This window comes from Pannonibacter sp. CBAS1226 (assembly GCF_055685825.1).
The window spans coordinates 619,163-676,833 of the sequence record NZ_JBVOUO010000002.1; the positions used below are offsets into that span (position 1 = coordinate 619,163).

A 57,671-nucleotide genomic window follows, 5' to 3' on the forward strand; every position below is an offset into this window, starting at 1 on the left:
CGGTGAGATCAACGACAACCGCACCGAGCTTGGCCAGCGCTGCGTCATCGTCATAGCCGCCCACGCGTGCCATCCCGCCTGCAATCAGCCGGGAGACGCCAAGCGCCCTGTCATCGCGCGACAAAAGCAGGATCAGGGGGCTTTTCAGCTTGCCGATGCGCTGCATCTGGTCCTTGAACACATCAAGATCAATGTCGGGTGCGGCCAGAACCACCTGGTTGATGCGGCTCCGCTGGGCCGGTGTCATCTGCCGCAGGGTTTCCATCAGCAGCCATGTGCCCATGGAATGGGCCAGAATGTTGATCTCCGCCGCGCCACTGGCGGCAAGGTCCTCAAGGGTTGCCTGCAACTCGTCGCGCGCCACGGTGGCGCTGTTGAGGTCATAGACATAGTCGCGCACGTCCCCGCGCGAGGCCCAGGTGAACAGCACCGGCACGCCGGGGAAGGCGGAATCATGCACCACCTGCGTGAAGCGGTAGAGCCCTTCGGCAAACAGCGTGTTGTAGCCGTGGATGAACAGCATCACGGAGCGGTCTTTCGGCGGGCGGGCGGCCAGTTCGCTCTTCAGCGCCTGCCGGAAGGCCGTTGCATCCTCAAGATAGCCGGTGGACCGGGGCACCATTTCCTTTGCCGGGTCGCCGGGAAGAACGGCAGGCCATTCGATCGCACCGGAGACATGCGTGGGCGGCACGGAGATGACGGCCTGCGCAAAATCGCGTCCGCCGCTCCGCTCCCCGTCAAACAGGGTGTTGGGCGTGTCCGTGCGGCTGCGCGTGGTGGCGATCAGGATCTTGTGGTCCTTTGCGCCGGGGGCAGGTTTGTCCGTGGGCACCAGCGCCCCGGAAACCGGGCGGCTTGCGCAGGAGCAGAGCAGAAGCCCCACAAAAGACATGCTGAAACTGCGGCGTGACAGAAGCACGGAGTTTGTCATCAGAAGGCTGTGTCCCTTCAAGTCCAGGCCAGAAGCCCGCCAAGAAAAACGGTCAATGTGACCTGCTGAATGGCTCCTAACACGTCTCCTGTGATCCCGCCAATTGCTTTGAGTGCCAGTTTTCCTGTGAACACGGCACTATAAACCGCAAGGCCGAGGCCAAGAATAAGCCCGAATGCTGGTTGCACGCTGAACAGGCAAAGAAAAACCGGCAGCATAAACAACGCGCCTTCAAGGGCAGCTCCCGGTCCCGGCACGCCGAAGCGGGCGCCCAGCCCGTCCGGCCGGGCGGAGGGCTGAGCGGTCCACTGCCAGAGCATCAGCGTGCGGCTCAGCATCTCCGCCGCCACCAGCACCAGCATGGCCGCAGGCGCGCCAGTGCGCTCCAGCAGGGCGGCGGTCAGTGTGATGCGCAGGGTCAGGAACAGGATCAGCGCCATGGCACCGAAGGCGCCGATGCGGCTGTCCTTCATGATCTCCAGCCGCCGCTCCGGCGTGGCCCCGCCGAAGAAACCATCCGCCACATCCGCCAGCCCATCCTCATGCAGCGCGCCGGTTACGGCAGCTGCCGTCATCACGGCGAGCGTGGCGATGGCAAGTGCGGGCAGGGCGGTGAGGGAAAGCAGCCCCAGAACCAGCGCCGGGATGAGACCGGTCACGGCCCCTGCCAGAGGCATGGCCCTTGCGATTCTCCGGAAGTCTGGAACGGCGGCCGGATCATCCAGCTTGTTGATGGCAGGCAGCGGCAGACGCGAAAAGAAGCGGATGCAGGCCGCCGTATCGGCGGCGAGTTGCCGCAGCCACCCGCTGCGCTCTGGCGTGCTTTCAGGCTCCTGCGGCTGGCCTTGCGGTGTCATGCGCCCTCGCTGTCTGCCATGGCGGTTGTCTTTTGCCGGAGGAGCCTTATAGAACGGCAAGCCCCTGGCGCCAATCGCTGCCCGCAAGTCCGGAGAACACCTCTCGTGTCCATGTCCCCGTCCGCTCTTCCTTTCGATGACATTCGCAACCTTGTGGCCGAAATGCCGGGGCCGGATGAGGCGGCGGTGGCAACCGTGCGCGCCCGTGACAGCCAGCTGACCAAGCCTGCCGGTTCGCTCGGCCAGCTGGAAAGCATCGTCGAGTGGCTGGCCGCCTGGTCCGGCAAGCCGGTGCCGAAGATCACCCGTCCGCTGGTCGCCATCTTCGCCACCAATCACGGTGTCGCTGACAAGGGCGTTTCGGCCTATCCGCAAAGCGTCACGCGCCAGATGCTGGAGAATTTCGCCGCAGGCGGCGCGGCGATCAACCAGATCTGCGCGGCCTATGACCTGGGCCTGAAGATCTTTGATCTGGCCATCGACATGCCGACACCGTCCATCACGGATGAGGACGCGCTGGACGAGCCGAACTGCGCTGCCACCATGGCCTATGGCATGGAAGCGATTGCGGGGGGCACGGATCTCCTGTGCCTTGGCGAGATGGGCATTGCCAACACCACCGTGGCCGCAGCCGTCTTCAACGGCCTGTTCGGCGGCACGGCGGCAGACTGGGTTGGACCGGGCACCGGCGTGGATGCGGCCGGGCTGGAGCGCAAGCGCGTGGCCGTGGAAATGGCCGTGTCGCGCCTGGGTGCAGCCGCCAAGGACCCGCTGGAAGTGTTGCGCAAGGTGGGCGGGCGCGAGATTGCCGCCATGGCCGGTGCCATTCTGGCCGCGCGCCTGCAGCGTACGCCGGTGATTGTGGACGGTTTCGTCTCCACGGCTGCGGCTGCGGTGCTCTACAAGATGGACCCGTCCACGCTCGATCACTGCCTCTTCGGCCATGTATCGGCAGAACCGGCGCACCGCCGGGCGCTGGCGGCCATGGGCAAGACGGCGCTGCTGGATCTCGGCATGCGGCTGGGGGAAGGCACGGGCGCGGCCATGGCCGCAGGCATCGTCAAGGCGGCGGCGCAGGTTCATGCGGACATGGCAACCTTTGACAGCGCCGGCGTTTCGCAGAAGGACTGAGCGCCCGTTCCGGTCAGGACGCCCGGCGGCGCATGTTCGGCCGCCGGACCGGCAGGGTATAGATGTCGTCGAACAGCTGCGGCATGGCGGGCAGCACGCGGGCAGAGGGCAGGGTGACACGCACCTCGGTGCCCTCGCGCAGGCGGGATTTCAGCTCGAATGTGCCGCCATGCTGGTTGACCAGCGCCTGGACGATGGACAGGCCAAGGCCGGTGCCGGGCTCGGCGCTCTTGATGGCCATCGAGCCCTGACCGAAGGCCTGAAGCACGATCGGGATTTCCTCTTCCGGAATGCCGGGGCCATTGTCCTTGATGGAGACGAACTGACCGCCGTCACTGGAAGAGCCGATGCGGATCAGCACCTCGCCGTTGGAGGGGGTGAACTTCACCGCATTGGACAGGAGGTTGAGGATCACCTGACGCAGCGCGCGCTCGTCGGCCCAAAGGCGGGCAAGGCCTTCCTCGTGGCTCTCGCGGATGGCGATCCCCTTGGCCCTTGCGCGCACCTGCATCATGCTCTGGCAGTCTTCCACCACATCCTGCAGGGAAACAGCCTCCTCATTCAGCTCATACTTGCCCGCCTCGATGCGCGACAGGTCGAGGATCTCGTTGATGAGGTTCAGCAGGTGCTGGCCGGAGCCGTGGATGTCGGAGGCATAGCCCCGGTAGATCTTGTTGTTCATCGGCCCCATCACCTCATCCTTCATGATTTCGGAGAAACCGAGGATGGCGTTGAGGGGCGTGCGCAGCTCATGGCTCATGGTGGCCAGGAAGCGCGACTTGGCAAGGTTCGCTTCTTCGGCGCGGCGGCGGGATTCATCGGACACCGCATTGGCCTGTTCCAGCTCGGCGATCAGATGGTCCTTCTCGGCGCGGAAGGCCAGCATGGCACGAGAGGAATTCAGCAGCTGGTTGCCCAGCACCAGGAAGAAGCCCTGTGCGCCGACAGCCATGGCCGCCATGGCATAATGCAGCGGCGCGTGGCGCTGCAGCAGCGCCAGCGACATGGCCAGCGTCACCGGCAGCGTGCTGGCCAGCAGCGCATGGGGCAGGGTGGAAGACTGCATGGTCGCCATGGCAATGACGATCAGCATGATCGAAAACTGGAAGATCTCAATGCCTTCCGCCGTACCGCTGGACGCGGGCAGCAGGAAGAAGGCTCCCCAGCACAGGCCGTAAAGGAAATCGCCAACCGCAAAACGCCGCCGCCAGGGGCTCGTCTGGCGCTCTTCCTGCGTCATGCGCTCGAAACGCCGGCAGGTGGACACGGTCAGAATCCAGATGCTCACCGTGAACATGAGCCAGCAGGCCACCAGAACCGGCGAAATCCACATGAGAGACACGGCGGCCACGATGACGAGGAACATGGGTCCGGCGAATGCCGCGCTCACACGCGCCCTGGCAAACAGCAGCAGCAGCTCGGTGTTGAAATCAGGCGGAACGCCTTCCTTCGCCGACAGGCGGTCGCGGACCTGACTGACCGTGCGCGCAACCTCACGGCGGCGCTGGGCACGCTCGCGGTTGATCGCCGTCTTGTGGTCGCCCCTGCCGGGGGAAGTCTGGGCCATTGCGGTTCTGGCCGTCGGCGGCCATCCTCCTCGCGTGGTTTCCTGATGCTTGACACAACTGTGCCTCTTTCTGTGTTTTGGATCAGCAACCCTTAAGAAGCGGCTCAAGGACTTGGTTAAAAAAGGCAAAACAGCGGCAGACAGTGATCCGGAAAGGGCAGGCGGCGTCGTGGCTTCGCCGGGGCTCGCTCCGCTGGCCCGGCGCGTGTCGCTTTGCCGGGTGTGTCTTGAAACGCCCCGCGGCAGGCCACTTCCGCACGAGCCGCGCCCGGTTGCCCGCCTGTCGGAGACGGCAAGGCTCTGCATCGCGGGGCAGGCGCCCGGAACCCGCGTGCATGCGTCCGGCGCACCTTTTACGGACCCGTCCGGGGACCGCCTGCGCCACTGGCTCGGTATCGGTGATGATGTTTTCTACGATGTCTCGCGTGTTGCGATCGTACCGATGGGCCTGTGCTTTCCGGGCCTCGATGCCAAAGGCGGTGATCTGCCGCCACGCCCGGAGTGCCGCGCCACCTGGCACGACAGCCTCTTTGCGGCCATGCCCCAGCTGAAACTGGTGCTCGTCATCGGCCGCTATGCGCAGGCCTATCACCTGCCGCATCTCAAGGGAGCCGGATTGACGGAGATTGTCGGCAACTGGCGCGCCATCCTTGCGGAAAGCGAAGAGCGCGCAGGGCCTGCCTATCTGCCGCTGCCCCATCCTTCCTGGCGCAACAACACCTGGCTGCGCCGCAATCCCTGGTTCGAGGAAGAGCTGGTTCCCGAGCTGCGCCGCCGGGTGGCGCAACTGCTGCAGCCTTGAGGCGGCCGTGCTGAGTTGAGGAAAATTGTTCTTCACACTGTCACAAAATCAGCAGCAAGACCCGTTCAGCCTTCGATTTACCGCTTGCCAACGAAACAAAAATCCATTCTCTCAAGAGAGGCGGCAGGACTGCGTCCGGCCGCCGCTGTACCGCATCTGGAACCTGAACATGATTGACCGCATCGACCGGCGTATTCTCTCCATCCTGCAGGAGGATTGCACCGTTCCCGTCGCCGAGATCGGCCGCCGGGTCGGCCTGTCCACCACGCCCTGCTGGCGCCGCATCCAGAAGCTGGAGGAGGATGGCGTGATCACGGGCCGCGTTGCCCTGCTGGATCCGGAGAAGGTCAATGTCAAGGTGACGGCCTTTGTCGCCATCACCACCAACCAGCACACGGAAGACTGGCTGCGCAAGTTTGCCGATGTGATCAAGGAACTGCCGGAAGTGGTGGAGTTCTACCGCATGGCCGGTCAGGTGGACTATCTGCTGCGCGTTACCGTGCCGGATATCGCCGCCTATGACGCCTTCTACAAGAAGCTGATCTCGAAGATCGACATCACCGATGTGTCGACCACCTTCGCCATGGAACAGATCAAGTGCACGACGGAACTGCCGCTGAGCTACATCCCCGTTGAGAAGACCCGCGCGGAAAGTCAGGGCTGACGGCCCGCGCCGCAGACCTGAATGAATGGACAGAGAGAGGCGGACCTGGCCTGCGGCCCCCTCGCCTCAATACTCCTTTTCGTAGAAGATACCGGCCTTTGACGAGCCGTCTGCCCCCACTTCACCGCGGGCCTTGAGGTTGCGGTTGAGGTCGATATCGACCTTCACCCGGCTGGAATTGGCGGAAGTTCCCTGTTCCACACCCAGATAGATGTTCTCGTTGATGTAGCGCCCGGCGGAGAGCGAGGGCCCATCCGCGCCGCCAAGGTTCACATCCACAGCATCCAGGCCGAGAGACTTGCGCAGCTGTGACAGAGGTCCGGTGTCACTGCCACCGGTGAGCGACGTCACGGCAGCCGCGAGCTGGGCGATCTGGGTCGGCGACAGGTTGGTCACCGAGCGGTCGAACAGCAGCTGCGCCAGAATCTCGTCCTGCGGCAGGGCAGGGCTTGAGGTGAGGTCGATCACCGGATCCGCCGCGCTGCCCGTCACCGTCACGTTGATCGACGTCGAGCTGGCTGACGTTGCCGCCAGGAAATCCAGATTTGGCGTCAGCGAGCCTGTGAAGCCGATGGAGCCGCGCGAGAAGGTCAGCCGCCGCGTCAGGATGTCGAGCAGGCCACGGCGCAGGGTGAAGCCGCCAAGGGCCTGCGGATTGGCCGTGGTGCCGGTCAGCCGCAGCGTGCCACCGAGTTCCGCATCGACGCCGCGGCCGCGCACGAACACGCGGGAGGGCGCGGACAGGGTGATGTCCAGCCCGATCGGGGCGGAGGCGGAACTTTGCTGTCCGCCGCTGCTGCCGCCTTCGGCCTGCAGCTCTGCAATCTGTGCCCGCACCGGCTTGGGCGCATTCACATGCCGCACTGCGAGGGGCGACAGGGCACCCGGCAGGCTTTGCGGAATGTTGATGTTGGCGGTGCTGATGTTGACGGTTCCGCTCAGCTGCCCGCCCGTACCGGTCCCTGCCAGAGGGCCGGAGAGCCTGAGGTCTGCGTTCAGGTCCGCCGTCACCACACGCCCGTCGCTGTAGCGTGCGTTCACAGCCTGAATGGCCAGCTCCGCCGGAAGCCCCTCACCAAGTCCGACCGTGCCATTGGCGGAAACCCGGCCGCCTGCCGAAATTGCGGCGTTGAGGTCCGAGATTGTGATCTGCTCGCGCGTGGCGCCGATGGAGCCGGCGAAATCGCGCAGGGTGAGGCCGGTGGCAAGCTCCGTCAGCTCCAGCCCCTGCGGCTGCATCTGAAGATTGAACGCCGGATTGGTCATCGGCCCGCTGATCCGGCCGCTGACGGCCAGCGTGCCTGCGCCCCGGTATCCCATTTCCGTCAGGCGCACGCGGGCAAGGCCCAGCGGCACCGAACCGTTGACGCCGATATCCAGTGAGCCTGCCCCGGCCAGATTCACCGGGCCGTCCGCTGTCAGCGCCAGCCCGTCCGCGCCGGTGATGCGGGTGGTCTGGGTGATGCGGTTGCCGGAATAGGCGCCGGTGCTGTCCAGCCCAAGCGAGGTGATGCCGTTCTGCGTCAGCAAGGATGCGGTCAGTCCCCGCCCGGAGAGGTTCCACGACGCTTGCGGCGCAGCGGCCGCGCCGGTGACCGTGGCCGTACCGCTTAACGTGCCGCCGAGGCCGTAACCAGGCGCAAAGGCATTGCCGAGCGCCAGCGGCACATCGGCCAGCGCCGCCTTGATGTCGAGCCTGTCGCCCGCCGTGCCGGAAATGTCCAGCCGCCCGCTGCCGAGCGCCAGCTGCAGCGGCTCGATCCGGGCCACGGCGCCCTCATAGGTCAGCCGAGCCGGGCGGGCGAGAGTGGTCTTCAAGCCGCTGTAGCTGCCCTGCAGCCGTTCCAGCGCCAGATCGAAACCGGCCGCGGTGGCCGTCAGGCTGCCGGTGGCCGACACGCCATCGGCGCCCTGCAGACGGGTGTCGAGTGTGAAGCCCGTGCGCGTGCCATCGCTTTCTGCCGATAGGGTGAGGCTCTCGACGGCGGTTGCACCGGCCATGATCTGGCGGGCCTCCAGCTTGCCGCGTGCCTGCGGCACACCGAGGAGATCAAAAACCTCGCCATTGATGGCAAGCGTGCCGACGCGGTTGTCCTGATAGGCCACGTTGCGCCCGCTGGCCGTCAGGCTGACTTGCGGGCCGCTCTGATTGGCGGAAATGCGCGCCGTTGCATCCAGCGTGCCCGAGACCGGCGTCAGCAGCAGCGGCGACAGGTCCTCAAGCGCCGCGCCCTTGAAGACAAGCTCGCCCGTCAGGGTTTCGAGGGCACGGGTGAGGCTTGCAACGCTCAAGGCGCCATTGAGTTCGTTTCGCCCCGCGACGAAAGAAATGTTCCTGACGTCGGCTGCGCCTTGCGAGGAACTGACATCGGCACGGGCGGTCAGCGGCGCGCCGTTCAGGCTGCCGCTGAGGCGCAGAGCACCTGCCGGGGCTGCTGCATCGGCCTTGCCGTCCAGCTCCAGCACCAGATCCGTCAGGGGCGTGCCTGCAAGCGTCAGCTGCGCGGATTTGGCGCTGAGGCTGACGTCCGGACCGGACAGGGGGCCATTCGCCCTCACGGACGCCTCCAGCGCACCTGTCAGCCGCGGGTCGATCTCGTCCACCCGCGTCAGCACTGCCTTCACCTCACCGTCGACAGTGGGGGCGGTTCCGCCTGTGCCGAGTTTCCCGGTTCCATCCAGTTTCAGTGCAGAGGTGCCAAGCGCAAACCGCCGGAAGGCAATCTCCCCGCTGCTGTTGATGCCGGCTTCCAGCTGTCCTTCCAGCGCGCCGGCCAGCAGCCTGTCCACCTGTTCGAGACCGGTCGCGACATTCGTTCCGGCTATCGAGGCGCGGATGGAGCCCGCCTGCTGGGAGGGATTGCCCTCCACCACCATGTTCATGGCCAGCGCCCCGGAGGTTTCAAGGCCGGTCATGCCCGAGAAGCGGGAAAGGTCAGCAAGGGTCAGTTCTGCGGCAAGCCGGGCGTTCGAGTGGGCGATCACGCCTTCCTGCAGGCGCATCTGTACGCCCGGAGCGCTCAGGATGCCGCGGCCAATGGACACCTGCTTCTGGTTGCCGAGAAGCTGGCCGACGATTTCCAGGCTGGAGTCGCCTGCCAGACTGGAGAGACTGGCGTCTGCCGGTTGCAGCCCGCCCAGAGTGAGCCGGGCAGAGAAGGGCAGGCGGAAGTCATTCTTGAGTTCGGCGCCGATACCGGTTGCGGACAGTTGCAGCCGCTCCAGTGCCCCTTGCGGCGCCGACAGGCGGTCTCCCTGCAGATTGAGGTTCCAATCCGCCTTGGCGAGGGAGCCCGAAATGTTTCCTGTCAGCGACAGGGCCTGCATGATGTAGCGCTGGCCGTCAGCTTCCAGAGCCAGAAGCGCATCCCCGCCTGCGGCAATCCGTGCATCCGTTTTTGCCGAAAGGGCCCCTGACACGGGGTCGAGGCTGCCGCTGGCATTGGCCTGCAGGGTGCGGGTGGTCACGGCAAGCGAAGCCGACAGGGGCTTGTAGTCCTGCGACATCATCAGGCTGAGATCAGCCTGCGTGTCGCCTGCCGCCAGCGCCGAGGCAGCCGGTGGCACCAGCGGCTCCAGCTGCCCGGTCAAAGCCAGCTTCAGCTCTCTCCCGGCATCGGTACGGGCCAGCTGTGCGGCCCCGGTGACAGTGCGCCGGCCATCCAGTGCAACGGCCAGATTGGCGGCCCAGTTGTCCAATGGGCCGGAGCCATCGAGGTTGAGGTCAACCGCAGGAAGACCCTCGATCCCGGCAAGCCGCGCGACAAGCCCGCCGCGCGGCTCGCTTGCCCTCAGGGACAGGGTGAGGGCGCCGGACTGGGAAACATAGGCAAGCTGGCCCGAAATCACGCCTCGGATGCCGTCGGTCCGCTCGATGTTGAGGGAAGCATTGACCGAATCAGCTGGTCCCGAGGCCGATGCCTGCCCCCTGACGGAAAAGCGCATCGGGGCGCCTGCAACATCTTCACCAAGGTCGGCCTCGGCGATGTTGAGACGCCCAAGCGTGATCCGGCGCAAAGGCGGCTTGAAGCCGTCCTGCTGGTCATTGCTGGCCGTCTCCGGCAGCGCAGGGCGGCGCTGCAGGGCGACGCGCTGTGCGCTCACGCTGTCGATGTTCAGCGAAAGCCCGAACAGGGCCAACGGGCTCCAGACGATGCTGAGATTTTCAATTTCACCATAAGTGCCAACAGGATCCGTCAGTTCCAGCCTGTCGAGCCCGATGTTGCCATTCCAGCCGATGGTCAGGCCTGACAGCCGTGCACCGCCGTCTGCGGTATCCAGAAAACGGTTGGCCAGCCGCTCGGCCGCAGCCTCGCCAAGGGGCGTCGGCAGCAGTGCCAGCGCAAGGCCGGTCAGAGCCGTCGTCGTCAGGGCGGCAATGCCAAGACCCTTCAGGATGCGTCGTGTTGCGGTCATGGGCCTTTAGAATGCCTGGCTCAGTCCAAGATAGATTCCGAACTTCGGATCATCTTTTTCCGGCGAAAGTGGGACCGCCACATCCAGCCGCAAGGGGCCGATCGGCGTGAAATAGCGGATGCCGCCGCCCACACCGATCTTGAAGGGGCGGGAAAGGTCCGGGGCGATGGCGCTGTAGGTATTGCCTGCATCGACAAAGCCGACGACGCCAAAGCTCTCCGTGATGCGAACGCGCACCTCGCCGGAGAGTTCCACCATGCTGCGCCCGCCGGTGACCTGCTCGTTCCGGCGCGGGCCGGTGTTGCGGTAGGCATAGCCGCGGATGGATCCGCCGCCACCGGCAAAGAACCTGCGGCTTGCCGGCACATCATCGACGCCCGGCGCCACGATGCTGCCTGCCGCCACACGTCCGGCAAGGATGAAGCGTTTGGCATCATCCAGCGCGGCATAGGTGGAGAAGGAGCCCTTCATGAACATCATGCCGTTGCCATTGCGGATGTCATAGGCTGGTTCTGCAAAGGCGACCGCCAGCAGCCCGCGCGACGGATTGAACACATCGTCGCGGGTGTCATAGGTCAGTTCCGCCGGGATGCCGGCGAGAAGATACGTGCGGTTGCCGAAGGCATCCGTCTCGTCAATGAAGCTGACCTGCGCACCCACCCGGCCAGACAGCTGGTCCGAGAAAGTGCGCCGCAGATAGGCATCGCCCGAGACCGACCGGCTGGTGTAGGCATCCGGCGTTTCCTGCTTGGCACCAAGGCTTGTGGAGAAGCTCGTCAGCGGCCCGAAGACGCCGGGCTTCTCGAAGGCGATCCGTGCCGCATATTCCATGTTCTTGGCCGCCTGGTTGCCAAGCCGGCCGACGGATCCTTCAACGCTCAGCAGCTCGCCCTTGCCGAAGAGATTGCGCCGCCGCCAATAGGCTTCGACGCCGCCGCCCTCGGAACTGGACCATGTGGCGCCGGCGCCCAGCACATGGCGCTTGCGCTCCGCCACCTGAATGGTGATGGGCATCCTGCCATCGGCTCCGGCAACCTCGCCCTCGACCATGCTGACCGAAGCAAAGATGCCGAGATCATTCAGCCGCTTCTGCGCCTTGGCCAGGACCTCCGGATCGTAGCGTTCCCCCTCGGGGATATTGGCCATTTCCGCAACAAACGCCGCATCGGTGACGTTTGTCCCCTCCACGGTCACCGTGCCGAAAGTGGCCGCCGGGCCAGCCTCTGCCGTCAGTTCCACGTCCAGCCGTCCGGTGGCATGGTCGGCGGTGATGTCGCGGTTCGCGATCCGGGCCTTGGGATAGCCATTCTGGTGCAGCGCATTGACGATCTGCCGTTCGGCGGCAACGATCTTGGCGGAGTTGGCCGTTTCGCCAGGCACAAGGCCCCAGGTCTGAGGGCTGTCGGGAACACCCGGTGCACCGGTGGAAACCTGAAGGTTGCCGAAGGTGAACAGCGGTCCTGCCGTCACGTTGACCGACACCTGCACGGGGCGCGGACCTGGAATTTCTCCCCGCTCCAGCACGCTCTGCAGAGGCTGCCCGCCAAGCTGGATGTTGACGGTGCCGCCGTAAAAGCCTTGCAGGTAGAGCTGAGCCACCAGCCTGTCGAAATCATTGAGGGCGCGTGCGATCAAACCGTCGCTGCCGGAGGGCGGAGAGCTCATCTCGGATATCAGAACGGAGGCTGATTCCAGCTGGTCCTCCAGGTCATCCGATCCGCCGGAGAGGTTCAGTTCGGCCTCATAGGGCAGGGCATCGGGCGCCACCGTTTCGCTGCTGCCCCACAGGCGCACGCCAAACAGTTCGAAAGCGGCCACAGGAGTGGCCAGCGGTGATGCGGACAGAACAAAGGTCACGGCAAGGCATGCCGCAGGCAGCCGGAGAGCACGCGGCAACATCACCTGCCGGGCGGCCGGCACAGCGGTGGTGCTGCGGAGCCGGAAATCCGGCCCGAGCCTGTCTTCTGACGGAAGACGCATCAACTTGCTACCGTCCCAAACCTCATGCCGGTCTGTTTCCCGGCGTGTCCCATATCCTCGCGCGAAGCGCAGCGTCATGCCCCTGTATGGCACGGCCGGACGCCGTTGGCGAGCCTCTTGCTAACCATACGGGAGCCCGGAGATACCCCAATCCCCGGTGTTAGTCTGACGCAGAAGTGTCAATAGTTTCCAAAGATTGAGACCACCCTGGCAAGCCTTCCGCAGGGCAGGGAAAACACCGGAAACCTCAGAACAGCTCCGGCTCCGGTGCCACGCCAAGCTGGCGGCGCTTGAGCAATTTCAAGGCGTGATGCGTCAGCATCTCAGCGCCTTGGTATAAGGTGTATTTTTTCTGTATGCAGTTACCGGTTTAGACATCATCATGCCGCAATAGGGGAATGGGGCAGAAAGATTGGCTATCAAGTATCCTGTGAAGATCAAGGCTGCTCCGAAGGTCGGCAGCTTGTACTGGTGCAGTCTGCACCCAGAGGAGCACATTCATATTCCGGAGTTCTGGAAGAAGCGGCCTGTCGTTATCATCTCAAGGAAAAATACCTTGCATGGAAAGGTGATGATACTTCCGATCACAACAGATCAGGACAACGAGAATTATGCAAACAGCATTGAACTTTCGCAAGGCGCCAGTAACAAGATCAACGGGAAGCGCTGCTGGGTTGTCTGTGACCATGTCATGACAGTTGCAACGTCACGCCTTGACTTTATTCATGCAAAGCCTCCCCGGCTTGAGACTGCCGAGCTGACCCCCATTCTTGAACTGATGCATTCGCTTCTGGCCGGCTGGCGGTAATACGAGCGCTCAATGAAGATTGTTTCATCGAGAGTTGGTCCAGCGCGTTGATCGCAGGGCTGCTGAAGGGCCACCGATTCTTGACAGAAAGACACCATGCCAGTATCTTCAGATCATATGCGGGGCGTGGGAACGCGTCACCGTCTCCCTGTTTCAGGGACATATAAGCCAAGCCACCCTCACGGGTGGCTTTGGTCTTTCTGATATTCCTTATTGCAAGTTCTTTCCAGATATCCCAATGCCCCGCCTGGTCAAGAACGTGGGCAGAACCGGCATGCCTGATCAGAACAGCTCCGGCTCCGGTGTCACGCCAAGCTGGCGGCGGGCGGCGGTGAGGGTGTTGGCCATCAGCATGGCGATGGTCATCGGGCCGACGCCGCCGGGCACGGGCGTGATGGCGCCTGCCACTTCGGCAGCTTCTGCGAAGGCAACGTCTCCCACGAGCTTTGTTGCGCCTTCGCCCTTCGCCGGATCGGGCACGCGGTTGATGCCCACGTCGATCACGGTTGCGCCGGGCTTGATCCAGCTGCCGCGCACCATTTCCGGGCGGCCGACGGCGGCCACGACGATATCGGCGCCGCGCACCACTTCGGGAAGGTCCTTCGTGCGGCTGTGGGCGATGGTCACGGTGCAGCTTTCGGCCAGCAGCAGTGCGGCCATCGGCTTGCCGACGATATTGGAGCGGCCGATGACAACCGCATTGAGGCCGGCGAGCGGTGTCTGAAGCGTGCGCTTCAGCAGCACGAGACTGCCAGCCGGGGTGCAGGGCACAAGCGCCGTGTCACGGGCACCGGTTGCCAGGAGGCCCACATTGACCGGGTGGAAACCGTCCACATCCTTCTCCGGGCGGATCAGGCGCAGCACCTTGGTCTCATCGATATGGCCGGGCAGGGGCAACTGCACCAGAATGCCGTGAATGGCATCGTCTTCGTTGAGCTGCGTCACCAGTGCCAGCAGGCTGGCCTCGGACGTGTCTGCGGCCAAGGTGTGCTTGACCGAGTGAAAGCCGCAGGCTTCCGCCGCCCGGTCCTTGTTGCGCACATAGACCTGGCTGGCCGGATCCTCCCCCACGAGCACCACCGCCAGCCCTGGCCGCTTGCCGGTTTCTGCCAGAAGCCGTGCGGCACGGGCCGTAATTTCGCTGCGCACGGAGGCGGCAACCGCCTTGCCGTCAATGAGGTTTGCCTTGCTCATGGGTCATGTCTTTCACAAGCGGCGCGGGAGGCGCACCGGCTAGCTGATTTTGCGCGCACCATAGGCAGCAAGGCCCGCGCTGAAAAGAGGTTTCAGGCCGGTTTCCGTGTCTTTCCGCCGCCGCTTTTGAACGGCTTCAGAACGTGCGGGCGAAAGCGGCGAGACAGGAGATGGCGCAGACGATGTGATAGAGCGAACTCGCCGGTGCAGGCTCGTCCACGAAACTGCCGTCCGCGCGCCACTTGTCACGCCACAACCCGCGCAAGGGAACGTCGAGATAGGTCTCCAGTGCCTTGCCAGCCCGCAGGATGGATGCCAGCGCTTCTTCCCGCTTCTCTCCATTCGGTGTTTCGGCCAGCGTCTCGGCCAGTGTCTCGGCCAGTGCAATGCCCGCCTTCAGCCACTCCGTCTGGCCCCAGAGGCGGGCCATTGTGTCGCGTGGGCTCAGGTCTGCATTGAGGGACATGAAGGCGGCGTCCCGAGCCGGATCCACGCCGCAGGTCTCGCCAATCTCCACAAGCCGGACAGCAACTGGCAGCACTTCCGCCGTCCGGCCGCGCCGCCTTGCCCAGGTCAGCAGCAGCCAGGCCCATTCAAACTGATGACCAGGCTCCACCGCCTGCTTCGCCGGGTCTTCGGGCAGCGACCAGTCGAGCGTGAAAAACTCATGCAGGGCACCGGTCGCCGGATCTATGAAGCGGGTGAGGGCAAGAGTTGCGATCTGGTCCGCCAGATCCCGCCAGCGCATGCCGCCGCCCGCGTCTTCCATGGCAAGGCATGCCTCCAGCATGTGCATGTGCGGGTTGGAGCAGAGCGGCGCGCGCGGTGGATTGGCCTCGTGAAAACCGCCTGCCGGGTGGGCGTATTCTCTCAAGAGCTGCAGAAGGGTTCTGTCGGCCCGTGCCAGCAGATCCGCCGTCCGCGCCGGAAAGGCAATGGCTGCAGTGGCGAGCCCAAAAAGTGCAAAGGCCTGATTGTAGAGATCAAACGCCGTGTCGCGCGTCTTTGCGTCGATGCTTACGGCGTTGATCACAAGATCGCGCTCGTCAAGATAGGTATCGCGAAAGTACGCCATCCCCTTCGCCGCCATGTTGAGCGCTTCAGGGTCCTTGAACCCCAGCCTTGTGCCCTCGATCAGGCTGTAGATCTGCCGCGGGGCAACACGTGCGCGCACCATGCCGCTCCCGGGCGCCAGGGCTTCATCGATGGACAGGGTCTCGGCAAAGCGTCCTGTCTGCGCATCAAACCCGGCCTTCAGCCAAAGCGGCAGCGCAGCGCCGCAGAGCCAGGTTCTCAGGCGCAGATCGAGATCTTTGATGGCGGCGAGTGCCGGAGACGTAGAAGCGGATGATATCACAGCACAATCCAGTTCTCTGCGGCGCGGCAGCATACGGCGGTTCTCAGTAGTTCTACTAGCACAGCCTCTGCCGCATGGACAGGCCGCAGCGGAACCTTGATGTCAGACAAGCGGACATAGTTATTGTCTGATTTGCGGAGGCTTGAAAAGGTGCATCCATCCGCAACCGGTCTGGCGTATCTGGAGAACGCGTATCCCTCCCGCGCCTCAGAACAGACCCTCCACCTGACCGTCCGCATTCAGGTGAATGTCGAGTGCCGCCGGATGGCGGGGCAGGCCGGGCATGGTCATGATGTCGCCGCAGATGGCAACGATGAACCCGGCACCTGCCGACAGCCGCACTTCTCGCACCGGCAGGGTGTGCCCTTCCGGTGCCCCCAGCAGGGCGGGGTTGGCGGAGAAGGAATATTGGGTCTTGGCCATGCAGACCGGCAGATGGCCGTATCCGCTCTCCTGCCAGCGCTCCAGCTGGCGGCGGGCGGCGGCGTCAAAGGAAATCGAGCCGGCCCGGTAGATCTTCCGGGCCACGGTTTCGATCTTGTCCGTCAGGGGCATTTCATCCGGATAAAGCGGCACAAAGCGGGCGCTGCCGCCTTCCGCCAGTTCCACCACTTTGTTGGCGAGAGCTTCCGTGCCCTTCGAGCCTTCGGCCCAGTGGGTCGCCAGAATGGCCTCGACGCCGAGATTGCGGCAATAGGCGGTAATGGCAGCGATTTCCGCATCCGTGTCCGAAGTAAAGTGGTTGAGGGCCACGACAACCGGAACGCCGAACTGGCGCAGGTTCTCGATGTGGCGGCCGAGATTGCACAGGCCGGCCTCGACAGCGGCCACATTCTCATGGCCAAGATCGGCCTTGGCGATGCCGCCGTTCATCTTGAGGGCACGGACTGTTGCAACGAGAACCACGGCAGCCGGCTCAAGGCCCGCCTTGCGGCACTTGATGTCGAAGAACTTTTCCGCCCCAAGATCCGCGCCGAAGCCGGCTTCCGTCACCACATAGTCAGCCAGCCGCAGGGCCGTCTGCGTCGCTACCACGGAATTGCAGCCATGGGCGATGTTGGCGAAGGGGCCGCCGTGGACAAAGGCGGGCGTATGCTCCAGCGTCTGCACCAGATTGGGCTGGAAGGCCTGACGCAGCAGCACGGTCATGGCGCCGTCGGCGCCCAGATCGCGCGCCGTCACCGGGCTGCGGTCCGTGCGGGTACCAACCACGATATCGCCAAGACGGCGCTGCAGGTCATCAAGATCCGTCGCAAGACAGAGGATCGCCATCACCTCCGAGGCAACAGTGATGTCGAAACCTGCTTCCCGCGTTGTGCCATTGGCCCGTCCGCCCAGACCGGTGACGATGGCGCGCAGGGCCCGGTCGTTCATGTCCATCACACGGCGGAAGGCGATGCGCTGCGGGTCCAGTCCCAGCGCGTTGCCCCAGTGCAGGTGGTTGTCGATCAGCGCCGCCAGCAGGTTGTGGGCCGAGGTGATGGCGTGGAAATCGCCGGTGAAATGAAGGTTGATGTCCTCCATCGGCACCACCTGCGCCTTGCCGCCGCCGGCCGCTCCCCCCTTGACGCCAAAGCAGGGGCCGAGCGAAGGCTCGCGCAGGCAGATCGCGGTCTTCCGGCCGATACGCGACAGGCCGTCGCCGAGACCGACGGTTGTCGTCGTCTTGCCTTCGCCGGCCGGCGTTGGGTTAATGGCGGTGACGAGGATGAGCCGGCCCTTCGGGCGGCTCTGCACATTGGCGATGAATTCGCCGGAGACCTTGGCCTTGGTCTTGCCAAAGGGCTCAAGTGCCTCTTCCGGAATGGCGAGCTTCGCAGCAATATCTCTCATCGGCAGCAAGTGTGCTGCCCGCGCGATCTCAATGTCGCTCGCCATGTATGCTCCCCTGGAATCAGTCTGGTGCTTTCTCACCTTGGTAGCCTGCCGGGGGCTTGCGGGGGAGAGAATTCTTGTTTTTTAAGGTCAGGAGCTGGCCTGGGTGTCAATGACAGTAAACCGGCTTCTGCCGCTTGGATCCTGGGTCAAAAGCCCGTGCCCGCCAGCCTGATCCATGATCTTGGCAGCGAGCGCTTCCAGCGGCACGGCTGCCCCGAACAGATAGCCCTGTCCTTTGGAGCATCCCGCCTTCTGCAGCAGTGCTTGCTGCTCCAGCGTCTCTACGCCTTCCACGGTCACCGCAATGTTCAAGTCACGCGCCAGGCTGACCACGGCTTCGATGATCGACTTGCTCTGCGGGTCCGAAGACAGGGACCGCACGAAGCTGCGGTCGACTTTCAGCTCGTCCCAGTCGAACTGGCGCAGATAGGAGAGGGACGAATAACCGGTGCCGAAATCGTCCAGGGCTATCGTCACGCCAAGCTGCTTCAGTCTGTTGAGCGTCGAGATGCAGCGTGCCGTGTCACTCATCAGAATGGATTCGGTCACTTCCAGCCGCAGCCGTCCTGGTGCAAGGCCGGTGTCGAGCAGGATCTGGCGCACGGTCTCGAGCAGGTCATCGCGCAGGATCTGGGCCACGGAGAGATTGACCGACACAGGCAGCGTACCCAGAACGCGGGCGGCATCCGAACAGGCCTGCTGCAGAATGGAGCGGCCCATGTCGACAACCTTGCCTGAGCCTTCGGCTATCGGCACGAATTCATCCGGTCCGATGCGCCCCAGCTGAGGGTGGGTCCAGCGGGCCAGCGCCTCCACACCGATGATGCGTCCGGTGCCAAGTTCCACCTGCGGCTGGTAAAAGGGGAGAATATCGCCGGCCATGATCGCCGGATGCAGATCGGCTTCGATTTGCCGCCGCCGGGACAGGTTGGCCCGCATGCCGGCATCGAACAGTTGCACGATCCCCTTGGCCCGGCCCTTGGCAAGGCTGAGGGCAAGATCGGCGTTGTCGGGGAGCTGTGTCCGGTCCTGAAGCCCGGGGCCATCGACAGCAAGACCGATCGTGGCATCCACCAGCACGGTGCCATGTTTCATGTGATAAGGCTCCCGCAGGGCCTTCAGCAGAAACTCGGCCTTCTGGCGGGCATCCTGAAGCCCGTTCTCCGTGCGCAGCAGGACGAGGAACTCATCGCCGCCGAAACGGGCTGCAATGGCATTTTCCCAGAGCGAGACGATGCTGGTGAGCCGCTGGCCGACGCCGTTCAGCAGGGCATCACCTGCGGCATGGCCGAGCGTGTCATTGACGGTCTTGAAGCCGTCAAGGTCAATGGCGAGCACGGCAAGCGGGCGGCTGCTCTTGCGCTGCAGTTCAGCGCGGAAAAAGTCCTGAAAGGCCAAGCGGTTCGGCAGGGAGGTAAGCTGATCGTGGCGGGCAACGAAGGCATGATCGGCTGCCGAACGCTCCGCCTGGGCCCGGGCGGCCACCAGCGTTCTGTTCTGCAGGAAAAGACTGGCCAGAAGCACCCCGCCGACAGCAAGAAGGGCATAGGTCAGCCAGTGCCCTGCCGTCATGGAGGTCTGAATCCGTTCCCGGATCTTGTCTGCCTCGACAAGGCTCAGGCTATAGGCTTCCCCGCCAATACGGTCGACAGCGGCCTTGACCGGAACCATACGGTCGATGATTTCGAGCTGTGCGCTGGGGTCTTCGATCCGGTCGAACAGCGGTTCAAGCGCCTCCAGATCAGCTGCCAGCTGCTCGAACCGCGCGACCCGCTCGGCGGACAGCTCCAGGAAGGTCCGGAACTGTCCGGAGCTCCAGGTTTTCATGCGGCCGATCATGATCTGATAGTAGAGCTGCGCTTCGCTTGCGGCGGACTTGTCCCCCGTCGCTGCATAGCGCGCGACCAGTTCGCGCAGGGTCGAAACCTCCAGACGGCCGTTGAAGCCGGTCCAGGCAATGTCGTAGCGCTTGGCCTGAATGACGGCGCTCTGGTTGGCTGCTGTGATATAGGGCAGGATTAAGGCAGCAGCGGCCAGACAAATGAAGAGTAGAACAGTTATTCGCCGGAACCATATCGTCATGGCAACAGTCACCAGTAAGAGGGGAGGGCTTGTTACCTGATGGTGATCTGGCGGATCTGCCAGACCGCGCGCGAATAGTAGCTTTCCGTCTTGAGGTCAGGCCTGTCACTGAAAGGGAAGATCAGAAAAAGAGGGCCTTTGTCTGCCACGGGCATATGCTTGCCGTTCTGCCGTGTTGCCAGAAGGCCTTTCGCCTGAACAACGTCGTCAAACGGCATCTGGACGAAGTAGCTGTTGAGGGCCATCACCTCGACCGTGCCATCTTTCACGCCTGCATGGGCCATGAGCCTTGCAAAGAGAACACCTTCAAACGTTACCGGACCATCATGCCAGGGCGTAACCGTTGTCATGCTCTCCATCCCCAAGGCCTCAATCTCTTCCATTGTCATGGCGATGGGGCCTGAGGGGAGTTTTCCGTCAATCGTCAGTATAGTGGGGGCGCCGGAAGCTGTTGATGCCGCTGGAAAAAATGAGATGAGAAAAAGAACGCTGGCAAAAATGACAGTAAGGAGACGCATCGGAACTCTCCGCAATATGAATAAAATTAGAGTAGCCTTTTCCCATCCAAGACTGGGTAAAGGAAACCGGTAAAATTTTAGGCAATTATCCTTTTGTGACCTAACGTCAAAGGGTGCATTCCCAATGGGGAAGCGCGTTCCCGGGGCTGCAGTGCTGGTAATAGGTCAATTCGCTAAGGAAATGGTAAAATTTGGCGTACTTGGATAAATTATACACGCATCACGAGAAATGCGCCGCGCCAGCCTGGGGGCTGACGCGGCTATCATGATCTCAGGTCTTTCAGGTGGATTCAGACCGGCACAGCTGCCTGCCGGAGCTGCATGCGCGTGCTGCGCGAAGCCCGGTTGCCGCCTTGATAGGTGTTGCGCTCTTCCGTCGGGGTGACGAGGAAGCGTTCCCGGTAGCATTTGGTGAAATGCGATGTGGAGGCAAAGCCGCAGGCAATGGCCACATCCAGCACGGCACGTGAGGTGCGCCGCAGAAGGTCACGGGCCGTCTCGAGGCGCAGTTTCAGATAGTATTGTCCCGGCGTGCAGTTGAAGTGGCGCCGGAACAGCCGCTCCAACTGGCGGGGTGACAGGTTCACCGTCATCGCCAGTTGCTGGCAGGAGAGGGGATCCTCGATATGCATGTCCATGATGCGGATGGCTTCGAGGATCTTGGCATTGGAGATGCCGGTGCGTGCCTCGATGTCATGGCGCTGCGCGCTCTCGCCCGAGCGCATGTTCTGGTAGAGGGCCACCTCGGCAACCTCATGCGCCAGCGCAGCCCCGTGCCGGATGGCGATGAGCCGCAGCATCATGTCCAGAGAGGCCATGCCGCCGCCGCAGGTGATGCAGTTGCGGTCAATGGCGAAAATGTCGGAGGACACGTCTACGCCAGGAAATTCCTCGCGGAAGGAGCGCAGGTTTTCCCAGTGCAGCGTGCAGCGCCGCCCCTCCAGAAGGCCGTAGCGGGCCAGCAGATAGGCGCCGGTGCAGATGGCGCCGAAGGTGCGCCCGCGTGAATTCAGCTTCCGCAGCCGTGTGCCCAGTTCCTTGTCCAGCGGCAGCCGCTCCACATCGATGCCGCTGCACAGCAGGGTGATATCCGCATCCTCCAGTTCGCGGATGCTATGGTTCACGCTGATCTCACAGCCATTCGAGGCGGTGACCGCCGCTCCATCTAGGGAATAAGTGCGCCAGCGGTAAAACTCCCGCCCCAGAACCCGGTTGGCAAGGCGCAGCGGTTCAACGACGGAGGTGAAGGCAATCATCGAAAACCGGTCGAAGAGGACGAGGGCAATGGTCTGCCCATCGAGATCTGACCTGTGCGGCTGCGGACCGGAATTGGACATGGAACGCGGCACCCTTAACTCTGGAAGATTATGTATTTTCCGGTATGGAGCGCTATCATTGGTTTGCCTGTCAATGAAAATCTAAGAAATCGGAGGCTTGCGGAAACCGTTCCTAAAACGCCCGGGCGAATAGATTTTTTTTTATGCGGAAGGCGTTTTCCTGGGCGGTTGTTGCTTCATATCAAGGCGAAGAAAGTGGTAGGTGATACGCCACAATAGCTCGTGCCTTGCCGGTGAGGAGACGACTCTCTCTCATGTGCTTGTGCGGGCCGTTCCAATGGACTGGCCGTCGACGTGAAGTGTCGCGGCGTAACATGACTGGACCGCCATGAACGTTCTTGCCAAACCCGCCGACCTGGAAGCTGTCGCAGGCCCGAGCGCCTTCGTGCAGGAAGTGACGGAGGTCAAGCATTACACCGACCGCCTGTTCAAGTTCCGCACCACGCGGCCTGCCGCATTCCGTTTCCGCTCCGGCGAATTCGTGATGATCGGCCTGCTGATCGACGGCAAGCCCCTGTACCGGGCCTATTCCATTGCCAGCCCGTCCTGGGATGAGGAACTGGAGTTCTTCTCCATCAAGGTGCCGGATGGCCCGCTGACCCAGCATCTGCAGAAGATCCAGCCGGGCGACGCGCTGCTTCTGAAGAAGAAGCCGACCGGCACGCTGGTCAACGACGCCCTGACGCCGGGCAAGCGCGTCTACATGTTCTCCACCGGCACCGGCATTGCGCCCTTCGCCAGCCTGATCCGTGATCCTGAAACCTACGAGAAGTTCGATCAGGTCATCCTGACCCACACCTGCCGTGAAGTCGCAGAACTGCGCTACGGCGAGGAACTGGTCGAGGCAACCAAGAACGATCCGCTGATCGGTGAACTCGCCAGCGAAAAGCTGGTGCATTACACCTCGGTCACCCGTGAGGACTTCCCGCGCCAGGGCCGCATCACCGATCTGATCGAGAGCGGCAAGCTCTTCACGGATCTCGGTGTTCCGCCGCTGGACCCGGCCATCGACCGCGGCATGATCTGCGGCTCCATGGAAATGCTGCGCGACACCAAGGCCCTGCTCGAAAAGGCCGGCCTCAACGAAGGCGCCAACAACAAGCCCGGCGAATTCGTCGTGGAACGGGCGTTTGTGGGCTGAGGCTCAAGCCCGTGCGGGTGCCTGAGCAATTTCAAGGCGGGATGCGCCAGCATCGAAAGCCTTGGTATAAGTCCGGCCCGCTCAGGGCCGGACAAAAAATGCCGGGACACGGTAATTCGGCAGTTTCTGCAAGCTGAGACCCGCAGCTGCGCCTCCCGCTGCTCTCAGGAAGTCATCCACCGCATTGGTTGCTCCTGCAACAGCGTTATAGTCATCCACGACGACGAGCCCGCCCGGCACGACCCGCTCAAACAGCTGTTCCAGCGCAAAGCGCGTCGGTTCGCCCACATCCATGTCGAGATGCAGCAGGGATATGCGAAGCTGCGGATTGCGGGCCAGATAGTCCGGCAAGGTCTGGAACACGTTGCCTTCTACCAGATCCACATTACCGATCCGCTTTGCCTCAAGAATGGCGGCCAATTCGGCTTTTGACAGTCCCTTTCCTGCTTCCGTCTCGAACTTCTCGATGAATTTGTGGTCCGATGGATCAGACAGCCCCTCCGTCGGAAAATTTCCGAAGGCGTCGAAGCCGATGATGCGGCGTGAAGCCTCGGTTTCGAGCAAGGCGCGGAACTGGGCGAAGCGGATCAGGGACAGGCCCTTGAAGACGCCGAGTTCCAGCACATCTCCTGGAAGGCCTGTGATCCTCTGGTAGAGCTCGTAATGAGCCAGCATCTTGTTGAGGCGGCTTGGATCGGAGAACCAGTAGAAGCCGTTCTCGTAGTCCCAGACCTTGCCGGGCGACAGGCCCTGAATGCTGTCCGTGCCCTGTGTCATCTGCCTTCTCCCCTAGCATGTGCGGGTGACCGGTACGGCCGCGTGCGTCTGACGCCAGAATCGTCAGATGCCCAAAGAGATTACGTCGAGCCTGCCGGTTTTCTCTATGTTTTTCCCTGTATGTCCGGGTGGAGCCCGCCTAAGCTATCTTATGCCGTAGTGGAAGAGGCTGAAGTGATTCCACCGCTTCGGCAGCGGGCGAGACCGGAAAGGTGCGGCAATGGCGGTTTGGGACAGGTTTTCTATCGTGCCCGCGGCCTTTGCCATGCGCGAGCAGCCGCAAGAGATTGACCCGCGCTCTGTGCCGGAAGGTATCAGCCATGCGGACGACTGGATCATCTTTCGCGGCGGCGGTGAGATCCGTGTCTATGACCGGATCTGCGACCATAATGGCGGGCGCCTGATCTTCAACAACGGCCGTGTCTCCTGCCCCATGCACGGCTGGGAACTGGATGCTGCGACCGGGCGCTACAAAAATGTGGAATGCACCAAGGTGCCTCTGGTGGTGGCTGTGGATGATCCTGCGTCAGCAGCACCGGTGCGTTTTGCCCTGAAGTCCATGTCGCGCTCGCTGGCAGGATATTCAAAGCCGCTGCCGGTTGAGATTGAGTTTCTCAACCACGCCTGCCTCATCATCCGTACAGAGGGCTTGAGCTTTGCGACGGATCCCTGGCTGCTGGGGCCTGCTTTCTGCAATGGCTGGTGGCTGGCATTGCCATCGCCTGCCGGTGCATTTGAGAAGATCAACGCCTGTGATTTTCTTTATATCTCTCACAATCACCCAGACCATCTTCACCGGGAAACTCTGGAGCGCGTGCGCAAGGACATGCCCATCCTGACACCGGCCTTCGACAGCGGGTCGACAGCCCGCTATCTGGAGGATCTGGGCTTTGTCAGCATTCTGGCTGCCCCTTTTGATGCCGCCTTGCGCGACGATGTGGCGGAAATCTCCCTTTCGGTGCTGAAAAGCGGAGACTTCCGTGATGACAGCGGCCTACTGGTGGAAATTGGCGGTTTCAGTGCCTTGCTGGCGGTGGATGCCAACTTCATCGACTTTTACCGCTTCCCCGAGGGGCTGACCGTCTTTGCCTCGTCCTTTGCCAGCGGGGCGAGCGGCTTTCCCCTCTGCTTCGACAATTATGATGAGCGCGAACGTCAGCAGATCATCATCCGCAATCGCAACACGGTCAGATATCTGGCGTCTCGGATCCTTGAGAAGGCGGCTCCGGCTGCCTTTCTCCCTTACGCTGGGTTCTTCTCGGAAGCCGCGCCGCGGGACAGCTACATCAAGGAGCATAACCGGAAAAACGCGGTTTCTGACTACAGCGCCATCTGTGAGGATCTGGGGGTCCGGCTGCTGGATGTGACCGTAGATACGCGTTTTCTGTTCGAGGGACGGGATTTCAGGACAAGCCTGCCCCGAAGTGGGACCGTTCTGGATCAGGCACCAATGGAGGCCTATCTGGCTGCGCCGCCGCCGGGCGGATCTGCGCTCGATCCGGCTGAAGTTGCCACTTATTTCCTCGGCTCAGGCTATGCCAAGCCCCTTAACCTTCTCGTTCGCCTGACGGATGATGCGTTTGAGGAAGGGGAGGAGGCCTTTTTTTGCCGTTTCGACGAAAAAGGTCCGGGAAGCGTTACGCCGCTCAACCGCGCTGACTATGAAGCATATCTTCTCAGCCTGGACCGGTTTTTGTCGCTGCGTATCCGCCGTAACGAGTTCATCCGAGTCATCCGGCTTGGACTGCCCTGGGAAGATCTGTCGATCGGTTTCCAGTGCCGGGTGAAGCGCCAGCCCAATATCTACCACTCAGACTTCTGGTATCATTTTTCGAATGTCTACGTGAACGACAAGGTCAAGCGCGCTTCGCTCGCGTGCGACGCCTGTATCAATATTCAACATGAATTCGTGGTGTGAGACGCATGCAACAGGACACGAGACGTAATGAATGGAACGCCGCCTATGACCGTGGCGGCAACTTTCTTTTCTACCCCAATGAGGAAGTGATCCGTTTTTTTGCCCGTCACGTGGCCAAGCGTACCGGTCTGGATACGGTGCAATACATGGAGGGCTTTGGCCCCGCTTCCCGCATTCTGGACTTCGGCTGCGGCCTTGGCCGTCATGTCGGCCTTGCGCTGGACCTCGGGCTGGATGGCCGGGGCATTGATCTGTCTGACAGGGCTATTGCGGCTGGCCGTAGCTGGCTTTCAGCTGCCGGCTGCGGGGATGCAGAAGAGCGTCTGATTTGCGGCGACGGGCGTAGTTTGCCATTCGAGGATGGCTTTTTTGATGCGGCTGTCTCCCATGCGGTTCTTGATTCCATGCCCTTCGAGCATGCCAGAGTGGCGATAGGGGAAATTGCAAGGGTGATGAAGCCCGGCGCCCTGTTCTATCTTGATCTGATCAGCCCGGAAGACAGCGAGCTGCGGAAGCCGGGGTTTACCGGAGAGTTGACCGTCTCCAAAGACCATGAGTTTGGCACGGTCCAGAGCTACTTCGATCCAGACAAGATTTCACGGCTGCTTGAGGGGCAGTTCCAATTGCAGGAGCTGGTGCTGGTCCGGCGCACGGTGTTGACCGTCTCGGCGCACGCTTCCCGGTATCACGCGGTGGCGCAACGCATCACGTCTTGAAAAAAGCAGAAGCTGGTCAGGAGCATCAGCTATCCCGCGCTGTAGAAGTGCTTCTGCAGCGGGGCATCCCAGAAGCCGGCACCATTCAGGATCTCAACAAAACGGGCCGCCGAGTTGCCCTGCCCGAAGCTGCGGTCGGAGGCGAAGCGCTGGCCCCATCTGTTGGTCAGGAAATCCGCGATGGCCTCGCGGTCGAAGGCTGAGGCTTCCGTGATGGTTGGCGCCACGGATCTGTTGAGCTGCCGGGTGCCGAGATTGAGGCTGGGAATGCCTAGGAACGGGGCTTCACGCACACCGGCACTGGAGTTGCCGATGATGGCAGCCGCGTTCTTCATCAGCTCGGAAAAATAGGCAAAGCGCATGTTCGGCAGATGCCGGAAGCGCCCCGGATCCAGCCTCTCGATCTCAGCAAAGATATCCTCTGAGCCGGGATCATTGTTCGGGGAGATGACGATGAAATTGCGGCCGCTCGCGGAGAGGGCAGAGAACAGGCTCTGCGCCTGTGCGCCGATCGTGTCCCGCTCCGATGTCACCGGATGAAACACCGCGATCCCGTAATCCTTGAAGGGAATAGCATAGCGGCGGCGTACCTCGTTCAGAGTGACGCCGGAGGACCCGCCGTGAAAGTCCAGCTCCGGCGAGCCGATGTTGAAGACCGTGCCAGGCTCCTCACCAAGCGTCAGAACGCGCGCTCTTGCGGCCTCCGAGCTGACGAAATGATAGGTGCAGAGCTTAGTGTTGCAATGCCGGTAGACCTCGTCAATCGTCCCGGACACCTCACCGCCTTCGATATGGGCACAGCGGATGTAATTGGTCGCGCAGACCAGCGCTCCGGCAAGGGCTTCGATCCGGTCGCCATGCACGATGGTCAGGTCCGGCCTGTTCTCATGAACCCAGTCCGAAAGACCGAGGATCGTCTTGGACAGGATGATGTCCTGCGGATCGCCCAGCCGCTGGTTGATGAATTCGTGCTTGACCACGCCCGGCAGCCGCTGCACCTCGTTGCGGGTGAGGCCGTATTTTTCCAGCATATGCATGCCGGTGACGAAGAAAGTCACCTCGTGGCCGGTATCTCGTGCGGCGATGGCGAGCGGCTCCAGCTTGCCGAAGTCGGCCCGGGTGCCGGTCAGAAACAGGAGCCTGCGTGTTGTCATTGGCGGGGCTCCAGATCGCTCCAGCGCAGTTGCTGATTGCGCTTGACCGCAAGCTTCAGCTTGCGGCCAACGACATCGTCAAACTGCGAGACGGGGATCTCGCCATTGCCCGGCCGCCGCGCCCAGATATCGGCTTCGGTGATCTCATGACCTTCCGGCAGATCCCGGTCTGCCACAACGGATCCGCGGGCGAAGCGGTAGACATCTTCCTCCGGCGCCGTGCGCTTCTTCTCGTTGTGAAGCGCGATGTGGATCTCCCGGGAGCGCTCGATCAGAAACCGCAGTTCGGACGGGTCCATGGAACAGGAAATATCCGGACCCTTGCGGTAGCGCGTGTCGGTGAAATGCCGCTCCAGAATACAGGCACCCAGCGCCACGGACGCCAGCGCCATCTCCGGGCCGATGCTGTGATCGGAGAAGCCGACAACTGCATTGGGAAATGCCGCCTTCAGATCCGTCACCCCCCTGAGGGAAACGATCTCGGGCGGGGAGGGATAGAGGTTCGTGCATTCCAGCAGGGCATAGCCAATGCCGGCCTTGTCGAGGATCTCGACCGAGGGGCGGATGCTCTCCAGCGTCTGCATGCCCGTGCTCATGATCACCGGCTTGCCGAAACCGGCAATGTGCCGGATCAGCGGCAGATGATCGCATTCACCGCTGCCGATCTTGAAGCCGGGCACATCGATGGAGTTGAGGAAATCGGCGGCCGCGCGGGAAAAGGGCGTGGAGATGTAGATGAGGCCGAGGCTTTCGGTATAGGCCTTCAGCTCTTTCTCCGCCTCCAGCGGGAGGGCGCAGCGGCGCATCACCTCGAAGATCGAGACATCGGCATTGGGCGGAAAAATCTCCCTGGCCTCATCCGTCATCTCGTCCTCGACGATATGCGTCTGGTGCTTGATCATCTCGCAGCCGCTCTGGGCTGCAGCGCGCACCATGGCCTTGGCAACATCAAGGCTGCCGCCGTGATTGATGCCGATCTCGGCAATCACCAGCGGGGGATGCGCGGGACCAATGTCTCTGTGAGCGATTTTCACGTCAGTTATCCCTTCGCCATCAGATCTGCGCAGCGCTGAAAGTCTTCAGCTGTATCAATGTCCTGAGCCTCGTCCGCGGTAACCGGCAGCACGCGGATCGATGCAGCGGAGAAGTTGCCATCTGCGATGAACTGCGCCGCATCAAAAACATAGAGAACGCCATTCGGCCTGATCAGGGCCGGCAAGTCCTGCCGGTTTGCAAAACAGAAATCTGGAGAAACCAGCGGCACGAAGCGGTTTCCCTCCTCAAAACCCCACTTCAGCACGGCGGAATCTGCCGGAGATACGCTCATGACCATGCTGGCATCCCCTTGCCGGAACAGGCCGACGCCCCTGCGCACGGTCTCGGCCTTGCGCAGCGGCGACGTGGGCTGCAACAACACGGCAAGACCTGAAGTGACGCCTGCGCTGGGTAAGAGGTCGCGCAGAACCTCCGCCATCGTCGTGCTGTCCGTTGCCAGTTCCGGCGGGCGCCGGATGCATTCCACCTGCGGGGGCAGGTCATGAGTGAAGATCTCACCGATATCGGTGCTGATGATCACACGGCCGATTCCGGCGGCGAGCGCAGCATCGACGCTATGCCGGTACAGCGGCTTGCCGGCCAGCGGCCGTATGTTCTTGCCCGGCAGTCCCTTTGACCCGGCCCTTGCAGGAATGATGGCGGTGACTTGCGTGGGCGCTGCCATGATGCCTCACAGCTGCAGGCGCTTCATGCGCTCTTCGGGAGAGAATTCTGTCTTCCATGCTTCCAGCCGCGAAACCAGGCCAGGGATCAGCTCAATGACAGGCTGGCCAGGCTTCAGTTTCGTGTAGGTTGTTCTGGGGAACCAGGGTGTCTGCTCCTGCCCAAACATGTAATGACTGATATCGTCGCCGAAGGTCCAGCAGGGCATGCCATAGCAGCCGGCAATGTCTGACACGCTTGTGTTTGCCGTTATGACAAGATCACAGCATGAGGCAAGTGCAGCAGCATCCTCGATGTTGTTCATCTGGTCAATGTCGGCAAAGTGAATAAGATTTGCGCCACGCCCTTCCTGAAGATAAGTAACTTCCCGGTCGATGCAGGAATATTGCAGATTGACGAAGACGATATCTTTCGTCTCGACAACCGGTGCAAAATCCATCACCGAAAGGTAGTTTTTCGCACGGGCAGGGGCCAGCTTGCTGGAGCGCCATGAGACACCGACAACCGGCTTCTTGTCGGCGTCAGGAATCCGGCGGTAAAGTTCACGGGCGCGCACTGTGTTGATCTTGAACACGGGATGCCGTGTTTTCTTGAAAGACTCCAAATCATTGCGGATATAGCGCGGAAGATCTGCCGAGGAGATCTGGAAGTCATAGTCATCGGTGGTGGCCATCAGGGTGATGGATTCAAACGTCGGTGTGCGTGTCAGGGCATCCGGGAAACTATGCTCGAAAGGTGCGACCAGTTTCTTCGGCACCTCGATGATCACCTTGTCCGCCATCTCCATGATGTCGGCAATCAGCGTGCCGGAGCGAAGGCAGTCGCCAACCCCCTGATCATTCCAGATCATGATCGTCTTGCCGGTCAGATCAGACCCATCCCATTGGGGCTTCCGGAACTTGCGGTTGAGGCAGGACGTGATTTCCGCCTTGAAGCGGGCACCATAGTGCTTCCAGCCCTCTGCAATGTTGCCCGCTCCCAGATAGGCAAGGGCGAGATTCCACTCCGCAACCGGAAGGTCGCCATTCGCCAGTTCGATGCCCTTCCGCAGGACCCTTATCGCGTCCGTGGACCGGTTCATGCTCTGCAGAATGACACCCAGGGTGACATGCCTTGCAACATCCTGCGGTTTCGCTGCCATGGCAGCTTCTGCAAAGGGCAGGGCATCCGATGCTTCGCCGATCCGGAACAGCAGCCGTGCCATTTCATGCTGGAGATCATCGTCCCCGGGGAAGAGTTGAAGAGCAAGCCTCAGTTCCTCGCCTGACTTGTCATACTGCTCTGCTTCAAGTCTTGAGCGGGCCCGCTGGACCCATATGTCGGAATTGCTGGGATCGATCTGGATGGCCTTGTCGAAGAACTCAACGGCCTGATGGAACTTCTTCTGATCCCGCAACAGAACGCCATAGTTGCGGTAGGCATCTCCGTAGCCTGGATGATCCGCAACAATCTGCTTGAAGATTTCCTCTGCCTCAGTCTCCCGGTCCAGTTTGGTCATGGCCACGGCACGCAGGCTTTGCGCTTCGGCAAGCCTGGGATCCAGCGCCACGGCCCGTTCGGCTGCGGCCAGCACATCGGCATGGTTCTCTTCATCAAGGTCAGAGAGCGCGCGTGCCAGATTGGCATGATAGGGGGCGCGGTCCGGGGCGAGGGAAATTGCCTTGCGGATGAACTCCACTGCCCGTTTGGGAAAGCCCAGCTGCCGGTAGCAGACACCCAGAAGGTGGTTGGCATCCGGAGACGAAGGGTTCTTCTTCAGGACGGTTTTGTAAAGCCGCTGCGCTTTCTCGACTTCACCGGCCTGCTGCAGGGCCACGGCCTTGCGCATCGTGTCGAGTGTCGTGGTGGCGGCATTTGCCGGCTTGAAGCTCATTCGTCCATCCGCTGACTTCGGAGAATCACTCCGCAAAGTCTAGCAAGAAAAGCTCGGAAATGGGTGAGCTGTCCGCATTCGCCTGTTCTGCCGCTGATTTGCCCCTGGAAAGAGTGCAGTGGCCAATGCTTGACGCAAACAGGCAGGCCCAGGGGGCCTGCCTGTCGATTTTCAAGAGAAGTCTTCAGGCCGCCTTGCTGGCCGCAGCTGCAATCTTCTGCAGGTTCTCGAAGAAGTGGCGCACATCATCCCCGATCTGCGCCGAGCAGCTCTTGAGGCCATCGGCCGCCACCTGGAAATCTGCGGCGGCGGTGCCTGTCTGGGCAATGGCGCCGGCCACACGGTCAACGTTGCCGGCCAGAGACTGGGAGCCGGAGGCTGCGCTCTGGATGTTCGACGAAATCTCGCGCGTTGCCGCACCCTGCTGCTCCACCGCAGCGGCGATGGTGGCCGTCATGTTGTCGACTTCCTTCACCGTGTCGGAAATCGCATTGATCGACTTCACGGCGTTCTGGGTGGCCGACTGGATGGCGGAGATCTGGGACGAAATCTCTTCCGTCGCCTTGGAGGTCTGGTTCGCCAGTTCCTTCACTTCGGCTGCCACGACCGCAAATCCGCGTCCGGCTTCGCCAGCGCGGGCGGCCTCGATGGTCGCGTTGAGGGCGAGGAGGTTGGTCTGCTCTGCAATGGCCTGAATGAGGCTGATGACGTCACCGATCTTCTGGGCCGAATCGGACAGGCGCCCGACTTCGGCAGAGGTCCGGTTCGTCTCGCCATTCGCCCGGCGCGCCACATCCGAGGCGCCGGTGACCTGGCGTGAAATCTCGGCGATGGAACTGGACAGTTCTTCCGTCGCTGCGGCGATCGTCTGGATATTGCTGGTTGTCTGGACAGAGGAATGTGCAGCTTCAGAGGCCTCTGCGTTCGCAGAAACGGACATGTCAGACAGGGACATGGCCTGACGGGTCACCTTTTCAGCGCTGTTGCTCACCTCCGCCATGGTGGCGTCCACCTTGACCTTGAAAGTGTCGATGGCGTGGCTGATCTGCCGTTCCTGTTCCTGTTGCAGCTCCATCAGAACGTTCTGATAGGTCGAAATGGCAAGATCCAGGTCGAACAGCACTGCCTTGTTGAGCGCCTGCACGGCGGTCAGTGCCCTGCGCTGAGAGAAACGGTGCTTCTTCAGGACGATGCTGACCAGCTCGTTCAGGACATACTGATAGCCTGCGATATACCACTTCGGCTCCAGTCCGATGCGGACATGGGCCCGGCCAATGCGGTCTATGCTCTCGAAATAATCCCGGTCAAACCGGCCGGAGAACAGCTTGGCCCAGTGACCGCCTTGGGCCTTCTTGAGCATGTCCTCGCGATTTCCGACAAGAGCCGCCATCTTCGGCTGTGACTTGAGATGGGAATAGAAGCCGTCAAGCACGGCCGGCAGTGCCTTCTGGACGAAAGGCCAGAGTTCCGTAAGGGTCGACTTCGTCTCCGCGTCAATCCTTGCGAAGCTCAGACGGCCCCTCATTTCCTCGTCACTGTACAACATGATGCATCCTCGGTTGAGATGCTGTCACGGTAGAGCGAGTCTCTTGAAGGAACCGTTAACTCAAATGGAAAGGGCAAGTTTGATTTATGATGAAATCTGACTTGGATTAAATAAACCGATTGAAAAACCATGTAAGGAAAAGTGACGATAAGTCGCAAGGAAAGTCCGCCACCTCTTGAGAGAGTAAATTTCAACTAGCCGGGTATTCTGGTGTGAAAAAAACTATCTCAACTCTTTAGTGCGGATCTGAATAAAGAAGGGGAGAATGGTGGGCGATGCAGGGATTGAACCTGCGACCTTTCCGGTGTGAACGGAACGCTCTCCCGCTGAGCTAATCGCCCGCCGCTGTGCAGCGTGGGACGGCTTCTATGACATTCTGCGGGGCAGCGCAAGAGGGGATGGACCAAGAATTTCGGCGTTATGAACAGCCCGGTTGCGGGGGGCTGGCGGCTGCTCCCAGCGTTTCCAGCGCAGGCAACAGATCCCGGAAAGAGGAGATGACCCGGTCGGGGCAGAGATCTGCAACCGGCACGCTGGCATAGCCGAAATCGACGGCAATGACCGGGATCTGGGTGGCCCTGGCCGCAGCAATATCGGTCGCCGTATCGCCGATCATGATTGCCTTGCACGGCTCTCCGCCGGCCCGCCGTATGGCGCCGAGCACCGGCAGGGAGTCCGGCTTGGGCCGTGGATATGTGTTGCCGCCTACGATGGAGCCGAAGAGGCGGGTCAGCGACAGCTCGTCGAGGAGCTTGCGAGCCAGATACTCCGGCTTGTTGGTGCAGATTGCCAGCCTCCAGCCTCCGCCGGCGAGCTTCTCCAGTGTTTCGGGGACACCTTCATAGGGCCGGCTGAACGCGGCGATATTGGCCTCATAATAGTCCAGAAAAACAGCCCGCATGGCGTCCAGCGGCGCTTCAGCTGGGTCGGCGCCGTGAAACATGAGACCGAGGCGGATCAGGGCAGCGGCACCATTGCCGGCCTGTGGCCGGGCCAGTTCCAGCGGAACAGGTCCGTATCCTGCGTCTGCGAGCGCTGCATTGAGGGCAGCTGCCAGATCTTCCGCCGTATCGGCCAGTGTTCCATCCAGGTCAAATACGAGCGTGGCCAAGCAAGGGCCTCCCTGTCACATGCCGCAGCTGATTCTCTGCCCATTCTGCAACTTGCAGCGGGCAGATGGGTGCTGTCAAAGCTTGTAAGCTGTCCTGAATCCGCCCCAGTGGATACCGCACACCGTGATGGGGGCGTCGACTTCCTGCAACCATACGACGTTACCATTTCCCATATCACGGGCATAAGACTGTACAAGTACGGGTCTCGTGTTCCGTGCGGCGCTCAGGCCCGCCCTATCGTCAAAAATGCGCTTGTTCCGGCAGTTTGCCGCATTCCAGACCGGATCATCCGGCCGCTGCGGATGTGAATAGGCTTTGTTATGCACCGGCAGATAGCCATTACGGTCAATCGCCACGCAAAATATCATCGCGGTATCTTGCGCCAGGATGACGTCCTGGATCTGAGGCAGGATCTGTTCCAGCTGTGCCAGCGCGCGGTTGCTGTACTGAACCGGATTGGTGCCTTGTATGATTTTGTAATCGGTATCGAACAAGGCGTCCCGCGTGAGGCGGCCGGTCTCGATGAGCTTGTGCATCGCCTCGCTGATTCTGGCAGCTCCCTCCTGGGCCCGGCGGACGGAGGTGGCATTCTTTGTCTGAATGCCATGGATGAGCTTGTCGAGGGCCGCGCCCGTCATGTCGTCCATACGGGAGAACTGGCAATGCAGGCCATTGTCACTTCTGTTGACGATCCGCAGATCAATCTGGCCAACGCCGTCAAGCGAAAGGCGGGCACTGGCGGGGGCTGTAATCTGCGCGTCGCTGCCCGGCTTAAGCAGGACGCCGGCATGGGAAATGTCGCGCGCTTCGACGGCCGCGGTTTGTCCTGCCAGGGCAAGTGTTCCGTTGATCCGGCAGGGCAGACGGTCTTCGACCCGGCGGTCGCCGGCCGGGCTCTGGCGCAGCATCATCGTGAAGCGTGGCCCGAGCGCCGAAACCGAAGCGGCCATCTTGCCCACGGCGCCGTGGACGCTGGTTCCGCTTTCTTCGGCGCGGGAGACGGAGTTGTTGATGGTGCTGATGCGCTTGCCCACTTCATCGATGAAGGCAGCGGTCTGGTTGGCCCTCTGGCTGATATCAGAGGTGGTTGCCACCTGTTCGCGGATCGCATTCTCAACTTCTGCAAAACTTGGGCGCAGTTCGGCGACGGCATCAATGATGCGGCTGACCGACGTGGTGCTCAGATCCGCCGAAGCCTGAAGCCGTTCGATCTTGCTGACGATTTCTTCCGTGGCCTTTTGTGTTTCCACCGAAAGCGCCTTCACTTCGCTGGCAACAACCGCAAACCCCCGTCCGGCGTCCCCGGCGCGGGCCGCTTCAATGGTGGCATTCAGCGCCAGAAGGTTGGTCTGCTTGGCAATGCCTGAAATCAGCCGGACAACATTGGCAATGTCCAAGATCGCCGCCGTCAGTTCCAGAACCCCGGAATTGGCCTCGGTCGCAGCGCCGGTGGCGTCCTGTGCCAGCTGGCCTGAACGTTCGACCAGCGCTCCAATCTGCCCGCTGGAGCCGGCCAGTTCCTCGATAGAGGCCGCAAGCTCGGACATCGTGCCTGTGGCCTGTCCAGCCTCCGACTGCAGGTTGAGGGCGTCCATTCGAATCTCTTTCAGCGTATCTTGCTGCGAAGAAAGAAGATTTCGAAGATCATCCGTCTCTGCGGACACCTGTGCAGTCGCTCTGCGCAGGTCCGTTTCTATCATGTCGATCGCGTTCCCGATCCGGCGGGCCGCGTCTTCCCGCTCTTCTTGCGTATCTTTCAGGGCGTCGACTTGCGTCTTCTGCGCAAATTCATCCGAAGCCTCAGGCTTGGGAGGCTTTGAAAAGAGCGAGGAACTGAAGTTCGGGCGCATTTTATTTTCCTAGACATGCCGAATATCGAACGTTCTCAACGTCAGCTGAACGGCAGGTTAATTTTCAATGCTGCCTTGCAACTATTCTCAACGGCGCAGGCCGCGCACGTGAGACTTCGCCTTTGCCCTGAACTTGCCGGCATGCTAATCAGCCCCAACACATGCGGCTTCGGCATGGGGTGCTGCAAGGCATGCCTCCTCCTGCCGCCGCCCATGGGTCTTTCAACGATTGCCGGAAGGGACAGGATGAGCGACGATTTCAAGCGCCAGGCCGCCGAGCGGGCTATGGAAGAAATCCGTGACGGCATGAAGGTCGGCATTGGCACCGGTTCGACCGCTGAGCATTTCGTCCGTGCTCTTGGCCGGGCTGTCCGTGCCGGGCTCAAGGTGACTGGCGTGCCGACATCGGAGCGCACCGCTGCCCTGGCCCGCGAGGAGGGTATCCCGCTCTCCACGCTTGAAGACATGCCCGTGCTCGACGTGACCATTGACGGCGCAGACGAGATCGATCCGGACATGGCGCTCATCAAGGGCGGTGGCGGGGCTTTGCTGCGTGAGAAAATCGTGGCGGCTGCCTCCGGCAAGATGGTCGTGATCGCCGACAGCGGCAAGCTGGTGCAGCGTCTTGGCAAGTTCCCGCTTCCGGTCGAAGTCGTGCCCTTTGGCCTTGGCGCCACCCGCATTGCTGTGCGCGCCGTTCTTGATGGTCATGGACTGACTGGCGAAGTCTCGCTGCGCGGCGGTGAGGACCATCCTTTTGTCACAGATGGCGGTCACTACATCCTGGATGCCTCGCTTGGAGCCATTCCGGATGCTGCAAAATTGGCCGCTGACCTGAACCTGATACCCGGTGTCGTCGAGACGGGCCTGTTCATCGGGCTGGCGGCCAAGGCCTATGTGGCCGGGCCGCAGGGTGTGGACGTCATAATGAAAGATTGAAGCGCTGGCCGCGGCATCTGCCGCAGCCGGGCACAGACAATGCACGCTGGAGTTTGCACATGAATCTGAAAGCCCTCTTTTTCGCAGGGGTTGTGGTTGCCGGTCTCGCCTTTGCGCCGTCTGCCATGGCGCAGGACCTGACCGAAAGCCATCTTGCAGCCGCACGCCGCGCAGTGATTGCCACGGACGCCCTCTCTGCGTTTGACTCCATCATTCCGGAACTGGCTGAACGGACCACAGGCATTTTCATTCAGGCGGACCCGTCTTTGACCGGTGTACTTGATGAGGTGGTGACCGAAGTCGCTCTCAAGATGACTGAAGAGCGTCCCGAATTGAACAGGATGGTTTTTGAAGTCTGGGCCCGCCGCCTGTCCGAGGAAGAGCTGACCGAGATTGCAAACTTCTACGAGAGCCCCACGGGCAAGAAGCTGACCCAGCTTTCGCCGGAAATCAGTGCGCTGTCGATTGGCGCCGCGCGCCAGTGGCAGGACAAGCTGTCTCAGGAAATGGTCGTGCAGGTGCGCGGCGAGCTTGAGAAGCGTGGCCTGATCAAGCCGTAAGCGGCTCCGGCTTACCAGCGGCCCCGGAGACGGGGCCGTTTGTTTTTGGATGTGACCTGAAGGATCTCACAGGATGAGCGAGTTCAACTACGATCTGTTCGTCATTGGCGGCGGCTCCGGCGGTGTGCGGGCTGCACGGATCGCTGCCACCCACGGTGCGCGCGTCGCGATCGCCGAGGAATACAGGTACGGCGGAACGTGTGTCATCCGGGGCTGCGTGCCGAAGAAGCTGTTCGTTTACGCCTCCAAGTTCTCCGAAGAGTTCGAGGACGCCGCCGGCTTTGGCTGGACGGTCGGCGAGCGCAGCTTCTCCTGGCAGACCCTGATCGAAGCCAAGGACAAGGAAATCACGCGGCTGGAAGGCATCTACCGGCGCAACCTTGACCGGACCGGCGTCGAGCTGTTTGACAGCCGCGCCGTCATCGAGGGGCCCAACAGCGTCCGCCTGCTGTCAACTGGCCAGATCGTGACGGCCCGTTACATCCTGATCGCAACGGGCGGCACGCCGAATGTCGATCCCTCGCTGCCCGGCTGCGAGCATGTGATCACCTCCAACGAGGCCTTCCATCTGGCCGAAATGCCGAGGCAGGTGATTGTCGCCGGCGGCGGCTACATCGCCGTGGAATTCGCCGGCATCTTCAACGGTCTCGGCGCCGAGACGACGCTCATCTACCGCGGCGAGGAAATCCTGCGCGGCTTTGACAATGATCTGCGCAAGGCCGTGCATGAAGAGATGGAGAAGAAGGGCATCAAGATCATCTGCGGCGACACGTTCTCCGCAATCGAAAAGGATGCAGACGGCAAGCTGACGGGCCACACCAAGGGCGGCAAGGCGCTGCCCGCCGATCAGATCCTCTTTGCCATCGGCCGCCGCCCGAACATTGCAGGCCTCGGCCTCGAGAAGGCTGGTGTCGAAGTGGGTGAGGACGGTGCCATCCGGGTGGATGAAACGTCCCGCACCTCCGTTCCTTCGATCTATGCCGTGGGCGACGTCACCAACCGGGCCAATCTCACCCCGGTGGCCATCCGCGAAGGCCATGCCTTTGCCGACACCATCTTTGGCGGCAAGCCCTGGACGGTGGATCACAGCCTCATCGCAACGGCCGTCTTCTCCCAGCCGGAGCTGGGAACGGTTGGCCTCACTCAGGAAGAGGCACTGAAGCGGACGCCGAACCTCGACATCTACAAGACCAGCTTCCGTCCCATGAAGCACACCCTCTCGGGCCGTGACGAGAAGATGGTGATGAAGCTGATCGTCGATGCGGATACGGACAAGGTTCTAGGCGTCCATATTCTGGGGCCCGACGCTGGCGAATTGGCGCAGGTGCTTGGAATTACGCTGCAGATGGGCGCAACCAAGGCCGACTTTGACCGGACGGTCGCCGTTCATCCCACCGCCGCCGAGGAGCTTGTGACCATGCGCGAGCCCACGGAACGCCTGCGCGGCTGAAGTCCGCAGACAGGGCGTGAAACAGGAAAGGGCCACCCGTTCCGGATGCGCATGTTGCATCGGGAACGGGTGGCCCTTTCCTTGAGTCTTCGAGGCGTGATGTGCCGCCGGTAAAAGTCGCCTTATTCTTGTCGGCTCAGTGTCCGCGGCCTTTCGGGACCTGCTTGATCACGGTGCCGCCGTCACTGATGGCGAGCGAGGACCTTGCCGGAACGGCTGCCGGTATCGTGCCTGTGACAGCTTCCTTATCCAGCATTGGGCCCTCTCCACGCGGCAGGCTTGCTGCAAAGACAAGTGTGCCGTCCCGTGCGGACTTGGCAGCGTAAAGCGCAGCATCTGCAGCAGCAAGCAGGGCTTCATCCGTGCTGCCGTCAATGGGGGCGATGGCAATGCCGAGGCTGACGCCGAGTTCGGCATGGATGCCATTGGGCATCGGAATCTCTTCGTCCAGCGCGGCCATGATCCGGCGTCCAAGATCGGCCAGCCGGTCGATATCCGCAAATTCAATCACCACGATCACGAACTCGTCGCCGCCCATGCGTCCGGCAACGCCTGCGCTGCCAACTTCCGCTTCAATCCTGCGGGCCACGGTCGCGAGAACTTCATCACCCGCTGCATGGCCATAGGTGTCGTTGATCTGCTTGAACCGGTCCAGATCGCAGCCGATCAGTGCGAAGGGTTTGTCTGGCAGGCCCGAAATGGCATTTGCAAGAATGGCACTGATCTGCCGGCGGTTGGCGAGCCCAGTGAGTTGATCATGGTCGGCCAGATAGGCAAACTCCTGTTCCCGCTGTTCCAGCGAACGGGTGAGGGTTCCCACCTTGCGCGATACGGCGAAGGCAGAACCGGCCAGCATGGCCCAAAGCAGCAGGATGGTCGGCAGGATCATGCGCCAGACATGCTCGCCCGGCGTTTCGCTGGTCCATTGAAAATGGCCAATGATCTCGCCATCCGGTGATGTGATGGGCCAGCTTGTGCTGCCCGCCGGCGGCGTCTCTCCCGGCACAAACTTCATGTCGCGGAAGGCCAGCTGCGAATTGATGTCGGCGGTGAAGCCCTCGTCGATCAGGCGGGCCGACATGAGGATGACCGGCGGTCCGGGAGGCTGCGCCACAGCTCCGTCATCCGGTACAATTGGCATGGCGCTGATGAATGTCGGCGTCTTGTCGAGCAGAACATAGGCGAAGGTGGCCATGTCATCGATGGCGGGCGGCCCGCTGCGGCCCGGTCCGGCCTCTGATGTGCTGCGCAGGCCCTCGTATTTGCGCACGGACGTCTGTGAAACCGCCAGCAGCACCGAAGAGGCGGGCAGGCTCTTGCGGCCGATGCGGGAGACTTCCCTGCGGGATTCAGCAAGCAAGGCGCCTTGCGGATCAACGAGGAAAGCCCGCTCATGCCCAAAATCGTACCAGAGGGAGTCAAGCAGTTCATAGCGGACAAAGGCCGGGTTGAACTTGACCGAGATATTGGCCACCGCCCGGTCCCAGCGGGCAAGGGTCATCTGGTCCCTCGCCATCAGCCGCTGGCGGTCATGAAGGGCGCTTTCAATCAACCGCATTTCGTTCCGCACGGCCTGCTTGTCTGCAGCACGTGAGGCGATGTGACCGACATAAAGCAGGGATGCTGTTGCCAGTACCATCAGCAGCGAAGCGAGGAAATAGACCTGATGCGTCAGGCTCCAGCGTCCTGCCGGGTTCTTGCCAATGCCTGCCAGGGGTGACACGCTGCCAATCCTTTCTGGATCTGGTGGACCGCGCTATGGGGAAGGGCCTGCATAAGCATCGTCAGACCACAACATACCTGTCAAAATCTGATAGGGTATAATTGGAAACAGGCCCTTAAGTTCATCAACGATATTTGGTTTCTTTGCATCTCCCATTCGTGTCTGCGTTTTTCTTCTTGTTAATCATCCGTATTTTTACGATGGAGCGGCATGGGTGGCCGTCTTGCCGTGCCGGCAGGCCGGGCAGGGGCGCTGCGGCCCGGCTTGCATTGCGGCACCTGAGCCACGGTCGTCCGGATTGCTGGCGGGATACTGTCCTGGACTGTAGTCTTGAGCCGTCAACCCGTGTATAAGGCCGCACGTTTCTTGTCCTTCGGGGGGAGACGTTTGCAGCACGTGATGTGAGGAAGTTCCGGCGCCCGTTCTTGTGAGCGCAGCGGCCATTGGCAGATGCAGGATCTGCCGCCCGTTTGCTCAAGGCAGGGCAAAGCAGCCGGACCGTATTGGAGACTGTGTGATGGCGGAGAAGTGGACACCGGACAGCTGGAGATCCAAGCCGATCTTGCAGGTGCCGGATTATCCCGACAAAGAGGCCCTGGCGGACGTGGAAAAGCGTCTGTCGACCTATCCGCCGCTGGTTTTTGCAGGTGAGGCGCGTCTTCTGAAGCGCCAGCTTGCGGATGTTGCGGCAGGGCGGGCATTCCTTCTGCAGGGTGGTGACTGTGCGGAGAGCTTCGCAGAGCATCATCCGGACCACATCCGTGACTTTTTCCGCGTCTTCCTGCAGATGGCCGTCGTCCTCACCTATGCGGCGTCCCAGCCGGTGGTGAAGGTGGGCCGGATCGCTGGCCAGTTCGCCAAGCCGCGCTCCTCGGACATCGAGAAACAGGGGGACGTGGAGCTGCCGAGCTACCGCGGCGACATCATCAACGACATCGCCTTCACCCCGGAAAGCCGCATCCCGGATCCGAACCGCCTGTCCATGGCCTACCGCCAGTCTGCCGCGACGCTGAACCTGCTGCGCGCCTTCGCGCAGGGCGGCTTCGCCAACCTTGATCAGGTGCACCGCTGGATGCTGGGCTTCGTCAAGGACAGCCCCCAGTCCCACCGCTATCAGGAACTGGCGGACCGCATTTCGGAATCGCTGGCCTTTATGCGTGCCTGCGGTGTGTCTCCGGACAGCGTGCCGCAGCTGCGCTCGACCGATTTCTTCACCAGCCATGAGGCGCTGCTGCTCGGCTACGAGGAGGCTTTCACCCGCGTCGATTCCACCTCGGGCGACTGGTACGCCACTTCCGGCCACATGCTGTGGATCGGTGACCGCACCCGCCAGCCGGATCATGCCCATGTGGAATTCTTCCGCGGCATCAAGAACCCGATCGGCCTGAAGTGCGGTCCGTCCCTTTCTCCGGACGGGCTGCTGAAGCTGATCGACATGCTGAATCCGGAGAACGAAGCCGGCCGCCTGACGCTGATCTGCCGTTTCGGCGCGGACAAGGTGTTCGATCACCTGCCGCAGCTGATCCGCGCCGTGGAGCGGGAAGGGCGCACGGTTGTGTGGTCCTGCGATCCGATGCATGGCAACACCATCACCGCCGCCGGCTACAAGACCCGTCCGTTCGAGCGCATCCTGAAGGAAGTGGAAGCCTTCTTCGCGGTTCATCGCGCCGAGGGCACCCATGCCGGCGGTATCCATATCGAGATGACGGGCCGCAACGTCACCGAATGCACCGGCGGCGCCCATGCGCTCACCGCCGAGCAGCTGGGTGACCGCTATCACACCCACTGCGACCCGCGCCTCAACGCCGATCAGGCGATCGAGCTTGCCTTCCTTGTGGCTGAAAACCTCAAGAAGGAACGCGAGGCCCGCACGGATAAGATCGCAGCCAGCGCCTGAGCGCAGCTGCTTTGACACGCATCAGGAGGGGCAGGCCGCAGGTCTGCCCCTTTTGCATTTGCCCTCAGGCTGAGGACGGAACTGCGATGCGGAAAGGCTGCTCCCCTTCGTTGAAATTACCATCGGCAGGCGCGCCTCTAACCTTGATTTAACGTAACGGCATGTAGAGCTGCCCTCCAGAGTGGAGGAGACCATGCGGATGCAGGTGGAATTGTCGGGGGTGTCGATCCTTGTGGTCGATGACAATGCGCATATGCGCGCAATCCTTCGTTCGATTCTCGCAGGCTTCGGTGCGAGACGCATTTTCGAAGCCGCCGATGGCGCCGACGGTCTGGAAATCGTCATCGACCGCGCGCCCGATCTCGTTCTGCTCGACTGGATGATGGCCCCCGTGTCGGGTGAGGAGTTCCTCAAGCTTCTGCGGGGGGAGAAGGATTATATTCTGGCGACGACACCCGTCATCGCCGTTTCAGGCCATGCGCGCCGCAGCGTCATTCTGGATGCCATGCGCCAGGGTGTTCACGGCTTCGTTGCCAAGCCGGTGGCGCCTGCCGTGCTCTATCAGCGGATCGAGGATGCCCTGCTGCGGCAGGAGCGTGATGGCCGCTCCAAAGGTATGCGCCGGCCGGGCTGGCGTGAGGCTGGGCCGGCAGGGCCCGCCGCTGCGGTTCTGGCCGCTGCCGTGCATCCGCCGGAAAACCTTGCCCTGCTCTGACCATCCATCATGAGTCATGATCGCCCGATTGCAAGGCCCGCACGGGCGCGCTAAATCAGGTGTCATGAGCACCAGCACCCGCCCCGAGGCCCTTTCGGGCCACCTCCGTCTTGCCATTGCCCAGCTGAACCCGACCGTCGGCGGTATTGCCGGCAATGCGGATCTGGCCCGCCAGGCCCGTGCCGGTGCGGCAAGGGCAGGGGCGCATCTGGTGCTGCTGTCCGAAATGTTCCTGTCGGGCTATCCGGCGGAGGATCTGGTGCTGAAGCCCGCCTTCGTGCGCGCCTGCCGCACGGCGCTGGAGGCGCTTGCCGCAGAGACCGCGGACGGCGGTCCCGGCATGGTCGTCGGCCTGCCCTGGGCCGAAGGCGGCAAGCTTTACAATGCGGTGGCGCTGCTCGATGGCGGCAAGGTGCAGGCCCTGCGCTTCAAGTATGACCTGCCGAACTATGGCGTCTTCGATGAAAAGCGCGTTTTCGATCAGGGCCCGCTGCCGGGGCCGGTGGATTTCCGCGGGCTGAGGCTGGGTCTGCCGATCTGCGAGGACACCTGGACCGATGAAGTGGTCGAGTGCCTGACGGAAACCGGCGCGCAGATGCTGCTGGTGCCGAACGGCTCGCCCTACTGGGCCAACAAGGCCGACGAGCGGCTGCAGATCATGGTGGCCCGCGTCGTCGAAAGCGGCCTGCCGCTTGTCTACTGCAACCAGACCGGCGGGCAGGACGAGCTTGTCTTCGACGGCGCCTCCTTTGCGCTCAATGCCGACCGCTCGCTCGCCTTCCAGATGCCCCAGTTCACCACGGCGCTGGCCATCAGCGACTGGCGCGAGGGCACCGATGGCGTCTGGCGGGCGGAGCCGGGCGAATTTGCGAAGCTGCCGGATGCGGATGAGGCCAACTGGCTTGCCTGCGTCATGGGCCTGCGCGATTACGTCGACAAGAACCGTTTCCCCGGCGTCGTCCTCGGCCTGTCGGGCGGCATTGATTCGGCCATCTGCGCTGCCATGGCGGTGGATGCGCTGGGGCCGGAGCGGGTGCACGGGGTGATGATGCCCTTCCGCTTCACCTCCTCCGACAGCCTCAGGGATGCCGAAGCCAGCGCAAAGGCGCTCGGCATCCGCTACGACATCGTGCCCATCGAGCCGCCGATGACCGGCTTCACCGAAGTTCTGGCGCCGCTCTTTGCGGGCCGCACGGCCGATATCACGGAAGAGAACCTGCAGTCGCGCAGCCGCGGCGTCATTCTCATGGCCATCTCCAACAAGTTTGGTGCCATGGTGCTGACCACGGGCAACAAGTCGGAAATGTCCGTCGGTTACGCCACGCTCTATGGCGACATGAACGGCGGCTACAACCCGATCAAGGACCTCTACAAGACCGAGGTCTACCGGCTTGCCGCCTGGCGCAATGCCCATCTGCCGCAGGATGTGAAGGGACGGGCAGGCGAGATGATCCCCGCCCATGTCATCACCAAGGCCCCGACGGCCGAACTGCGCGAAAACCAGACCGATCAGGACAGCCTGCCGCCTTACGAGGTGCTGGATGCCATTCTGCAAGGGTTGGTCGAAAATGAACTGTCCATCGGTGAGATCGAGGCGCTGGGCTATGAGCGCGCGACCATCGAACGTGTGGAACACCTTCTCTACATCGCCGAATACAAGCGCCGTCAGGCTCCTCCGGGCGTCAAGATCACCCGCCGCAACTTCGGCCGCGACCGGCGCTATCCCATCACCAACCGCTTCCGCGACCGCTGACCCGCCACGCGCAAGCCTCTGATTCACAGGGAAGAAAGGGCTGGCTTCACTGCAAGGGGCAGTGTTTGACCCGGACTTGTTTGCTCCTGTCAGTATGGCACCATTTCCTCTCCCCCCTTGAGGGGGAGATGCCCCCGGAGGGGGCAGAGGGGGGTAACTGACTGTCCGTTTGTGAGAGAGGTGATGCTGTGCTGAGGCGCTGCTACCCCCCTCTGTCTGCTGTCGCAGACATCTCGCCCTCAAGGGGGGAGATGACATGGAGCAAGACTGCAACCGGGCATAAACGCTGTCTCAGCAGGTTCGGAGCCGGTGGCATGCCATGAGCAAACCGCAGACCTATGGTGCCTTTCTCTCCGGCAATGCCCGCTGGCTTGGGGCAGCCTTCCTGATGACCGCCTTTTCCGGCTTCGGACAGACCTTCTTCATCTCCTTGTCTGCCGGCGATGTGCGGGCGGAGCTGGACCTCAGCAACGGCGCCTTCGGCTCGCTCTACATGGCCGCAACGCTTGGAAGCGCGCTGACGCTGCCCACCCTTGGCCGGGTGCTGGATCGCTTTTCCGTGGCGCAGGTGGCAGCCGGCGTCATGGTCATGCTCGGGCTGTTCTGCGCCCTGATGGCGTCGGCCACCTCCATCTGGATGGCCGGTATTGCGCTCTATGGCCTGCGCCTTTTCGGTCAGGGCATGATGAGCAACACTGCCATGACGGCGGCCGGGCGCTGGTTTGATGCGCAGCGCGGCCGCGCCGTGGCGGTGATCGGCCTCGGCTTCCCCGTATCGGAAGCCATCATGCCGGTTACCTTCGTCGCCATCATGACCAGTTTCGGCTGGCGGCAGGGCTGGTGGGTGGCGGTGGCTGTCATGCTGGCGCTGGTGCTGCCCATCGTGCTGCTGCTCCTGCGCAAGGAGCGGGTGCCGGTGAACACGGCCATGGACGTCAAGGTGGTGGTGCGGCGGCACTGGACGCGGGCCGAGGTGCTGCGTGATCCGATGTTCTACCTTGTCTCCGCCGGTGTATTGGCTCCGCCCTTCATCGTCACGGCGGTGCTGTTTCATCAGTCCTATCTGGTGGACCTGCGCGGCTGGACAAGGGAGCTTTTCGCAGCAGCTTTCATCGTCATGTCTGCTTCGGCGGTGCTGTCGTCGCTGGTGCTGGGCCAGTTGATCGACCGCTTCACGGCGCGGCGCATCCTGCCCTTCATGCTGGTGCCGCTTGCCTGCGGCACGGCGGTTCTGGCGCTGGTGCACGCCCCTTATGCGCCTTTCATCTTCATGGGGCTGATCGGTCTCTCCAACGGCTTTGTCGCCACCTTCACCGGTGCGCTCTGGCCGGAGCTTTACGGCACCCGCCATCTGGGCGCCGTGCGCTCGGTCGTCTTCGCCTTCATGGTCTTTGCCTCGGCGCTCGGACCGGGGCTGGCGGGCTGGCTGATCGACTTCGGCGTGCCTTATGACGGCCAGATCCTCGGCTTCTCGCTCTATTGCCTGGTGATGACGGCGGCGCTCGCCAGTGCCTCCCGCGTGTTGCTGAAGAGGGATGATCTTGCCAGCACGGCGGACTGAGGGTAGGGGAAACGCATGACCGTAAAGCTCCGCTTCGCGCCCTCTCCGACGGGCCTCATTCACCTCGGCAACAGCCGTACCGCGCTTCTCAACTGGCTTTATGCCTTGAAGAACGGCGGCCAGTTCGTTCTGCGTTTCGACGACACGGATCTGGAGCGCTCGCGCCGGGAATATGCCGATGCCATCGAGGCGGATCTCGCCTGGTTCGGCGTCAAGCCCGACTTGATGGTGCGCCAGTCGGACCGGATCGCGCTCTATGATGCGGCGGCGGCAAAGCTGAAGGCGGCTGGCCTGCTCTATCCCTGTTACGAAATGGTGGACGAGCTGGAGCGCCGCCGCTCCCGCGCCCGTGCGATGGGCCGCCCGCCGGTCTATGACCGCGCGGCCCTGAAGCTGACGGCGGAGGACAAGGCAAAGCTGGAGGCCGAAGGCCGCCAGCCGCACTGGCGCTTTCTGCTGCCCAACCATGACGGCGACCCGCTGGCCCCGCGCCGCGCGGATGTCACGTGGGACGACCTGTGCCGTGGCAGCCAGTCGATCGACCTTGCTTCCCTGTCCGATCCGGTACTCGCCCGTGCGGACGGCAGCTATCTCTACACGTTTACGTCTGTGGTGGATGACGCGGACATGGGCATCACCCATGTCATCCGCGGAGAGGATCACGTCGCCAACACGGCGGTGCAGATTGCCATCTTCGAGGCGCTGGGGGCGCCGCTGCCGCGGTTTGCCCACCACAACCTGCTGACCACGCTGGACGGCGAAGGCCTGTCCAAGCGCAAGGGCGCGCTGTCCATCAGCTCCCTCCGGGAAGCTGGCATCGAACCCATGGCCGTTGCCTCGCTGGCCGTCCTCACCGGCACCAGCCATGCGGTTGAGCCGGTGCGGGACATGGACACGCTGGCGGGCATGCTGGATCTCTCCGGCATCTCCCGCTCATCCGCCAAGTTCGACCCGCAGGAACTGGACAGTCTCAACGCCCGGCTTGTCCATGCCATGACCTTCGAGGAGGCCGGCCCGCGCCTTGCTGCGCTCGGCATTGGCGGCGGCGAAGCCTTCTGGCTGGCGGTGCGGGAAAATTGCGCCCGCTTCGGCGATGCCGCCAGCTGGTGGGCCATCATTTCCGGCGATCTGCCAGCCGATGCAGCGCAGGTGGCAGAAGAGGACCGGGCCTATCTGGCCGAGGCCCTCGCTCTCTTGCCCGAAGGCTCGCTGGATGGCTCAAGCTGGGGCATCTGGACCGGCCTTCTGAAGGAAAAGACCGGGCGCAAGGGCAAGACCCTGTTCATGCCGCTGCGCCTGGCGCTGACCGGCCATGATCACGGCCCCGACATGAAGGCGCTGCTGCCGCTTATCGGTCGGGAAAGAACTGCGGCCCGACTTTCCTGACAGGCCCGCGCGGCTCGCCTCTCACATCCTCCGCAGGCGCTTCCGGTGAGGCGGCCTGCTGATCAGGCTGCGTGCCGTCCAGCGCTTGCTCTGCCCCTGCGGCGCTTTCTTCCGGGCCTTGCTCCTCCGTCTTCCGTCCCAGCACGGGCAGGGACGGGCGCATGCCCTCTGTTTCGGGCTGGACGTCAGTCGCGGGGAGGGACGCGGTGACGAGGCTGGAGGCATCAAACCCTTCGCGCAGGTTCTGCGCCGTGTCCGGATCTGCATCCAGCGGCATGTCATCGGCGCTTACAGGGGGCATGGACATGCGGATGGCATCCGTCTGCGGGTTGGCAGCGCCTTGTCCGGCCACAACACGTCCTCCGGCCAAGGTCAGAATGCCGCCTGCGGCTCCGGAGACCGGTGTCAGCGGAGCGGCCTCCTGCTGGGCGGAGGGGGCGGCCTGACAGCTGCAGCCGTTCACATATTCCTTGCGGTGGCGGAAGGCGTTGGGTAGCTCGCTGTAGCGCTCGCCCGCCAGCGAAATCATGTCCTCCGGATCGCCGCCCGGATTGCGGTAGACGAACAGGCCCGTTTCCGCGGCCGGGCACATCGCATTGCAGGCCGCTGCATCCTGGCCGAACTGGCCCGGCCGGGCGCTGAAACTGATGGGAAAGAAATAGCCATCGCAGGTGCGCACACACAAGGTGCGGTAGGTGGCATTGCGCGGGAAGTTGTAGACCGGATAGGCAAGACCGTCGCGGGTGCGCTCCAGTTCCTGGGGAACCGTGTCGACGGCGGCACGCCGATCCGGCTGCACCGGCAGCATGACGGTTTTGCGCCCGGGCTGAAGCGGTGCCATGGGCGCAGCCGGCGCGTCTGGCTGGCCCCAAGCGCGGGTGAGAAGTCCTCTCGGCTGCTGCGGCGCCAGTTTCGGCTGTGCCGCAGCTTCCCGCAGGGCCCGCGTGTTGCCTTCGCCCGGGCACATGTTGCGCACCATATCCTTGCGGATGCGCAGGATCTCCGCCCGGTTCGCCGCTGTGCCGCCGCGGCCTGCATTTGCCTTGCCCGCCTTGACGCGCTGGCGCTCGATCTTGGCGAGGTTGGCTTCCATGCGCTGGATCTTGTCGAGGAGAGAGGGGCACCGTGCATTGGCGCCCGCCAGTCCGCATTGGTAATAGGCCGCATCGCGCCGCGCCGCCATGATCGAGCGGGCCTGTGCCTCCGCAGCTTCGTCCCATTTTGAAGCAGAGGAGGAGGCGCCAGCTGTTTCAAGACGGGAAAGCTGCCGGGCAAGGGTTTCACAGGTGGAACTGCGTGCATGTGCGGCAGAAGCCCCCATGGCAAGTGCCATGAGGCCAGAAAGGGCCAGAAGCCTGAACTTTACGCGCTTCATGGTGACAGCCATCCCCAACCCGGCCGTCCGGCGGCCCGGTCACTTGTGCAGGCCAAGCCTGCTTCCCAACTTTCCCCAACGCAACTATCGGGGCTGAACTGACCCTTTGCAAGCAACGGGCCAGCCGGAGTTAACACGTCTGGCTGCCCCATGCCCGGCGTGAACCAGACACCGCTCCGCCGCACTGCAGCAAGCCAAAAGAAGTCCGGCAGGCAAGGCTCTTCACACCTGTTCCGGCATGGGCCGGTCCGCCGTAGGCCGGGCTGTAGTGCCACAGATGTCACGGCCGAATATTGCCTTTTTGCCTCCTCTTTTCTGACAAAGATCTGAATCCCGTCCCGGAGGCCGCCTGTTCTTGTTGATAAAAAACAGGACCTGCCATGATTTGCCTGCAATTGTTTGCGAATCGAACCGGTCCGCGCTGAACTCTCACGTTGAAGTGAAGAGATGTGAGTGATGGGAGGAGGCAGGCGCATTGCGCCCTGTTCCCGCATTTCTCCGGCGCGGCGGGCCACAAGCGCCCGGCAGCAACGCGGGCCTCAGGGCCCCGCCAGAACGAAAGTGGACGCCATGAGCGAAGACAGCAAGGCGCCGGAAGGCAAGATTCCCGCCGTTTCCGTGTCGGAAGTGGCCAGCGGCTGCTATGCCCTGATGCGGGACGGCTTTCCAACAATCGGCGCCGTGCGCGGTGATGAGGCCATTCTCGTGGTTGATGCCCCGCCCAGCGTCGAGGCAGCGCAGGGCATCACCGAGGCGCTGGAGCGGATCAGCGGCAAACCGGTGCGCTATCTCGTGCTCACCCATTACCACGCCGGGCGCACCGCCGGAGCGCACGCACTGGAGCCGGGCGAAATCCTCGCCTCGGACCTCACCCGCCGCCTGATTGAAGAGCGCGGCGAGGCCAACCTCGAATGCGAGCGCCGCCGTGTATCTGATGGTGCGCCTGCCGTCAGCAATGCCCTTGTCTGGCCGGGGCTGACCTTTGCCTCCTCCCTGTCGCTGCGGCTCGGCTCGCGCGAGATCCGGCTCATGCATCTGGGGCGCGGGCATACGATGGGGGACATCGTGGTCTGGGTGCCGGATTCGGGCACCATCTTTGCCGGCGACCTGCTCAATCCCGGCGGGGTGCCCTATGCCGCCGATGGCCACCTTGGTGACTGGGTGAAGACGCTGGAGCGCCTGCGTGCCTTCAAGGGCAACGCGCTGGTTGCTGGCTCCGGCGCCCCCTTGCGCGGGGCGCAGATGGTGAATGACGCCATCACCCGCACCAAGGAGTTCATCGAAACCCTGCGCGCCTCGGCGGCGGCCTGTGTGGATCAGGGACTGGACCTCAAGGCCACCAACGATGCGGTGCGCGATGCGATGGACCCGCGCTACGGCAAGCTGCCGGGCTACGACCGGATCATGCCGCTCAACATCGCCCGCGCCTATGACGAAGCCAAGGGCATCGACGTGCCGCAGATCTGGACGGCGGAACGCGAACAGATCGCCATCAGCCGCCTCCGCCGTGCGGCGGCCAGCGAGGATGCGGCGTAAGGGGAAGCCCGCAAGCCTTTGCATGGCCTCATGAATGGGGCCTTGTCTTGCCCGGCTGATTGGCAATAGTGTCATGTCAGACAAAGGCAGGAGCGTCCATGTTCAGTCACATCACGGTCGGCGTCAGTGATCTGGAAAGGGCTGGCCGGTTCTATGACGCTGTCCTGCAGCCTCTTGGCCTGCGGCAGCGGCCTGTGGCTCCGGATGGCGGCCCAGCATCGCTATGCTGGGTCAACCCCGGTCAAACCCTGCCACGCTTCTACGCCTATCAGCCATTCAACCGTGAACCTGCATCTGCCGGCAACGGCGCAATGACGGCTTTTCTTGCGCCTGACGCGGAAGCCGTTCGTGCCGCCCATGCCGCAGGGCTGGCTGCCGGGGGCCGCGACGAGGGGCCGCCGGGCCCGCGTCCGCACTATGCACCCGGCTATTTCGGCGCCTATCTGCGGGACCCCGATGGAAACAAGATCCATCTGGTCTTCCGTGGAGATCTTGTCTGATTGATTCCCTGCTTTGCATTTTCCGGCCGGACTGTTGGCCGCCGCTACAGCGAGCGGCCCACTCCTGAGGCCATTTCAGAAAGCGCACATCGATGAACCTCGATCTTCTGCAACAGTTGCTGCCCGTCTATGTGGCCTATGTCATCGCAACGGCCAGCCCCGGCCCGAGCAATATGGCCATCATGGGCGTTGCGATGAGCCGGGGCCGCGCTCCGGCGGTGGCGCTGGCGCTCGGCGTCGTCACGGGCAGCATGTGCTGGGCCTTGCTGGCCGCCACGGGCATCTCGGCTATTCTCACCGCCTATGCCGAGGCACTGGTCGTGTTGAAGATCGCAGGGGGGCTTTACCTCTTGTATCTTGCCTTCAAGGCCGCCCGGTCGGCGCTTTCGGCTCAGGCGCCTGAGAGCCGGGGCAACGGACTGCCCGCCAGCAAGGGCGCGCTCTACCGGCGCGGCATGCTGCTGCATCTCACCAATCCCAAGGCCGTTCTCGGGTGGATGGCGATCATGACGCTGGGGCTGCGGCCCGATTCTCCGGCCCATACGCTTCATGCCATCATCGGCGGCTGTGTGCTTCTCGGGATTACGGTCTTCGCCGGCTATGCGCTGGTGTTCTCAACGGGGCCAATGATCCGGATCTATCAGCGTGCCCGGCGCTGGATCGAGGGAACGCTGGCCCTGGTCTTCGGCGTGGCGGGTTTCCGTCTTCTGCTCTGGCGCAACTGATGCGTGCTCCTTATTCCCCCGTCATCAGCCGGTAGCCGACGCCGGGTTCCGTGCGCAGGATGGCGGGGGAGGCGGGGTCGCGTTCGATCTTCTGGCGCAACTGGCCGATGAAGATGCGCAGATACTGCAGGTCATCCCCGTGTGCCGGACCCCAGACTGAGGTCAGCAGGATGCGGTGGGTGACGACGCGCCCGGCATGGCGGGAAAGCAGGGCGAGCAAATCGTATTCCTTTGGCGTCAGCCGGATCTCGCTGCCATCGCGCGAGACGATCCGGCGAATGGTATCGATCACAAGCCCGTCCGTCTCCAGCACCTGCGGCACGGCTTCGGCCTGCCCCCGGTGGCGCAGGGCGGTGCGGATGCGGGCGGTCAGCTCGCCGATGCCGAAGGGCTTTTCGATATAGTCGTCGGCCCCCAGATCCAGTGCGGCGATCTTCTCGCTCTCCCGGTCGCGGGCGGAGAGGATCAGGATCGGCAGGGAGCTCCAGCCGCGCAGGCTGGCGATCACGTCCTTGCCGTCCATGTCCGGCAGGCCGAGATCGAGGATGACGAGATCAGGTGCGGCGGTCGCCACCGCCTTCAGCGCCTCGCCACCGGTTGCCGCCTCCACCACGTCATAGCCTGCTGCCGTCAGCGCAGGCTTGAGGAACCGCTGGATCTGCGGCTCGTCGTCAACGACAAGGATGCGCGCACCGGAGGACTGTCCTGTCATTCTGGCAATTTTCCTTCCTGTGCGGGACCTGCTGGAAAGCGCATGACCAGCCGGGTGCCCTTGCGCCGGATGGCCGGGCTTTCGGCATGGATGTGCCCGCCCATGGCTTCCACGAAACCGCGTGCTATGGCAAGACCAAGCCCGGTTCCGGGCGCCCGCCCATCTGCCTTGCCGCGCCGGTAGAATTTCTCGAAAATCCGCTCCAGATCCTCTGGCGGAATACCCTTGCCCAGATCTGTGACGGAAATGAGCACGTCCTCCCCGTCTTGCCTTGCATAAACGTTCACCGGCTCCTGCCCGCCATATTTGATGGCATTGTCCAGGAGGTTGAACAGCACCTGCCCCAGCAGCACGCTGTCGCCGCGGATCAGCGGCAGACCCGGCGCAATGCCGGTTTCGATCACCCTGCCGGGGAAGTAACGCCTTGCCCGCTCGACGGAGGACTGGATCACGTCGGTCACATCCAGCCATTCCTGCCGGGGCTCAAGGCTGCCGGCCTCGATCCTGGTCATGTCCAGCAGGTTGGCGACGAAGCGGCTCATCCGGCTGCTTTCCTCCTCGATGGACTGCAGCAGATCGTCCTGACTTTCCGGGCTCATGCGCTTGCCAAGCTGGCGCAGGCTTGTAACCGACCCGGTGATGGTCGCCAGCGGGGTGCGCAGGTCATGCGAGATGGAGGACAGCAGCGCATCGCGGTAACGCTCGCTTTCCTGCCGTGCGGTCTGGGCGGCGCTGGCTTCCGACAGGCGGGCCCGGTCGATGGCGATCGCTGTCTGGTCGAGAATGGCTGACAGCGCCCGTTCTTCATTGATGCCGATACGCTCGTCCGTCTGCTCCACGCCACACACTCCAACAGGCCCGTGCGGGCTGAGCAGGGGGCGGAATTCGAAGCGGCAGTTGGGCAGCGTGCCTGTGCCGTGCCCGGCGCGCTCCTCCTTGTCCAGAGCCCAGCGGGCGGCGGTCAGGGCGGTCACGTCCAGGTCCGTATCCGGTGGCCATGCACCAGCAATGCGCAGGTCACCGTTCTCCGGCACAAGCATAACGATGTTGCGCTTCAGGCTGGCTTGCAACTGGGACACGGAGGCCCAGAACACGTCCTCCGCCTTCTCCGTACCGGAGATCTTGCGCGAAAAGTCATAGAGAGATTGCAGGGCAGTGGCGCGTTTGCGGGCTGTTTCCGCCTGTTCACGGATGCGCGAGGCAAAGCCGCCCGCGATCACGGCCACACAAAAGAACACGAAGAACGAGAACACCTCGTGCGGGGCGGCGATGGTGAAGGTGTGGCGCGGGTTGATGAAGAAGAAATTGTAGCAGAGCGCCGAAAAGAACACTGCCAGCAGAGCCGCCGCATAGCCTGAGGTGACGGCGGCTCCCAGCACCGCCAGCAGGAAAAGCAGCGAGATGTTGGGCAGGTGCACGAAAAGGTCGATCACCTGCCCGAAGGCCGTGACACCTGTGGCAAAGAGCATAGCCGTTGCCGCTGCATGCGGCAGGTCCTTCCAGGAAAACCGGGGGCGCCAGGCAAGGGCGCGCGGCGCTTCCTTGCCTTCCTGCATCACCAGATGCAGGCCGATGCCGGATGCCTTGCGGGAGAGCGCTTCGGGCAGGGAGGGGGAGAAGAAGCGCCGCCAGCCACGGTTCCTGGGTACACCGATGACGATCTGGGTGGCATGCTCGCGCCGGGCAAGGCGCAGGATTTCCTCCACGAAATCGGTGCCGATGATGCGCCGGGTCTCGGCGCCCAGTTGCTCTGCCAGATGCAGGATGTGTTCGATGCGGGCAAGACCCGGGCTCGTTTCCGTTTCCCGGTCGGCCCGTTCCACCGAGACGGCAATCCACGGCGCGTTGAGGCCCGAGGCAAGACGGCTGGCAACCCGGACCACCTTCTCCGAAAGCTCATCCGCTCCCACGCAAACGATCAGCCTCTCGCTCGTGGCCCAGGGGCCCTCAATGGCATTTTGCTTGAGAAAGTCGACCATCTGGTCATCGACACGGCCAGCCGTGCGCCGCAAGGCCAGTTCGCGCAATGCGGTCAGGTTGCCGACACGGAAGAAACGTTCCGTGGCCCGGCGGGCGTTGTCCGGCAGGTAGACCTTGCCTTCATGCAGGCGCTCGATCAGTTCTGCCGGGGTAAGATCCACGAGGATCACCTCATCGGCGCGTTTCAGCACCACATCCGGCACCCGCTCGCGGACGGTGACGCCGGTGATCTGCGTCACCAGGTCGGCCAGGCTTTCCAGATGCTGGATGTTGAGGGCGGTCCAGACATCAATGCCTGCGCCCGTCAGTTCCTCGATGTCCTGATAGCGCTTCGGGTGGCGGCTGCCTTCCGGGTTGGAATGGGCCAGTTCATCGACGATGAGAATGCGTGGGCGGCGTGCGAGGGCGCCGTCCAGATCAAAGGCTTCGAGCATCCGCCCGCGATGAGCCACCCGCTTGCGCGGCAGCACATCAAGCCCGTCCAGAAGAGCGGCGGTTTCGCTGCGTCCATGGGTTTCGACAACGCCAACAGCAACCTCGATTCCATCGGCCTTGAGGCGCTGGGCGCGGCTCAGCATGGCGAAGGTCTTGCCGACGCCCGGGGCTGCCCCGAGGAAGACCGTCAGTTTGCCGCGCCTGTCCTTGTCTGCAAGGGCAAGCAGGGCATCCGGGTCTGGCCTGCGGTCTTCCTCGGCCATGCGGCTCACTCCTTGAGGCTGTCGAGCGCCAGATTAAGCGCCAGCACGTTTACACGAGGTTCTCCGAACAGGCCAAGCAGCGGCTCATCCGTGTGTTCGCGCAGCAGGGAAAGGATCTTGGCTTCCGCAATCCCCCGAGCCTGTGCAACGCGTGGCACCTGCGCCAGCGCGAAGGCGGGCGAGATATGCGGGTCAAGGCCGGAGCCGGAGGCCATCAGCGCATCGGCGGGCAGGGGCGCTGCCATGCCGCTGGCGGTCAGACGTGCAGCCTCCGCCTCCACCCGCAATTTCAGTTCGGCGGAGGTGCTGCCGAGGTTGGAGCCGGAGGAGGCAGAAGCATTGTAGGGAACTTCGGCCGTCGCCGAAGGCCGGGGCCAGAAATGGCGCGGATCGCTGAAGGCCTGACCGATGTAGAGCGACCCTGCGGGCTTCCCGTCCCGCTCGATCAGGCTGCCGTTGGCTGCTCCCGGCATCAGAACCTGTGCGGCTCCGGTGATGGCGAGCGGATAGGCCAGCCCGGTCAGGATGGTCATGGCGAGGGTGAGCGCGAGTGCGGGTCTGAGATGGTTCAGCATGGGATTACACCAGATTGAGAGCGCTGACGGCCATGTCGATCAGTTTGATGCCTGCAAAGGGCAGGACCAGACCGCCAAGGCCATAGATGGCAAGGTTCCGCCGCAGCAGGGAGGCCGCGCCTGCCGGACGGTAGGCAACGCCCTTCAGCGCCAGCGGGATCAGCGCCACAATGATCAGCGCATTGAAAATCACCGCAGACAGGATGGCTGAGCGAGGTGAGGCAAGGCCCATGATGTTGAGGCTGCCAAGCGCCGGATAGGCGGCGATGAACAGCGCCGGGATGATGGCGAAGTACTTGGCCACATCGTTGGCGATGGAGAAGGTGGTCAGCGAGCCGCGTGTCATGAGCAATTGTTTGCCGATCTCCACGATCTCGATGAGCTTGGTGGGGCTGGAGTCCAGATCCACCATGTTGGCAGCTTCGCGGGCTGCCTGTGTGCCGGTCTGCATGGCAACACCCACGTCTGCCTGCGCAAGGGCCGGGGCATCGTTGGTGCCATCGCCGCACATGGCGATCAGGCGCCCGCCCTGCTGCTCGCGGCGGATATAGGCGAGCTTGTCTTCCGGTGTGGCGCTGGCCAGAAAGTCATCGACACCGGCTTCCGAGGCGATTGCAGCGGCTGTGACCGGGTTGTCGCCGGTGACCATGATCGTGCGGATGCCCATGGCGCGCAGGGCGGCGAACCGCTCCTTGATGCCGGGCTTGACCACGTCCTTGAGGTGGATAACGCCGAGCAGCCGCTTGCCGTCAGCCACTGCTAGCGGGGTGCCGCCGCTGCGGGCGATCCGGTCCACGGCGCGGGAAAACTCTGCCGGAGCTGTTGCTGCCGTGAGGCCCGCAAAGGCCAGCACTGCATCCACCGCACCTTTGCGCAGGCGGCGTTCCCCCATATCGACACCGGACAGGCGCGTCTCGGCGGAGAAAGCGATGACGGCATCAGGCGTCACCTGCGGCTGGGCGATGCCGAAGTCACCGGTGGCAAGCGCAACGATGGAGCGGCCTTCGGGCGTCTCGTCGGAAAGGCTGGCCAGAAGCGCCGCTTCCGCAAGTTCTCGCGTGCTGACGCCGGGTGCGGCAGCAAAGTCGCTGGCCATGCGGTTGCCGAAGGTGATCGTGCCGGTCTTGTCGAGCAGCAGCGTATCCACGTCGCCTGCGGCCTCAACTGCACGGCCCGAGGTGGCAATGACGTTGAAGCGCACCAGCCGGTCCATGCCTGCAATGCCGATGGCAGACAGCAGCCCGCCTATCGTGGTGGGGATCAGTGTGACCAGCAGGGCCGCCAGCACGGTGACGGAAATGACCGCGCCGGAATAGGCGGCAAGGCCCCATATGGCAGTGCAGACGAAGAGGAAGATCAGCGTCAAGCCCGACAGCAGGATCGACAGGGCGATCTCGTTCGGCGTCTTCTGGCGCTGAGCGCCTTCGATGAGGGCGATCATCCGGTCCACGAAACTGGAGCCGGGGGCGACCGTCATGCGCACGCGGATCTCGTCGGACAGCACCTCGGTGCCGCCCGTTACGGCGGAGCGGTCGCCGCCCGATTCCCGGATGACGGGGGCCGATTCACCGGTGATGGCGCTTTCGTTGACCGTGGCAACGCCCTCAATCACCTCGCCATCGCCCGGGATCAGATCCCCGGCTGCCACCAGCACCTCGTCGCCAACGGACAGGCTGGCGGCAGGAATGGTCTCCGAACGGCCATCCGGCAGGAGGCGGCGGGTGGTCAGTTCGGATTTGGTGCGCTTCAGGCTGTCCGCCTGCGCCCGTCCGCGTCCTTCGGCCACGGCCTCGGCGAAGGTGGCAAACAGCACCGTGAACCAGAGCCATGCGGCGATCTGGCCGGAGAAGACGGTGTCTTCCGCCCCCAGCACCAGATCACGGGCGAACAGCACGGTCACCAGTGCTGCCACCACTTCGGTGACGAAGATGACCGGATTGCGCACCAGCTGGCGCGGATCGAGCTTCACAACTGCGTCACGCAGGGCCGGAAGCAGGATTGTGGGGGAGAGGATGTTCGGGCCGTGAGGCAGCTTCTGCCCCTTGGCATCCCTTGTGTCAGTGGACATGGGAATAACCCTTTCAGAAGGTCTGGCCGGCAAGCATCGCCAGGTGTTCGGCAATGGGACCGAGGGCGAGAGCCGGGAAGAACTGCAGACCGCCGAGAATGAGGATGATGGCGATGAGAAGGCCGGTGAACAGCGGCCCATCGGTGGGGAAGGTGCCGGATGAGGCAGGGACCTTGACCTTCGCCGCCAG

The 57,671-nt window shown here is 62.8% G+C and carries 44 protein-coding genes and 1 tRNA gene (2 of these 45 running past the window's edge); 18 read left to right on the top strand and 27 right to left on the bottom strand.

What is annotated here, in order from left to right; translation table 11 throughout:
• Together AC0CMF_RS09870 and cobS are read right to left on the bottom strand one after the other, a co-directional pair.
• Positions 1 to 931: the 5' portion of an alpha/beta hydrolase gene (locus AC0CMF_RS09870; RefSeq protein ID WP_058900310.1), read on the bottom strand. It extends 239 nt beyond the left edge of the window; the window shows 931 of its 1,170 coding nt (coding positions 1-931); the start codon lies at positions 929 to 931; its stop codon lies beyond the left edge, outside the window.
• Positions 932 to 948: 17 nt separating this feature from the next.
• Positions 949 to 1,788, bottom strand: a complete 840-nt coding sequence (gene cobS / locus AC0CMF_RS09875) for an adenosylcobinamide-GDP ribazoletransferase (RefSeq protein WP_374628709.1) — start codon at positions 1,786 to 1,788, stop codon at positions 949 to 951.
• Positions 1,789 to 1,899: 111 nt separating this feature from the next.
• Here cobS and cobT point away from each other — a divergent pair, with 111 nt between their 5' ends.
• Positions 1,900 to 2,919 (top strand): nicotinate-nucleotide--dimethylbenzimidazole phosphoribosyltransferase, encoded by a 1,020-nt coding sequence (gene cobT / locus AC0CMF_RS09880; protein WP_374628764.1) that lies wholly within the window; start codon positions 1,900 to 1,902, stop codon positions 2,917 to 2,919.
• Positions 2,920 to 2,932: 13 nt separating this feature from the next.
• Here cobT and AC0CMF_RS09885 read toward each other — a convergent pair whose 3' ends face one another.
• Positions 2,933 to 4,486, bottom strand: a complete 1,554-nt coding sequence (locus tag AC0CMF_RS09885; protein ID WP_050471187.1) for a sensor histidine kinase — start codon at positions 4,484 to 4,486, stop codon at positions 2,933 to 2,935.
• Positions 4,487 to 4,655: 169 nt separating this feature from the next.
• Here AC0CMF_RS09885 and AC0CMF_RS09890 point away from each other — a divergent pair, with 169 nt between their 5' ends.
• Both AC0CMF_RS09890 and AC0CMF_RS09895 read left to right on the top strand, forming a co-directional pair.
• A complete protein-coding gene (locus tag AC0CMF_RS09890; protein ID WP_374628710.1) occupies positions 4,656 to 5,288 on the top strand; it encodes a uracil-DNA glycosylase family protein in 633 nt (210 codons plus the stop codon).
• Positions 5,289 to 5,460: 172 nt separating this feature from the next.
• On the top strand, positions 5,461 to 5,952 hold the full coding sequence (locus tag AC0CMF_RS09895) for an Lrp/AsnC family transcriptional regulator (protein WP_457169782.1): 492 nt from the start codon (positions 5,461 to 5,463) through the stop codon (positions 5,950 to 5,952).
• Between the two features lie 66 nt (positions 5,953 to 6,018).
• On the opposite strand, the gene AC0CMF_RS09900 is transcribed toward AC0CMF_RS09895, so the two are convergent.
• Together AC0CMF_RS09900 and AC0CMF_RS09905 are read right to left on the bottom strand one after the other, a co-directional pair.
• The gene (locus tag AC0CMF_RS09900; RefSeq protein WP_374628711.1) at positions 6,019 to 10,368 is read right to left on the bottom strand and encodes a translocation/assembly module TamB domain-containing protein; all 4,350 of its coding nucleotides are present in this window, start codon (positions 10,366 to 10,368) and stop codon (positions 6,019 to 6,021) included.
• A 6-nt stretch (positions 10,369 to 10,374) separates the two neighbouring features.
• Positions 10,375 to 12,348, bottom strand: a complete 1,974-nt coding sequence (locus AC0CMF_RS09905; protein ID WP_374628712.1) for an autotransporter assembly complex protein TamA — start codon at positions 12,346 to 12,348, stop codon at positions 10,375 to 10,377.
• 412 nt (positions 12,349 to 12,760) lie between these two features.
• On the opposite strand from AC0CMF_RS09905, the gene AC0CMF_RS09910 reads away from it, so the two are divergent.
• Positions 12,761 to 13,156 (top strand): type II toxin-antitoxin system PemK/MazF family toxin, encoded by a 396-nt coding sequence (locus AC0CMF_RS09910; RefSeq protein ID WP_374628713.1) that lies wholly within the window; start codon positions 12,761 to 12,763, stop codon positions 13,154 to 13,156.
• A gap of 282 nt (positions 13,157 to 13,438) precedes the next feature.
• On the opposite strand, the gene folD is transcribed toward AC0CMF_RS09910, so the two are convergent.
• The 6 genes from folD to AC0CMF_RS09940 form a co-directional block, all read right to left on the bottom strand.
• A complete protein-coding gene (gene folD / locus AC0CMF_RS09915; protein ID WP_374628714.1) occupies positions 13,439 to 14,350 on the bottom strand; it encodes a bifunctional methylenetetrahydrofolate dehydrogenase/methenyltetrahydrofolate cyclohydrolase FolD in 912 nt (303 codons plus the stop codon).
• A 136-nt stretch (positions 14,351 to 14,486) separates the two neighbouring features.
• Positions 14,487 to 15,707 (bottom strand): AGE family epimerase/isomerase, encoded by a 1,221-nt coding sequence (locus AC0CMF_RS09920; RefSeq protein WP_374628715.1) that lies wholly within the window; start codon positions 15,705 to 15,707, stop codon positions 14,487 to 14,489.
• A gap of 207 nt (positions 15,708 to 15,914) precedes the next feature.
• Positions 15,915 to 17,585: a formate--tetrahydrofolate ligase gene (locus AC0CMF_RS09925; RefSeq protein ID WP_374628717.1), complete on the bottom strand. Its 1,671-nt coding sequence runs from the start codon at positions 17,583 to 17,585 to the stop codon at positions 15,915 to 15,917.
• Positions 17,586 to 17,672: 87 nt separating this feature from the next.
• Positions 17,673 to 19,667: a putative bifunctional diguanylate cyclase/phosphodiesterase gene (locus AC0CMF_RS09930; RefSeq protein WP_374628719.1), complete on the bottom strand. Its 1,995-nt coding sequence runs from the start codon at positions 19,665 to 19,667 to the stop codon at positions 17,673 to 17,675.
• Positions 19,668 to 19,699: 32 nt separating this feature from the next.
• Entirely contained in the window at positions 19,700 to 20,185 is a 486-nt protein-coding gene (locus AC0CMF_RS09935) for a putative pterin-binding protein (protein WP_472481562.1), read from the bottom strand.
• A gap of 290 nt (positions 20,186 to 20,475) precedes the next feature.
• A complete protein-coding gene (locus AC0CMF_RS09940; protein WP_050471195.1) occupies positions 20,476 to 21,522 on the bottom strand; it encodes a GlxA family transcriptional regulator in 1,047 nt (348 codons plus the stop codon).
• A gap of 328 nt (positions 21,523 to 21,850) precedes the next feature.
• Here AC0CMF_RS09940 and AC0CMF_RS09945 point away from each other — a divergent pair, with 328 nt between their 5' ends.
• A complete protein-coding gene (locus AC0CMF_RS09945) occupies positions 21,851 to 22,663 on the top strand; it encodes a ferredoxin--NADP reductase (RefSeq protein ID WP_019962670.1) in 813 nt (270 codons plus the stop codon).
• Between the two features lie 81 nt (positions 22,664 to 22,744).
• On the opposite strand, the gene AC0CMF_RS09950 is transcribed toward AC0CMF_RS09945, so the two are convergent.
• Positions 22,745 to 23,440, bottom strand: a complete 696-nt coding sequence (locus AC0CMF_RS09950) for a TylF/MycF/NovP-related O-methyltransferase (RefSeq protein ID WP_122519712.1) — start codon at positions 23,438 to 23,440, stop codon at positions 22,745 to 22,747.
• A gap of 220 nt (positions 23,441 to 23,660) precedes the next feature.
• On the opposite strand from AC0CMF_RS09950, the gene AC0CMF_RS09955 reads away from it, so the two are divergent.
• Both AC0CMF_RS09955 and AC0CMF_RS09960 read left to right on the top strand, forming a co-directional pair.
• Positions 23,661 to 25,358 carry a Rieske 2Fe-2S domain-containing protein gene (locus AC0CMF_RS09955; RefSeq protein ID WP_050471197.1) on the top strand — a complete coding sequence of 566 codons (1,698 nt, stop codon included), beginning with the start codon at positions 23,661 to 23,663 and terminating at the stop codon, positions 25,356 to 25,358.
• Positions 25,359 to 25,363: 5 nt separating this feature from the next.
• Positions 25,364 to 26,074 carry a class I SAM-dependent methyltransferase gene (locus tag AC0CMF_RS09960; protein ID WP_122519713.1) on the top strand — a complete coding sequence of 237 codons (711 nt, stop codon included), beginning with the start codon at positions 25,364 to 25,366 and terminating at the stop codon, positions 26,072 to 26,074.
• Between the two features lie 29 nt (positions 26,075 to 26,103).
• Here AC0CMF_RS09960 and neuC read toward each other — a convergent pair whose 3' ends face one another.
• From neuC to AC0CMF_RS10000, 8 genes are all read right to left on the bottom strand, one after another.
• On the bottom strand, positions 26,104 to 27,228 hold the full coding sequence (gene neuC / locus AC0CMF_RS09965) for a UDP-N-acetylglucosamine 2-epimerase (RefSeq protein ID WP_122519714.1): 1,125 nt from the start codon (positions 27,226 to 27,228) through the stop codon (positions 26,104 to 26,106).
• Positions 27,225 to 28,262, bottom strand: a complete 1,038-nt coding sequence (locus AC0CMF_RS09970) for an N-acetylneuraminate synthase family protein (RefSeq protein ID WP_050471200.1) — start codon at positions 28,260 to 28,262, stop codon at positions 27,225 to 27,227. The genes neuC and AC0CMF_RS09970 overlap by 4 nt, the downstream gene beginning before the upstream one ends.
• A gap of 5 nt (positions 28,263 to 28,267) precedes the next feature.
• Positions 28,268 to 28,948: an acylneuraminate cytidylyltransferase family protein gene (locus AC0CMF_RS09975; RefSeq protein ID WP_050471201.1), complete on the bottom strand. Its 681-nt coding sequence runs from the start codon at positions 28,946 to 28,948 to the stop codon at positions 28,268 to 28,270.
• Positions 28,949 to 28,954: 6 nt separating this feature from the next.
• Complete coding sequence (locus tag AC0CMF_RS09980) at positions 28,955 to 30,820, bottom strand: tetratricopeptide repeat protein (protein WP_374628723.1); 1,866 nt, start codon at positions 30,818 to 30,820, stop codon at positions 28,955 to 28,957.
• A gap of 184 nt (positions 30,821 to 31,004) precedes the next feature.
• Complete coding sequence (locus AC0CMF_RS09985; RefSeq protein ID WP_050471203.1) at positions 31,005 to 32,366, bottom strand: globin-coupled sensor protein; 1,362 nt, start codon at positions 32,364 to 32,366, stop codon at positions 31,005 to 31,007.
• A 266-nt stretch (positions 32,367 to 32,632) separates the two neighbouring features.
• Positions 32,633 to 32,707 (bottom strand) — tRNA-Val (locus AC0CMF_RS09990).
• 77 nt (positions 32,708 to 32,784) lie between these two features.
• Positions 32,785 to 33,477: an HAD hydrolase-like protein gene (locus AC0CMF_RS09995; protein ID WP_050471204.1), complete on the bottom strand. Its 693-nt coding sequence runs from the start codon at positions 33,475 to 33,477 to the stop codon at positions 32,785 to 32,787.
• A 75-nt stretch (positions 33,478 to 33,552) separates the two neighbouring features.
• On the bottom strand, positions 33,553 to 35,328 hold the full coding sequence (locus tag AC0CMF_RS10000; protein WP_094463702.1) for a methyl-accepting chemotaxis protein: 1,776 nt from the start codon (positions 35,326 to 35,328) through the stop codon (positions 33,553 to 33,555).
• Positions 35,329 to 35,574: 246 nt separating this feature from the next.
• Between AC0CMF_RS10000 and rpiA the strand changes: the two genes are divergently transcribed.
• The 3 genes from rpiA (at position 35,575) to gor (ending at position 38,277) form a co-directional block, all read left to right on the top strand.
• Positions 35,575 to 36,267, top strand: coding sequence for a ribose-5-phosphate isomerase RpiA (gene rpiA, locus AC0CMF_RS10005; protein WP_374628725.1), 693 nt, complete (start codon positions 35,575 to 35,577; stop codon positions 36,265 to 36,267).
• Positions 36,268 to 36,326: 59 nt separating this feature from the next.
• The gene (locus tag AC0CMF_RS10010) at positions 36,327 to 36,827 is read left to right on the top strand and encodes a DUF2059 domain-containing protein (protein ID WP_122521173.1); all 501 of its coding nucleotides are present in this window, start codon (positions 36,327 to 36,329) and stop codon (positions 36,825 to 36,827) included.
• A 73-nt stretch (positions 36,828 to 36,900) separates the two neighbouring features.
• The gene (gor, locus tag AC0CMF_RS10015) at positions 36,901 to 38,277 is read left to right on the top strand and encodes a glutathione-disulfide reductase (protein WP_050471207.1); all 1,377 of its coding nucleotides are present in this window, start codon (positions 36,901 to 36,903) and stop codon (positions 38,275 to 38,277) included.
• 136 nt (positions 38,278 to 38,413) lie between these two features.
• Here the strand turns inward: gor and AC0CMF_RS10020 are convergent, their stop codons facing one another.
• The gene (locus AC0CMF_RS10020; protein ID WP_472481568.1) at positions 38,414 to 40,000 is read right to left on the bottom strand and encodes a diguanylate cyclase domain-containing protein; all 1,587 of its coding nucleotides are present in this window, start codon (positions 39,998 to 40,000) and stop codon (positions 38,414 to 38,416) included.
• Positions 40,001 to 40,517: 517 nt separating this feature from the next.
• Here AC0CMF_RS10020 and AC0CMF_RS10025 point away from each other — a divergent pair.
• The 5 genes from AC0CMF_RS10025 to gltX all read left to right on the top strand — a co-directional run bounded on the left by AC0CMF_RS10025 (position 40,518) and on the right by gltX (position 47,312).
• Entirely contained in the window at positions 40,518 to 41,897 is a 1,380-nt protein-coding gene (locus tag AC0CMF_RS10025; RefSeq protein WP_050471208.1) for a class II 3-deoxy-7-phosphoheptulonate synthase, read from the top strand.
• Between the two features lie 193 nt (positions 41,898 to 42,090).
• Positions 42,091 to 42,612: a response regulator gene (locus tag AC0CMF_RS10030; RefSeq protein ID WP_082205775.1), complete on the top strand. Its 522-nt coding sequence runs from the start codon at positions 42,091 to 42,093 to the stop codon at positions 42,610 to 42,612.
• A gap of 64 nt (positions 42,613 to 42,676) precedes the next feature.
• Entirely contained in the window at positions 42,677 to 44,365 is a 1,689-nt protein-coding gene (locus AC0CMF_RS10035; RefSeq protein WP_058900299.1) for an NAD+ synthase, read from the top strand.
• 319 nt (positions 44,366 to 44,684) lie between these two features.
• Positions 44,685 to 45,926: an MFS transporter gene (locus AC0CMF_RS10040; protein WP_374628729.1), complete on the top strand. Its 1,242-nt coding sequence runs from the start codon at positions 44,685 to 44,687 to the stop codon at positions 45,924 to 45,926.
• A 15-nt stretch (positions 45,927 to 45,941) separates the two neighbouring features.
• Positions 45,942 to 47,312, top strand: a complete 1,371-nt coding sequence (gltX, locus tag AC0CMF_RS10045; protein WP_374628730.1) for a glutamate--tRNA ligase — start codon at positions 45,942 to 45,944, stop codon at positions 47,310 to 47,312.
• On the opposite strand, the gene AC0CMF_RS10050 is transcribed toward gltX, so the two are convergent.
• Positions 47,275 to 48,687, bottom strand: coding sequence for a DUF2865 domain-containing protein (locus AC0CMF_RS10050; protein ID WP_374628731.1), 1,413 nt, complete (start codon positions 48,685 to 48,687; stop codon positions 47,275 to 47,277). The genes gltX and AC0CMF_RS10050 overlap by 38 nt on opposite strands.
• 570 nt (positions 48,688 to 49,257) lie before the next feature.
• Here AC0CMF_RS10050 and AC0CMF_RS10055 point away from each other — a divergent pair.
• The 3 genes from AC0CMF_RS10055 to AC0CMF_RS10065 all read left to right on the top strand — a co-directional run bounded on the left by AC0CMF_RS10055 (position 49,258) and on the right by AC0CMF_RS10065 (position 51,448).
• The gene (locus AC0CMF_RS10055) at positions 49,258 to 50,223 is read left to right on the top strand and encodes an MBL fold metallo-hydrolase (RefSeq protein ID WP_374628732.1); all 966 of its coding nucleotides are present in this window, start codon (positions 49,258 to 49,260) and stop codon (positions 50,221 to 50,223) included.
• 98 nt (positions 50,224 to 50,321) lie between these two features.
• Positions 50,322 to 50,723, top strand: coding sequence for a VOC family protein (locus AC0CMF_RS10060; protein ID WP_186393839.1), 402 nt, complete (start codon positions 50,322 to 50,324; stop codon positions 50,721 to 50,723).
• Positions 50,724 to 50,830: 107 nt separating this feature from the next.
• Positions 50,831 to 51,448, top strand: a complete 618-nt coding sequence (locus tag AC0CMF_RS10065; RefSeq protein WP_208982550.1) for a LysE family translocator — start codon at positions 50,831 to 50,833, stop codon at positions 51,446 to 51,448.
• 10 nt (positions 51,449 to 51,458) lie between these two features.
• Here AC0CMF_RS10065 and AC0CMF_RS10070 read toward each other — a convergent pair whose 3' ends face one another.
• The 5 genes in view from AC0CMF_RS10070 to kdpA are tightly spaced (at most 13 nt apart) and all read right to left on the bottom strand, a layout consistent with a single transcriptional unit that may run on beyond the window.
• Complete coding sequence (locus tag AC0CMF_RS10070) at positions 51,459 to 52,160, bottom strand: response regulator (protein ID WP_374628734.1); 702 nt, start codon at positions 52,158 to 52,160, stop codon at positions 51,459 to 51,461.
• A complete protein-coding gene (locus AC0CMF_RS10075; protein WP_374628735.1) occupies positions 52,157 to 54,838 on the bottom strand; it encodes an ATP-binding protein in 2,682 nt (893 codons plus the stop codon). The genes AC0CMF_RS10070 and AC0CMF_RS10075 overlap by 4 nt, the downstream gene beginning before the upstream one ends.
• 5 nt (positions 54,839 to 54,843) lie before the next feature.
• Positions 54,844 to 55,413: a potassium-transporting ATPase subunit KdpC gene (gene kdpC, locus AC0CMF_RS10080; protein WP_374628737.1), complete on the bottom strand. Its 570-nt coding sequence runs from the start codon at positions 55,411 to 55,413 to the stop codon at positions 54,844 to 54,846.
• 4 nt (positions 55,414 to 55,417) lie between these two features.
• Positions 55,418 to 57,481 carry a potassium-transporting ATPase subunit KdpB gene (gene kdpB / locus AC0CMF_RS10085; protein ID WP_374628738.1) on the bottom strand — a complete coding sequence of 688 codons (2,064 nt, stop codon included), beginning with the start codon at positions 57,479 to 57,481 and terminating at the stop codon, positions 55,418 to 55,420.
• Between the two features lie 13 nt (positions 57,482 to 57,494).
• Positions 57,495 to 57,671, bottom strand: partial view of a potassium-transporting ATPase subunit KdpA gene (gene kdpA / locus AC0CMF_RS10090; protein WP_374628739.1) — the 3' end only. The gene runs 1,533 nt beyond the window's last position; only the last 177 of its 1,710 coding nucleotides appear in the window; its start codon lies beyond the right edge, outside the window; the stop codon is at positions 57,495 to 57,497.

Bases quoted from the DNA above. Each gene is read 5' to 3' on its own strand.
- cobS (WP_374628709.1), bottom strand. From the start codon at position 1,788: ATGACACCGCAAGGCCAGCCGCAGGAGCCTGAAAGCACGCCAGAGCGC.
- cobT (WP_374628764.1), top strand. From the start codon at position 1,900: ATGTCCCCGTCCGCTCTTCCTTTCGATGACATTCGCAACCTTGTGGCC.
- AC0CMF_RS09885 (WP_050471187.1), bottom strand. From the start codon at position 4,486: ATGGCCCAGACTTCCCCCGGCAGGGGCGACCACAAGACGGCGATCAAC.
- AC0CMF_RS09900 (WP_374628711.1), bottom strand. From the start codon at position 10,368: ATGACCGCAACACGACGCATCCTGAAGGGTCTTGGCATTGCCGCCCTG.
- AC0CMF_RS09905 (WP_374628712.1), bottom strand. From the start codon at position 12,348: ATGCGTCTTCCGTCAGAAGACAGGCTCGGGCCGGATTTCCGGCTCCGC.
- folD (WP_374628714.1), bottom strand. From the start codon at position 14,350: ATGAGCAAGGCAAACCTCATTGACGGCAAGGCGGTTGCCGCCTCCGTG.
- AC0CMF_RS09925 (WP_374628717.1), bottom strand. From the start codon at position 17,585: ATGGCGAGCGACATTGAGATCGCGCGGGCAGCACACTTGCTGCCGATG.
- AC0CMF_RS09930 (WP_374628719.1), bottom strand. From the start codon at position 19,667: ATGACGATATGGTTCCGGCGAATAACTGTTCTACTCTTCATTTGTCTG.
- AC0CMF_RS09935 (WP_472481562.1), bottom strand. From the start codon at position 20,185: ATGCGTCTCCTTACTGTCATTTTTGCCAGCGTTCTTTTTCTCATCTCA.
- AC0CMF_RS09940 (WP_050471195.1), bottom strand. From the start codon at position 21,522: ATGTCCAATTCCGGTCCGCAGCCGCACAGGTCAGATCTCGATGGGCAG.
- AC0CMF_RS09945 (WP_019962670.1), top strand. From the start codon at position 21,851: ATGAACGTTCTTGCCAAACCCGCCGACCTGGAAGCTGTCGCAGGCCCG.
- AC0CMF_RS09950 (WP_122519712.1), bottom strand. From the start codon at position 23,440: ATGACACAGGGCACGGACAGCATTCAGGGCCTGTCGCCCGGCAAGGTC.
- AC0CMF_RS09955 (WP_050471197.1), top strand. From the start codon at position 23,661: ATGGCGGTTTGGGACAGGTTTTCTATCGTGCCCGCGGCCTTTGCCATG.
- AC0CMF_RS09960 (WP_122519713.1), top strand. From the start codon at position 25,364: ATGCAACAGGACACGAGACGTAATGAATGGAACGCCGCCTATGACCGT.
- neuC (WP_122519714.1), bottom strand. From the start codon at position 27,228: ATGACAACACGCAGGCTCCTGTTTCTGACCGGCACCCGGGCCGACTTC.
- AC0CMF_RS09975 (WP_050471201.1), bottom strand. From the start codon at position 28,948: ATGGCAGCGCCCACGCAAGTCACCGCCATCATTCCTGCAAGGGCCGGG.
- AC0CMF_RS09980 (WP_374628723.1), bottom strand. From the start codon at position 30,820: ATGAGCTTCAAGCCGGCAAATGCCGCCACCACGACACTCGACACGATG.
- AC0CMF_RS09985 (WP_050471203.1), bottom strand. From the start codon at position 32,366: ATGTTGTACAGTGACGAGGAAATGAGGGGCCGTCTGAGCTTCGCAAGG.
- AC0CMF_RS10000 (WP_094463702.1), bottom strand. From the start codon at position 35,328: ATGCGCCCGAACTTCAGTTCCTCGCTCTTTTCAAAGCCTCCCAAGCCT.
- rpiA (WP_374628725.1), top strand. From the start codon at position 35,575: ATGAGCGACGATTTCAAGCGCCAGGCCGCCGAGCGGGCTATGGAAGAA.
- AC0CMF_RS10010 (WP_122521173.1), top strand. From the start codon at position 36,327: ATGAATCTGAAAGCCCTCTTTTTCGCAGGGGTTGTGGTTGCCGGTCTC.
- gor (WP_050471207.1), top strand. From the start codon at position 36,901: ATGAGCGAGTTCAACTACGATCTGTTCGTCATTGGCGGCGGCTCCGGC.
- AC0CMF_RS10025 (WP_050471208.1), top strand. From the start codon at position 40,518: ATGGCGGAGAAGTGGACACCGGACAGCTGGAGATCCAAGCCGATCTTG.
- AC0CMF_RS10030 (WP_082205775.1), top strand. From the start codon at position 42,091: ATGCGGATGCAGGTGGAATTGTCGGGGGTGTCGATCCTTGTGGTCGAT.
- AC0CMF_RS10035 (WP_058900299.1), top strand. From the start codon at position 42,677: ATGAGCACCAGCACCCGCCCCGAGGCCCTTTCGGGCCACCTCCGTCTT.
- AC0CMF_RS10040 (WP_374628729.1), top strand. From the start codon at position 44,685: ATGAGCAAACCGCAGACCTATGGTGCCTTTCTCTCCGGCAATGCCCGC.
- gltX (WP_374628730.1), top strand. From the start codon at position 45,942: ATGACCGTAAAGCTCCGCTTCGCGCCCTCTCCGACGGGCCTCATTCAC.
- AC0CMF_RS10050 (WP_374628731.1), bottom strand. From the start codon at position 48,687: ATGAAGCGCGTAAAGTTCAGGCTTCTGGCCCTTTCTGGCCTCATGGCA.
- AC0CMF_RS10055 (WP_374628732.1), top strand. From the start codon at position 49,258: ATGAGCGAAGACAGCAAGGCGCCGGAAGGCAAGATTCCCGCCGTTTCC.
- AC0CMF_RS10060 (WP_186393839.1), top strand. From the start codon at position 50,322: ATGTTCAGTCACATCACGGTCGGCGTCAGTGATCTGGAAAGGGCTGGC.
- AC0CMF_RS10070 (WP_374628734.1), bottom strand. From the start codon at position 52,160: ATGACAGGACAGTCCTCCGGTGCGCGCATCCTTGTCGTTGACGACGAG.
- AC0CMF_RS10075 (WP_374628735.1), bottom strand. From the start codon at position 54,838: ATGGCCGAGGAAGACCGCAGGCCAGACCCGGATGCCCTGCTTGCCCTT.
- kdpC (WP_374628737.1), bottom strand. From the start codon at position 55,413: ATGCTGAACCATCTCAGACCCGCACTCGCGCTCACCCTCGCCATGACC.
- kdpB (WP_374628738.1), bottom strand. From the start codon at position 57,481: ATGTCCACTGACACAAGGGATGCCAAGGGGCAGAAGCTGCCTCACGGC.